Here is a 57,671-nt window from a genome sequence, read left to right on the forward strand (position 1 = left end):
AGCCCCCCTCAAGATGAGATTTCCCAATTAGTAAGACCCCTTGAAGACGACGAGGTTGATAGGTTCGGGGTGGAAGCACAGCAATGTGTGGAGCTGACGAATACTAATCGGTCGAGGGCTTATCCTACAAGCTTTCCGAAGGAAAGGCTGACATCGTAAGCATATGCTTAGGTGAGCCTGGAACTTGGCGAGCACGCTAAAGATGTACTAAGCATTACTTTCGTATCCAGTTTTCAAGGTACAAACCCTTGAACGTTTGGTGATGACGGCGAAGGGGAACCACGCGTTCCCATACCGAACACGACCGTTAAGCCCTTCAGCGCCGATGGTACTTGGACCGCAGGGTCCTGGGAGAGTAGGACGTCGCCAAGCACAAAATGGCCTGCCGCAGAATGATGCGGCAGGTTTTTTGTGCGTTCGGGGTCATGGGGATGGCGCAGCCCTTCACCCCCATGACCCCGGCGACGTTCCTCTCCCGGTCTGGGAGGGTGTCCGAACCCCTTTGATCGAAGCAACTCGGTGATGTGGGCCCGGCCTTAGCGGTAGGTTCAGACGCCGACCGTGATGCGAAAGCTTCGAAGCCGATTCATCCGGTGCGGAATGGACGTCGCCAAGCACAAAATGGCCTGCCGCAGAATGATGCGGCAGGTTTTTTGTACGTTCGGGGTCATGGGGATGGCGCAGCCCTTCACCCCCATGACCCCGGCGACGTTCTTCTCCCGGTCTGGGAGAGTGTCCGAACCCCTTTGATCGAAGCAACTCGGTGATGTGGGCCCGGCCTTAGCGGTAGGTTCAGACGCCGACCGTGAAGTCACTCTTCGAAGCCTATTCATCCGGTGCGGAATGGACGTCGCCAAGCACAACAGCCTACCGTAATGGACAGGTAGGCTGATTGTTTTTAAGGACAAAAGATAAAGACAAAACCTAAAGTCAAAATACCATTCTCCACGGGAGAATGTTGAGACCCAGCTAAATGAAGCGAAATGCAGCTATTTGCGCCGCTTCACGGATCGTGATATGGTTGCCATAGATAGATGAGTTTGGTCATTCGATTGTGGAGGCGATAAGATGGCGGCAGAAGAACAGATTATAAGGATGACTTTGGATCAATTCGACGAAAGCATGGAATTATCGCAATTCGCATTTCAATTCAAACGGACGCCTGCGGAATTGGAGAATATCAAATATGATTTCATCAACGAACCAAGCGAACGCTGGGCTATGCTGATTAATGGTCAGCTAGCCGCACAGGCTGTAGTGCTCGACTTGCAGACCTACATAGCCGGACGTCCGTTTCGCATGGGCGGAGTTGCCGGTGTGGCAACTTGGCCGGAGTACCGAAGGCAGGGACTGGTCGGCAAGCTGCTGGTTCATTCCTTGCAGGAAATGAAGGCGAAAGGGCAAACCCTATCGTTCTTGGCCCCGTTCGCTTTCGGATTCTACCGCAAGTTCGGCTGGGCAGCCTATACGGATATCAAAACCTATACGCTTCAAGCTAATCAGCTCCCTCCTAGAACGAGCTATCCGGGCAAGATCGAACGAGTGTCTGGATATGAACGTGTGCAGACTATATATGAAGCATATGCCAGTCAGTATAATGGAACACTCCAGCGCACGCCGTTATGGTGGGAGCGAAGAATTTCGAAACGCAAGCCCGGACAAATCGCTCTATACAGGGATGAGGCAGGCAATGGGCAAGGCTATATCATTTATGAAGTGGCGAAGAGAGAGCTTAACATCCATGAGTTTGTGTTTCTGAATGAAGAAGCCCGCTCTGCACTATGGAGCTTCGTCGGTCAGCATGACTCCATGATTGAGCGAGTAATTATGCGTGCGCCGGCAGATGATATCTTAACGGACCTTCTGCCCAATCCGAGAATCAAGCAAGAAGTCGAACCATACTTTATGGGACGGGTTGTTGATGTAGAAGCCTTCCTGAAGCAATATCCCTTTGCCGCAGGCGGAGTAGATACGATTTATCTACAGGTAACGGATGCACATGCGCCATGGAACGAAGCCGGCTTCACCCTTCACATTGAAGAGAACGGCGAGGCAAGCGTAAGCCGTGATTCGCAAATATTTAAGCAGGAGCACGCTCTTGAAATCGAGATTGGCGATTTAAGCGCCCTGATGATTGGTTACCGGACAACAGCACAATTGTCGGCTTTGAATCGTATTCAGGGATCAAAAGAAACAATGAATCGCTTACATCTTCGGATTCCCGAACGAACAACGTACCTTCCCGATTTTTTCTGAAGATTGCCAAATTTCAGGCTTCTTAAATGCAGGAAAACGCGGTATTTATAGGCACCGGACTAGCCTTGACAGCCCCTAACCCCTCTGCTAATATTGCAATAATATACGACTGAGGCCATGAAAATAAGGGAGGAACATACTCGTGTGGGAAACGAAATTCGCTAAAGAAGGGCTTACGTTCGACGACGTACTGCTTGTTCCGCGCAAATCAGAAGTGCTTCCAAGAGAGGTTAATATCTCGACTCGGTTAAGCGACAGCATCAAGCTCAACATCCCGCTCATTAGCGCAGGCATGGACACCGTCACGGAATCTGCTTTGGCGATTGCGATTGCTCGTGAAGGCGGCATCGGTATCATCCATAAGAACATGACTATTGCACAGCAAGCTGAGGAAGTCGATCGCGTGAAGCGCTCGGAAAGCGGCGTTATTACGAATCCGTTCTCGCTTACACCGGATCATCATGTGTATGATGCAGAAGAGCTTATGGGTAAATACCGCATTTCTGGTGTGCCTATTGTAGATGAGAATAAGAAGCTGGTAGGCATTCTGACGAATCGCGACCTTCGTTTTGTCCACGATTTCTCCATTAAGATTCATGAAGTCATGACACGTGACAATCTCGTAACGGCTCCAGTCGGTACGACTCTGCAAGAAGCGGAAGGGTTGCTTCAGCAGCACAAGATCGAGAAGCTCCCGCTCGTGGATGAAGACAACACGCTGAAGGGCCTTATTACAATTAAGGATATCGAGAAAGCGATCCAATTCCCGAACGCGGCGAAAGACTCGCATGGCAGACTGCTCTGCGGCGCTGCCGTAGGCATCTCCAAAGATACGATGGACCGCACTGAGGCGCTCGTGAACGCAGGCATCGATGTGCTTGTCGTAGACTCCGCGCATGGCCATCACATCAATATTATCGAAGCCGTTCGCAAGATTCGCACTGCGTACCCTGAATTGACAATTATTGCGGGCAACGTAGCAACAGGCGATGCTACTCGTGATCTGATCGAAGCAGGCGCTTCTGTCGTCAAAGTGGGCATCGGACCTGGCTCGATCTGTACAACTCGCGTTATTGCCGGTATCGGTGTACCGCAAATTACAGCGATTTACGATTGTGCTACCGTTGCAAGAGAATACAATGTCCCTGTTATTGCAGACGGCGGCATCAAGTACTCCGGCGATATTACGAAAGCGATCGCTTCCGGCGCAAGCGCGATTATGATCGGCAGCTTGTTCGCAGGTACGGCGGAGAGCCCGGGCGAAACTGAAATTTTCCAAGGCCGCAGCTTCAAGGTATACCGCGGTATGGGATCGCTTGGCGCGATGAAAGAAGGAAGCAAGGATCGTTACTTCCAAGAGAACGAGAACAAGCTTGTTCCGGAAGGCATCGAAGGCCGCGTGCCTTACAAAGGACCTTTGGCTGACACGGTTCATCAGTTGCTTGGCGGCTTGCGTGCAGGCATGGGGTATTGCGGCACCGCTTCGCTGGAAGAGCTGAAGAACGATACGCAATTTGTTCGCATTACTGGCTCCGGTCTTCGCGAGAGCCATCCGCATGACGTTCAAATTACAAAGGAAGCACCAAACTACTCTCTATAATCGGATGTAGACCCGTCAACGGGATATATGCCAGACAGTGGCAGGCCATTCATGGCCGCCGCTGTCTGGTTTTTTGATATTCCTTTGGTAATTATTTCAGATGCTCAATCCTAGTCGATAAATGGATGGTTTCGATCCCGGGCTGCTATCTGCAAGAATCGTCCCCAACACGTGAATAGCCTGTTTTTTTCAGTATTTAATACCTCTCTGGGACAACTCATATATAGGTGTATTTCTATGAAGGATCTCTCATTTCCCTGGCGCCTGAAAGAGGTTTAATTGTAGTGTTCTCCTATGTTACAATTAGGCTTGGACAAATTACTCGGAAAAGGGGAAACGACATTGAAAGTAAAGGGAAGACCGGTTCGGTTGTTGTCGGTCATAGCCGCTTGTATGGCATTGTGGTTGGCTGTGTTGTCGTTTGGCGCTACGAGCGCTCTGGCAGTCGGTTTCGAAGGTCGGCCTAGTACAGAGAATTCGCTAGGCTTGGAAGTGAAATCCGCCATCCTCATTGAAGCGGAATCGGGGCAGGTGCTGTTCGAGGTAAATCCGGATCAAGCATTGCCGATTGCAAGTATGACCAAGTTAATGACAGAGTATATCGTACTTAGGGAAATCAAGAATGGACGTATGAAATGGGAAGATATCGTGACGGTGCATCCAGTCGCTGCCGATACCGATCGTTCGGAATCGCAAATTTTTCTCGCAGCTGGCGATCAGCATTCAGTCCGTGACTTATATATAGCAATGGCTGTTGGCTCGGCCAACGATGCAACAAAGGCGCTGGCAATTGAAGTATCCGGCAGCCTGGAAGCTTTTATCGACAAAATGAACGCTACAGCTGACGAATTGGGCTTGAAGACAGCCGTATTCACAAGTGTAACCGGATTCGAAGATACGACGGTTATGTCGGCAGGCGACGTGGCAAGGCTGTCTCGTCATATTTTGCTTGAGCATCCCGAATTCCTGGAGTTCTCCAGCATACAGGATTATAAGTTCCGCGAGCGCGATACGGCTCCGATGATCAACTTCAACTATATGCTTGGCTCTAACGTGAACAAGATTTCTCTTAAGCATCTTGCTTATGAAGGCGTAGACGGCATGAAGACCGGATTTATCAATGCGGCAGGCTATAACTTTACGGGTACAGTCAAGAGAGGCGATTTGCGCTTCATAAGCGTTGTTATGGATACGTCCTCTACGGTTCAGCGCTTCTATGAGACGGCGAAGCTGTACAATTATGCATACGCAACATTTGAGAAAAAGACGGTATTGCCGCCAAAATCCGTTGTAGAAACGGTCGAAACGGTGAAGATTAAGAAGGGCAAGAAGAAGACGGTACCTGTCGTAACGGACAAGGATATTACCTTCATGGTGATGAAGGGCCAAGAGCCTAAGATCGAAATGAAGGGCTTTGAACTATTGCCGGAATCCGAACTGGTAGCGCCGATTGAAGCCGGCACGAAGGTGGGCACGGTGACTTATACGTATGCCGACCAGGCTACAGGCAAGGATCTTGACTATACGGTTAATCTGGTAACGACAGAAGAAGCGGAGAAGGCAGGCTGGTTCCGTCTGTTCTTCCGGGCTATTGGCGACTTCTTCTCGAACTTATTTAATAGCATTCTCGATTTATTCTAATTCCGAGCAATTTACAGGGATTCTAGGCTTGTCGATTACTCGCCGTTCCTGTAAAATCAATGGTTAGAACACTACGGTAGGATCAACATTCCAAGGGATGAATAATAGGAGGAACTAAACGATGGAAACAGGTACATCGCGCGTAAAACGCGGTATGGCAGAAATGCAAAAAGGCGGCGTAATCATGGACGTTATGAACGCCGAGCAAGCGAAAGTAGCGGAAGCGGCAGGCGCTACGGCTGTTATGGCCCTTGAGCGCGTTCCTTCGGATATTCGTGCGGCAGGCGGCGTTGCCCGTATGGCTGACCCGACAATCGTGGAAGAAGTGATGAAGGTTGTTTCCATTCCGGTAATGGCGAAAGCCCGCATTGGCCACTATGTTGAGGCGAAAGTTCTGGAATCCATGGGCGTAGACTACATCGACGAGAGCGAAGTACTGACGCCGGCGGATGAAGTTTTCCATATCAGCAAAAACGAATTTACTGTACCGTTCGTATGCGGCGCTAAGGACCTCGGCGAAGCTCTTCGCCGTATCCAGGAAGGCGCAGCGATGCTTCGCACGAAAGGCGAGCCGGGCACAGGCAACATCGTAGAAGCTGTTCGCCACCTTCGCTTGATCAACGGCCAAATCCGCAAAATCCAAGGCTTGTCCAAGGATGAGCTTTACAACGAAGCGAAAGTACTGGGCGTTCCTTACGAGCTGCTGCTGGGCGTACACGAAAGCGGCAAGCTGCCAGTTGTTAACTTCGCGGCAGGCGGCGTAGCAACTCCTTCCGACGCAGCGCTTATGATGCACCTGGGTGCTGACGGCGTATTCGTTGGCTCCGGTATCTTCAAATCGGACAGCCCTGAGAAGTTCGCGCGCGCTATCGTAGAAGCGACTACTCACTACCAAGATTACAAGCTGATTGCCGAAGTGTCCAAGAACCTGGGCACACCGATGAAAGGCATCGAAATTTCCAAGCTGAACGCTGCAGAGCGTATGCAAGACCGCGGAATTTAAGAGATCAGATGAACCGGCCAAGCCTTCGGGGGAGGCCGGTCTTTTAAAAGGATGGCGAATTTACGATGAAGATAGGCGTACTTGCGCTACAGGGCGCAGTAGCAGAGCATATTCGAAGCTTGGAAGCGGCGGGCGCGGAAGCGGTCGCCATTAAGCGTGTAGAGCAGTTGGATGAATTGCAAGGCTTGGTCATTCCCGGCGGCGAGAGTACGACGATCGGCAAGCTGATGCGGAAGTATGGCTTCATCGATGCAATCCGTCAATTCTCGGCGGCGGGCAAGCCACTGTTCGGCACATGCGCCGGGCTGATCGTTCTGGCTGATCGTATCGAAGGCAACGAGGAAGCGCATCTGAAGCTGATGGATATGACCGTGGCGCGCAATGCGTTCGGACGTCAACGCGAGAGCTTCGAGACTGACCTGGACGTGAAGGGTATTAACGAGCCGATCCGCGCCGTATTTATCCGTGCGCCGCTTATCAAAGAGGTAGGCGCAGGCGTAGAGGTATTGTCGACGTATAACGAAGAGATTGTGACGGCGAGACAAGGAACGCTGCTTGCAGCATCCTACCATCCGGAGCTGACGGATGACTTCCGTCTGCATGCTTATTTCATCGAGATGGCCAAAGAAGCCGCTGCGGCGAAAGCATAAGCTTAGCAAAGCGCTTATGAAGAACAATGATTGAAAATACTAATACTCTCACGAGAGAGGGGTCTCTAAAAACGTGTTAGATGTTAAATTGCTGCGTACCGAATTTGAAAAGGTAGAGCAAGCGCTCCGCAACCGCGGCGCTTCGCTGGACCTGATTGCCGGCTTCCCGGAGCTTGACCAGAAGCGCCGCGAGCTGATTCAAGAAACTGAGACGTTGAAGAACCGCCGCAACACTGTGTCTCAGGAAGTAGCGAAGCTCAAAAAATCCGGCGGCGACGCCGATAGCCTGATCGTGGAGATGCGCGAGGTAGGCGACCGGATTAAGGAATTGGATGAGCAGCTGCGCGAGATGGATGTTCAAGTTGAGGAGCTGACGCTGGCCATTCCTAACCTTCCGAATGAAAGCGTGCCGGTAGGCGCATCGGAGGAAGAGAATGTTGAGCTGCGCCGCATCGGCGAAGTGCCGTCATTCGACTATGAGCCGAAGGCGCATTACGATATCGCGCATGAGCTTGGCATTCTGGATTTTGAGCGTGCAGCGAAGGTTACGGGCTCCCGCTTTACCTTCTATCGCGGTCTTGGCGCTAGACTGGAGCGCGCTTTAATTAGTTTTATGATGGATCTGCATAGCGATAAGCATGGCTATGAGGAGGTTCTGCCGCCTTATATCGTCAATCGCGACAGCTTGATCGGCACAGGCCAGCTTCCGAAGTTCGAAGAGGATCTGTTCAAGATAAAGGATACTGACTATTATTTGATTCCGACAGCGGAAGTTCCTGTAACCAATATTCATCGCGAGGAGATTCTGGACAACGAGCAGCTGCCGGTCAACTTCGTAGCCTACAGCGCTTGCTTCCGTTCTGAAGCTGGCTCGGCTGGCCGGGACACTCGCGGTCTGATTCGCCAGCATCAATTCAACAAGGTGGAGCTGGTGAAGGTCGTGAAGCCGGAAGACTCCTACAATGAGCTTGAGCAGCTGACTGCCGATGCAGAGAAGGTGCTTCAATTGCTTGGTCTTCCTTATCGCGTTCTTGCGCTATGCACAGGCGACATGGGTTTCTCGTCCGCGAAGACTTACGATTTGGAGGTTTGGATTCCTAGCGCCAATACATACCGCGAGATCTCCTCTTGCTCCAACTTCGAGGACTTCCAGGCACGCCGCGCCGGCATCCGCTTCCGCAGAGAGCCGAAGAGCAAGCCGGAGTTCGTGCATACGCTGAACGGATCGGGTCTGGCGGTAGGCCGTACCGTTGCTGCCATTCTGGAGAACTACCAGCAAGCGGACGGATCGGTTGTCATTCCAGAGGCTTTGCGTCCTTACATGGGCGGCGTTGAAAAGATTGAATTGAAGTAATTTAAAGTCGGGATGCGATTAATCCCAAAATATATCCATGTCCACAGGTCGAAAATAGCTTGAAAATCATTTTTGACCTGTGGTACAATGAGCTTTGTCACTACTCTGTGGCGCATTGATATGTGGAGAGGTACCGAAGCGGTCATAACGGGGCGGTCTTGAAAACCGTTAGAGCGCAAGCTCACAAGGGTTCGAATCCCTTCCTCTCCGCCAGCTTACTTATATATCTATCCAACGTTCGGACGCGTAAGCGCCTGGGCGTTTTTACTATGTTCCGAAATTCAAAAAAATGAACACTTCATCTAAAGAATGATGCCTATTCTCATCATGTGGCCAGTGATATGCTAATTAGGCTTGATGGGAAAGTCATGATCATTCTTATGAAAAGGAGTGTTTTCATGCTTAGATTCATCAAATTAGCTTTAAGTTTTTCGCTCATTATGCTTCTATTAGTGCCTTCGGTATCCGCAGCCGGAGAGACCGTCGAGGTCTGGACGACGAATGAATCGCTTAGCAAAGCTCTGACAAGAGAGGCGAATGTGAGCTTCAGTCCAGACAGCGGTTCCGTGCCTCTAACGATTGACGTGAACGAGAATATTGCTTACCAGCAGATGGACGGGTTCGGCGTGTCCATCACAGATGCATCGGCATGGCTGCTGACGTATAGGCTAAGCAATGCCAAGCGCGCAGAGGTCTATGAAAGGCTGTTCGGCAATAGCGGCATCGGCCTTAGCCTGCTGCGGCAGACGATCGGAGCCTCCGACTTCAACTGGGAAATCTACAGCTACAATGACACCGCGAACGACCCGAACCTCAACAACTTCTCCATTGCCCGAGATATGCCTTATATCGTTCCAAGGGTGCAGCAGGCCTTATCCGTTAATCCGCAGTTAAAAGTCATGGCCGCGGCCTGGAGTCCGCCAGGCTGGATGAAAGCCGGACAAAACCCCAGCGCCACCCATCCGATGAATACGGGGTATTTGCAGCCGCAATACTATGGAAGCTACGCCAACTATCTAGTGAAATTTATACAGGCATACCAGGCACAGGGCATCCCGATCTATGCCATAAGCCCTCTGAACGAGCCAGGCTTGCAGCTCAATCATTATCCAACCACCTACATGTCCGTTACCGACCAAATCAACTTTATTAAAAACAATCTGGGTCCTTCCATACAGCAAGCAGGGTTGAATACAAAAATCATGGGCTATGACTTCAACTGGGATAATACATCGTTCCCTGATCAATTGCTGGCTGATTCTGCAGCGAGCAATTACATTGCAGGAACCGCGTATCATCATTACGGCGGCAGCCCGACCGCAATGTCCACGATTCGGGACAAATACCCGACCAAAGACATCTGGTTCACTGAAGGCGGCTTCGGCACTTGGAATCCTTCCTTTGACAATATGATGTGGGAGCTCATAACGATCCCGCGCAACTGGTCCAAGTCTTTCATCGCCTGGAACTTGGCGCTTGACCAGAACAACGGGCCTACGGTGCTGACGAACAGCATTAATCATGGAATGCTTCTTATCCGCAGCGATGGAACGGATCAAGTGACGTATCGCAATCAATATTATGCCATCGGTCAATTCAGCAAATTTGTCGTGCCTGGAGCGCATCGAATCGCGTCTCCGACCTACAATAATTTGCAGAACGTAGCATTCAAGAATCCGGACGGCTCTAAGGTCGTCGTTGCGTACAACAATCAGAGCTCGTCGCAGACCGTTAAAGTAAAGTGGGGCAACCAGAGCTTCACGTACAATATCCCAGCCAAGACTGCGATTACGTTCAAATGGCATGGCACAGTAGCAGGCGCCAATCCGGTAGTGGCCATCAAGGCACAGGTGAATCAGCTTTATGTGGCGGCTGAGAATGGCGGCAGCGCTTCATTAATAGCGAACCGGACCGCAGCGGGCACGTGGGAGAAGTTCGAACGGATTAATCTGGGCAATAATAATGTGGCGTTCCGTTCGCTTGCGAACGGCAAGTATGTCACGGCGGAGAACGCCGGCAGCAGTCCGTTAATCGCACGCAGCGATACGATAGGCACCTGGGAGACCTTCCAGCTATCGAATGTAAGCGGCGGCGTCACGCTTCGCGCAGCGGCCAACAATCAGTTTGTCTCGGCCGAGAATGCCGGCGCAAGCCCGTTAATTGCGAATCGGGCAACGGCGTCGGGCTGGGAAACGTTCATTCTGGAAACACAATAGTCCGATTCGTATAAAAAGCACCTCCGCATCGCATCTTAACGTTGTGGAGGTGCTACTACTTATGGCGAAATCTGATGAGCTTCGAATTGATCCGCAGCAGCTTGCAGACGCATGGCAGCGTACATTGCCGGAGACGATGAATAGCTCCGATCGATGCGTGGTGCTGCAGGATGAGGCGGATGACAAGGCGCTGCGCGTAACCATCCATTCCGCAGGGCATCAAATGTATGAATTTGATTTTAAAGTAACGTATACAGGCAGCCGCGAAGTGGCTGTTGAGCTGATCGATGTAGAGAAGGACAACGTTACCGTAGATGAGCGTACGGATATTATTCAACAATTGATCCATGATTATAAGAGACATCTGCATGAGTGCGCCCAAGCGCTGCAGCAGTTGACTCATGCGTAAGGGGTGACGAGCATGTCGAAAGCCAAAGGATCAGCGGATAAGAACTTATCCAACGTCGTGGAAGCGCTGGAGAATGAACCGGTCAATAGCCATCATGCCCAGCAGCTTCAACAAGACAAGAATGACCGCCGTCATCAGGATTCCCTGAACTTCGACCAGCCTGTGGATATGAAGAATCAGCGCTAGGCTGCCTGCGCTTCATAATGGTGAAGAGTACTTGCAGAGGAGGGAACCGACATGAGCAAGCCGAAGAGCGTGCCCGTTCCGGAGAGCGTGCCGCATAACGAGCGGAAGCGGCAGGATCACGATAATGGCATGCAAGAGCCGCTGTCCGGCTCTAAGAAGACGAAGCAGCAAAACCACGTTTCCCACAACAATCCTGAAGGTTGAGATACTCCCCGTGTCCTATGACACGGGGAGTATTTTTTGCTCATTGGCTATCCAATCGCCTAAATATAGTATAGAATGGAGTTGCTTACAAAACAGAAAGTGGAGGTAACTTAATTAATGAAGCAAGTAAAGCAAGCAGCAATTATCACCATGATCATTCTGACGATGATTATCGCAGGATGCAGCAGCTCGGCGCCGCCTAAGACAGCGTTCGAAGCAGCAACAGCCAAGACTGCGGCGGCAGAGTCCTACAAAGTGTCCATGACGATGCAGCTCGACGAGTTGGAGTTTCCAGATGCAGGAGGCGTAGATGCTTCCCTATTCTCACCGGCTCAGGTCGCAGGTATCGTGAAGGACGCTACCATCAAAGCAGATGTAGCTTACTCGTCGGAACCTATGCGGGCAGACGTTAAATTAGAAGTTATCTTGCCAGGCATGATGGATATGAAGCTGGCTGTGCCGATGATCATCACAGAGAAGGTTATGTATGTTCAAGTGCCTTCGCTTCCGATGTTCGGTATTCCAGAATCGCTGGTTGGCAAGTACATTGAGTTTGACCTTGAGGAATTGGCTAAGCAGGAAGGCGTAGACAGCCTGAATCTGAATGTTGCCGAGCAGCAGAAGATGGTACAGGATCTCTCCGCAGCGCTGCTTAAGCACTTTGACGAGAAAACATATTTCAGTACGGTGAAGGCAGAGGAAGCGGGACTGCCAGAAGGTCTGAAAGTCGATCAAGTGGTGAAATTCGCAATCAATGCGGATAACTACCCTCAAACTGTAGAGACGATTGTGAACAAGGCGCTTCCAGAAATTCTGGATATCCTGATGAACAACAAAGCATATCTGGAGTCTGCCGGCATTGAGAAGGCCGATCTGGAAGAAGTGAAGACGAGCTTGGAGACGAATAAGACCGAGCTGCTTAACTTCTTGCAAAACGACCTGAAGTTTAATGTGCTGGAGATTACAGGCGGCATCAAAGATAAGTACCTAGTGTATCAGAACGGCAAAATTTCGGTTCAAATGAAGGATTCTGAGAGCGGTCTTGACGCGAAATTCGGCGGCAGCTTCTCGGCTCAGTATTCGGAACTGAATAAGAAAATTGAATTCCCGGCGCTTCCTACAGACGCGCTGACGCCAGATCAGCTCGCTGAGGAATTTGGCGGTATGGCTGGACTTTAAGACCTGAACTCATAACATGACTAAACCCCTTTCTGATGGCGCAGGCCATCAGAAAGGGGTTTTTATTCAGCCCGCTCTCTCATGTGGAGAAGCGGGCTTTGCTCGTTGAAGCCGACTTTTTATTTGATAAATCGAATCGTAATCGGATAGCGGTATACGATACCCTCATTGGCTTTGATCGAAGCCAATATGACAAGGATGAACCAGGCGATGCCAACAGCGATTAGAAGCAAAACGCCGATAAATACAATAATGAGGATCGAGGAAATGATACAATAGATCATAATGCTGATCTGGAAGTTAAGCGATTCTTTGCCTTGTTCGTTGATATAAGGGGATTGGTCTTTCTTAATGAGCCAAATGACTAGCGGACCAATAATGGAGCCAAACGGAATGATAAAGGTGCTGAAGGCTAACAAATGGCATAACATGCCGAAGATCTGGTCATCCCTCGAGACCGAATGGGGATCGTACATGCTACTCCTCCTTTTTAATGTCCAAAGAAAGCATTTCAAGTGCAATATATGCTCACTTCTCTGAGTTGTAGTCCTATCTGCTCAAATCTAGTGCCAAAGAATCGTTTTTGTTGGATGGACATAAAGTCCCACTTAAATTGCTAATATTTTATTTATAATAGAACTAATTAATTCGACAAAATTTTACATGAACCGATAAGAGGTGACAACGAACATGATTTCTCCCTTTTTCAAGAAAAAAGAAACAGCAGAGAAGCTTGGCGACAAGCCGCAGGACCTAGCACTAGGACCGGCACCTAATCAAGGGGATCCCGGTTCAGAATCGGTAGAAGAGAGCAAGACGTATGGGGCTAACGTTCCAGACAAGTCGAATATGGACAAAAAGTCGCTCGATCTGATTTTCGCAGTAGAACAAATGATTCATGCCAAGCAGCATACGGAGCTGCAGGTCAATGAGCTGCAAGATCGGTTGTCGCATGCCGCTGGCAATATCGAACGGTTGAATCGCGATGCGCGCCACCTGAACAAAGTGATTGAAGAGCGTGAGAAGAGCATTCTTGAGCTGGAACAAAAGATTGTGGACAAAAATATGAAGGTTGACCAAGTGGTAGAGGACTATCGCGAGCTGCAGAGAAAGATGTCCGTAGAGATTGATGAGCTGAAAAGCGTTATTGAGCTGGAGCAGCAGAAGTACAACGGCTTGCTTCAAAAGCACAATGATTCGCTTGCCGACAAAAATAAACGGATTCATGAGCTTGAGGAGAAAATCGGCAGACAGGAAGTCGAGAATCAGCATCTGAAGCAGAAATATGAGTCGACTCATCAGGAGAAAGTGTATCTGGCGAATATGATCAGCGACTTTACCAACCGGATGTCGGCTCCACTCGGAAGAGAGAGCTGAGATGAAGACGGAGGCCTTGCAAACGATTGAGTTGTTGTCGCTGGAAGTGAATCAGGGCTGTCATGAGCTGCAATTAGCAGTGGAATCTGACGGCCGCCGTTATGTGACTACACTTGAAGTCGATGAACGTACTGGCCTGCAATTGCTTCCGCTTGGTCCTGGCGAAGGAGAGCGTGCCAGGTTGTCGCTGTACACCAGCTGGGATCCTTACCGGCAAGTGCATTACAGCTCTGTCATCAAGTCGAATAGCGTGCGAAGCGAGACACATTATTTCACTTGCTCCAAGCTGTACGGGGATCTGATGGAGCAGCTTCGGCTGGGTGAACTGCCTGAACGGACCGAAGAAAGGCCTGCTGAACAGGAATTGCAAGTGGAGCTGAAAGTTTCAAAAACAAGCAATCTTACATACATAATGAAAATGACACGACTTATATCCGTTTCTTTTCGTCTGATTGTCCTGACCTGCTTGCTGTATATCGGTTGGTTCGAGCTGGAAGGCGGCTTCTTAACGAATCAGGGGGAAGCGGGCAAGGACCTTCATGTGCCGGTAGCGGCAACGGAAGTGGCGGATGAGGAGCAGGCTGCCTCGCGTTTGAATGACCATATTGTACAAGCGCAAGGCGAGGATGGAGGCGAAGACGCCATCTCGGCGAGTCTCAAGACAGAGGCACAGCCGCCGGTCGCATCGGGAGAAGCTGGGCAGAAGCCTGCCGCAGCGGAAGCTGTTGAGATCACGGTTGGCAAGCCTTATTACAGTCTGCCTAAGGGGCTTGTCGCCCTGACCTTTGACGATGGACCCTCTATCTATACAAAGGATATCGTCGATGAATTGCTGAAGCATGAGGTGGCGGCAACCTTCCTGTTTGTCGGAAAAAACGCAGGCAAGCATGCGGAATCCGTCACATATGCATACGAGCAGGGCATGGCTGTGGGCAATCATTCATGGGATCACGGCAATCTGGCTGCTCTGAAGAATGAGAAGATGGCTACCAATATTGCGGGGGCCAATGAGAAGCTGGAGCAATTTATCGGGCAGCCTATTACTCTATTTCGCCCGCCGTACGGCTCGTTGAATGACCGTTTGACCGATACGGTGGAGGATATGGGGATGAAGATGCTGATGTGGAATCGCGATCCGGAGGATTGGCGAACGAATGCGGCGAAGGATATTTTGCAGTATTTCCAGCAAACCGATCCGTCGGGCGGCATCTATGTCCTGCATGAGAAGAAAGCCACGCTAGAAGCATTGCCTGATATTATCGAATACTTAAAGAAACAAGAACTGAAATTTGTCATCTTTCAATAAGAGACAGTCCAGCTGCGGCATCACCCGCGGAAGGGCTGTTTTTTGCTTGCAGGGAAGCGGATGGATATGTCGAATTCATTATAATTAGAAAATATTCCATACTTTGGAGGACGTAAATGACTGAAGACTTTTATTGCGAAGAAGTATTAAGCGGTCGAACGGAAGTGCGCAGAGTGCTTGAGACGGAGCGCGTGCTGGCTTATCATCATACGAAGCCTTTCTATCCGGTTCATATTGTCGTCATTCCGAAGCGCCATATTCCGTCGCTGCTGACCCTGGAGGAAGGGGATGATGATCTGTTGATTGAGCTGATCAGCGTCATTAAGCAAGTTGCTGCCGAGGTGACGTCAGAGCATGGCGCGTGCCGGGTATTAACGAATCTGGGACAATACCAGGACTCCAAGCATCTTCATTGGCACGTCGCTTATGGCGACCCGCTGCGTTAATTGGGGGAAGGACCTTAAGGTCTAGAGCCAGCATTCATATCTAATGGGCAAGGGAGGGAAGCGCTTCTTGTGCATGACTTCCCGAGGAGCTGTCGTGATCGGATCACGATTTTATTTTGGCAAATCCCTTTTGGCTGTATCCCTTACTTATGCTATAATAAATATTGCTGTGGCCCCGTAGCTCAGCGGATAGAGCACACGTTTCCTAAACGTGGTGTCGGATGTTCGATTCATCTCGGGGCCGCCAGTGTTGGCGCGTGACATAATAATAGAGATAAGGAGTTGGCCGTCTCGGCCAACCCCTCTTTGATTGAAGTTATACTTCTACCGTTACAGATCCAACTGATACGGTTGCTTCCAAGCGAGGCCCTTTTGTCCCGATGGTCCCGGTGATCTCACGCTTGGTATTGGCGGAATACTCCATCGTCTCCAGATGGCTGGTGACGCTGCCGACCTCGCTTTTCAGGCTTACGCTAGCCGCAGCAGGAGCTTCGTTCAGCTTAACCCGAATCGTGCCTACCTCTGTCTTGGCTACAAGGTCGTTGTCTAAGCTAATGCCATTCACCTCGATATCCCCTGTTGCCGTTTCGGCTTTGATGGCGCCCGCAATGTCGCTCAACCGGATCGAACCTGCATCGATTTTGACATGGAGCGCATTGGCATGCAGCTGAGCGCCTTCGATAGCGCCGAAATTATTGTTGATCGTTACTTTATCGTATTGCTTGTCAGGCAGCGAAATAATCAATCGGCGTTCTCCACGGTTGTCTTTGATGATTTTGCTGTTCTTTTCTTTGGTCTCAATTTCCAACACATCGTTTTTGATTGCGACATTAAAGGTAATATCCTTCTCTACCTTGCTGTCAGCCAGCAGCTCAACCTCGGCCTTATCCGACTGGCTGCGCACGACATCAATCAGCATCGCTTCTGTCACGACCTTCAAGCTTCCGAACTCATCAGCCTCAAAGGAATGCTTGCCCTTCGACACGACTTCTCCCGAGCCTGATCCTTCGCCAATGACGACCTTATCCGTAATTTTGTTGACGGTTCCTGAGCATGCCGTAAGTGCAATGGCCAGCATCGTGGCGGTAACGAGAAGACTTATTCTTTGATAATTTTTCATGGGAACTCTCCTATTCCTATCAGTTCTGTATATAGCAATAATTTCTGTATCCATAATTTAACTCACGCTTATCATTATAGAGGAAACCGGTGCTTCTCAAAACAGACCTGCGGCGGTGAATGAACTAGACTTAAGGCTTGGTTGCAGTCTTACAGAAATGAGGGGATTCTAACCGCCACAAGTCGACAACTACCCGCCTAGAAGGTATCATGGAAGAGGGCCGATTGCCCTAAGAAAAGTCGTTATTTTCCTTTGCCAAGGGTTTAGTAGGGGATTAGGTCCGCCTATGGTAAAATGGTATGGATATGAACATAGAGGTGAAATAATATGTGCGGTTTTGTCGGATATATAAAAGGAAAAAATGCAATTGACCACCCAGCAATCATGGAACATATGCTTGAGACTATTGTCCATCGCGGCCCGGATAGCGGCGGGGTGCATGAGGATGAGGATGTCGTACTCGGTTTCCGCAGGCTGAGCATTATCGACCTGTCCACAGCGGCGAACCAGCCGCTATATAGCGAAGACGGCAATATCGTGCTCGTCTTCAACGGAGAGATCTACAACTTCCAGGAGCTTCGCGAGGAATTGAAGGCGCAAGGCTACACCTTCCGCACATCCTCGGACAGCGAAGTGCTTATATATGGCTATCTCGCATACGGCACTGCGATGATGCAGCGGCTGCGCGGCATGTTCGCGTTCTGTATATGGGATAAGCGCAATGATACGGTATTTATCGCGCGTGACGGATTCGGCATTAAGCCGCTTTACTATACGCGCCATACGGTGGACAACACGTTTATCTTCGGCTCGGAGATCAAGTCCTTCCTGCCGCACCCGTCATTCGTGAAGGAACTGAATAAGGATGCGCTGAGGCCTTATCTGACCTTCCAATATTCGGCGATGGACGAGACGTTCTTCAAGGGCGTCTACAAGCTGCCGCCGGCCCATTATATGATCATTAAGAACGGCGATCTCAAGATCGAGAAGTATTGGGACAAGGCGTTCCGCGAGGAAGAGCATACGCTTGAGCATTACGTGGAGGAAATCCACGAGACGATGAAGGAATCGGTAGCCACGCATCGCATCAGCGACGTGTTGGTCGGCTCCTTCCTGTCCGGCGGCATCGACTCCAGCTATATTACATCGCTGCTTCGCCCGAACAAGTCGTTCTCCGTCGGCTTCGCCGACTATGAGGCCATGTTCAATGAGACGAATCTGGCCAAAGACCTGTCCGATCAGCTGGGCGTGCAGAATGAGCGCAAGATGGTGACGGCGGAGGAATGCTTCAATGCGCTTCCGACGATTCAATATCATATGGATGAGCCTCACTCGAACCTGTCGTCGCTGCCGCTCTACTTCCTGGCGGAGCTGGCGCGCAAGCATGTTACCGTCGTGCTGTCGGGTGAAGGCGCCGACGAAATCTTCGGCGGTTACCCATGGTATCAGAATTCGCCGAAGATGGAGAAGTATGAGAAGCTTCCATATGGCATCCGCCGCGCGGCTCATCATCTCGGAAAGAAGCTTCCGAAAAACCGGATTACCGAGTTTATGGTCAAGGGCGGCCAGAAGGTCGAGGAGCGTTTCATCGGCGAGGCCGTGATCTTCAGCGAGGAAGACGCTCTGGGCGTCCTGACGCCGGAGTTCCGCAAAGGGCCTTCCGTATACAGCATTACCGGTAAGGTATACGACCGGGTGAAGGGCGCGGACGATGTCACGAAGATGCAGTATCTTGATCTTCATCTGTGGCTGCCGGGCGATATCTTGCTGAAGGCCGACAAGATGAGCATGGCTCACTCGATCGAGCTGCGCGTGCCGTTCCTGGACAAGCAGGTGATGGAGCTTGGCAAGAAGCTGCCATCTCGCTACCGGGTGAATTCGATCGATACGAAGTATGCGCTTCGTCAAGCGGCGCTCAAGGATCTGCCGGAGGAGTGGGCGAACCGTCCGAAGCTGGGCTTCCCGGTGCCGGTCCGCCACTGGCTGCGCGAGGAGCGGTATTACAATCTGGTGAAGGAAACCTTCTCTTCGGAATATGCCAAGGCTTTCTTTAATACGGATATATTGATCGGCTATCTGGACGAGCATTATCATGGCCGCAAGAACCGCGCGCGTTATGTGTGGACTACGTATGTTTTTTTGGTATGGTACAAGCGATTTTTCATTGATATGTAGGAAATGGGGTTCGATCTCGTGGCAAAGCAGGATTTCATCCCGGTAATCTTGGGCACGGATATTAACGCGTACGGGATGGCGCGTTCCTTCCATATGGAATACGGCGTAACGAGCCGCTGCATCGGCAAGGGCCGTCTGTTCATGACGAACCTCTCCGATATTACGACGATCAAAGTCGTCGAGAATCTGGATGAGCCGGATGTATTCGCAGATGCGCTGATTGCTTTCGCCAATGAGCTGAAGCAAGAGGCGGAGAAGCTTGTGCTGATCGCCAGCAGCGACAGCTATGCGGAGCTGGTCATTCGCAATCAAGACAAGCTGGCCCCTCATTATGAGCTGCCGTTCGTCGCGGAGAAGTGGATTGACGAGCTGCTGTACAAGGACCGTTTTTATGCGCTGTGCGAGCAGTACGGCCTCGACTTCCCTGCTACGTATCTGGTGACGAAGGAGAACAAGGACCGGGTGGAGCTGCCATTCGGCTTCCCGGTTGCCTTGAAGCCAGCAGACAGCATTGCTTATCTGGAAGCATCCTTCGAAGGGAAGAAGAAAGCTTATATTATCAAGGACCAAGCTGAGCTTGAACGTACACTGCAAGCTGTTTATAGCTCCTCTTATACTGGAACGATGATTGTGCAGGACTTTATTCCAGGCGATGACTCCAATATGCGAGTGCTGAACGCGTATTCCGACCAGAATGGCAAGGTTCGCCTGATGTGCCTTGGCAGGCCGCTGCTGGAGGATTGCACGCCGTCTCTGGTGGGCAACTACGTAGCTATCGTCAATGAGTACAACGAGGATATCTATAAGCAGTATCAGCAATTTCTGGAGGCTATCGGATATACGGGGCTCGCTAACTTCGATATGAAATATGATGCCAGGGACGGCAAGTACAAAATCTTCGAGATTAACTTGCGGCAAGGCCGAAGCAGCTTCTTCACGACAGGCAGCGGATATAATCTGGCGAAGTTCGTCGTAGAGAATCTGGTGTACGGCAAGCATGAGCCGACGGTCTATGCGAAGACGGAGCACCTGTGGCTCGGCGTGCCGAAGGAAGTGGCGCTGGCGTATACGGAGGACAAGGAAGCGGTTGCTTATATGAAACGGCTGATTAAGGAAAAGAAATACTGCATGACGCTTCAGTATGATGCCGATAAAGCGATTAAGCGCTGGTGGCATGTCCGCAAGTATTATAAAAGCTACGAAGATCGCTACAAGCAATTTTATGAGCAGAAAGGAAGTTTGTAATGCCGATCGTAGACATCACGAATGAAGCTGAGCTGGCACGCTACGAGCGCTTCGTACGCACCTCTGCATTCGCGACAACCACGCAGGATACAGGCTGGTCCGAGGTCAAAAACAACTGGATTCCTCTGTACGTCTATCTGGAGGAAGCGGGAGAGATCATCGCCGCGATGTCGGTGCTGATGGTCAATGCAGTGGGCGAGCAGAAGCTGGCCTATTGCTGCAAAGGGCCTGTCTGCGATCCCAGAGACACAGCGCTTGTCGACCGTCTGATTCAGGAAGCCGAAGCTGCGGCTCGCGATCATCAGGCCTTCGTGCTGCGGATAGATCCGGAGACGGCTTATGACGAAGAGCTGCACAAGCAATACGCGGAGCTTGGCTACGTGCTGCGCAACCGCAACGTATCCTCCAAGGATACGACGCAGCCGCGCTACAACATGGTGCTTGATTTGAAGGGCAAGTCGGAGCAAGAGCTGCTGGAGGGTTTTCACTCCAAGACGCGCTACAATATCCGCCTGTCGGAACGCAAAGGCGTGACGACCCGATACAGCACGGAGACTTCCGATCTGGAGCTGTTTCATCAGCTCTATGTCGTTATGAGCAATCGCCATGGCATCTCATACCGTCCTTATAACTATTTTGCTAGAATGCTGGAAGCGTACAGGGATTATACCCGCATCTATCTGGCGGAGCATGAAGGCGATACGATCGCCGCGGCGGTCGCCATCAGCTATGGGGACAAAACCTGGTACATCTATGGTGCAAGCGCGAATGAAAAACGCAACCTGATGGCCCCTCATCTGCTGCAATGGGAGATGATCAAGTGGGCTGTGGAGCAAGGCAAGGACCGATATGATTTCGGCGGCGTATTCAAGCTCGACCAGTCAGATGGACTGTATCGATTCAAGGAGGGCTTCTGCCATCCGGACCGCTACTCGGAGTATATCGGGGAGATTGACCGTGTCTTGAACGAGGAAGCTTACAGGACGTTTATTAGCAAGTAGCACGATTTCAAAATATTATAGACAGAAGCATGGAGGTACAGACGATTGAAGAGGCTTTTATTGATTGCTATGACGGCAGGATTGGTCATACTGGTTGTTCTGATTGGAAAGAGCGGATTCCAATGGGAGAACGATGGTATAAGCAAGCCAGTCACGAATGACGGCAAGCAAGCGGAGAGCACTCCGGAAGTTGTCGAGAAGGCCAAGCAGGGGGTCATTACGATTGTGCATACCGACAGCGCTACAACGCTGCCGATCAAAGGCACGGAATTTACAATCGTGAACGGCACGACGGATGCCGTCATCGAGAAGGTGACGACTGGGGCTGATGGAAGAGCCGTATCATCCAAGCTGGATTACGGCACGAATTATTTGATTAAGCAAAGCAAGATCATGACGCCGTTTGAGCTGGATAATCAGGCAGTAGGCGGCGCTGTCAATCAGGGCAACCGGGAAGTCGCCTTCTCCAGCACCATTCCGGCTTATGTGAAGGGCTATGAGTGGACGGAGACGGGAGAGCTTGATGTATCGGAGATCTACATCGACGTACCGCTGGTGATGCAGAAGCCTGAGCTGCCGAATGGCTGCGAGATTACATCGCTGACCAGCGTACTGAACGGCATGGGCTATGAGCTGACCAAAGAGGTAATGGCGGATGAATATTTGCCGAAGGAGCCGTTCTATCGCAAGGACGGCAAGCTGTACGGAGCGAATCCGTACAAGGCATATGCGGGCAATCCGCGTGATCAGATCGCATGGTTCTCCTACGCACCGCCAATTATCGATGCGGCTAACAAAGTGTTCGCCGAATTCGGAGGCGATCACACGCCTGTCGATATAAGCGGAAGCACGCGGGAAGAAATCTATGCCGAGCTTGACCGCGGCAATCCGGTTGTCATCTGGGTGACGCTTGATCTGTCGCCGCCGAAGATTACTTCGTCCTGGTATTTCAACGATACGGGCGAGCTGTTCAAAGCGCCGGTCAATCTGCATTGCGTCGTGTTGAACGGCTATGGCCCGGGCAACCGCGTGCATGTGATGAATCCGCTGGAAGGTCAAGTGACTTATGATGCGGACGAGTTTTTTGCTTCCTATGATGCATTGGGCACTCACGCCTTGGTTATTCATTAATACCGCTATTATTCAGAGATTATAAGACAAATCGGAACACCTTCAAGAGATTGCCGCCATGTCGCAAGATATGGAGGACCGCTTGGAGGTGTTTTTGCATTCAAGGGTGAGTTGTCCGCTTCCACTGCGCTGCGAGAATACCGGCAATAATCAATCCCACTCCGAGCCATTGCAGCCCTGATACGTTCTCGTCCAGCACCGTCCATGCCATAAAGACCGAAACCGGCAGCTGGGATGATCCGAGCACGGTCGTCAATCCTGTGCTGAGCGGCGGCGTGCCGAACATAAGGCAGAGCGTCGGCACGAGCATGCCCAGAATGCCAAGCAAAGCGGCCAGCGGCCAGAACCCGTTCCAATCGGCCCCTTGGAGAAGATCCACAGGCGGATAGAGGAGCACAATCACGGCCAGTCCGCCTGTCGCCATAATGGGCCCGCGCAGCCAGGGGCTAACTTCGGTTGCAGCTCTACCGCTTGTATATAACGTGCCTGCGTAGGAGAATGCCGCACCGAGGCCTAGCAATATTCCCATAGGCGGAAGCTGAAGCAGCTGCCCGTGGAAGACATCGGCGGCGAACAAGGCCCCAATAATCGAGATCATAATGGCAACAAGCATCTTGCCGTCAGGCGCGACGCGGCGGAAGATCCACTCGTACAATACGCCTATCCATACAAATTGAAACAGCAGAACGACAGCGATGGAAGCCGGCACAAGCCCAATGGCCGCATTGAAAAAGGCGCTGGTCATCCCCATGAACGTACCGACCGCCAGCAGCTTCAATATCGCCTGAGACGACGGCTTATGCCACTGCCTGCATTTCCATATAGCCGTTCCCCAGAGCAGCATGGTCCCGACGATGAATTGCACGCCATTGATCTGGCCCACATTCATGCCGCCCGCTAATCCTGTCTTCGTCAAGGTTGCCAGCAGTCCGTAACAGACGGACGCAATGACGACCAGCGCTACCGCGTAATTCGGAGCCACCGATTTCCCTCCTATCTAACGCAAAAGGCAGGGCTTCCGCTGCAAACGAACGAGGCCCTGCCTTCCAGTTCAAAGCTATGTTTAACCGTCCAGCCCGTTCCTCGGCAAGTCGGCCGACAGCGCGGCAGGCTGCTTGCAGCTGCTTGCGACGGCATAATGAACGCCTTGCTCCGAGGACAGATGGAAGCCGTGCATCAGTTCAAGCACATGGTAGGCCATCTCGCCGCTTGCGCGATGCTCTCTCCCGTTTCTGATCGCGTAGGCCATATCCATGAGGCCGAGTCCGCGGCTGTTCTGCGTGAAGCCGTGCGTTAGAGGCATTGCCATAAACTCGGATTGGTTGTGGCGTTTCACATATACCGGTCCGTCAAACGTGTTCGGATCGGGAACGACCAAGGTGCCTTTCGATCCGTAGATTTCCAAATGCGGCAGCTTGGACCCCCACACATCAACGCTCGTAATAATTGTGCCTACCGCACCGTTCTCGAAGTCGAGCGTGCCTGCGATATGAGTCGGCACCTCGACCGGGATTTTTTTGCCGTAATCGATATCGTTCGTAATCGTCCGTTCCGGATACGTCATCTGTGCCGATCCCGATACGCGGCGAACCGGTCCGATCAAGTTGATCAGCGCTGTCAAATAATAAGGTCCCATGTCGAACATCGGTCCTGCGCCGACTTCATACAGAAATCCCGGATTCGGATGCCAGCTCTCCGGCCCCGAACCCATCATGAACGCGGTTGCGGCGATCGGCTTGCCGATCCAGCCGTCATCGATCAGCTTGCGGCACGTCTGGATGCCGCCGCCAAGAAAGGTGTCCGGCGCGGAGCCGACAAGCAGGTTCTTCTCCTTGGCAAGCGCCAGAATGCGCTCTCCGTCTTCCATCGTGACCGCAAGCGGCTTCTCTCCGTACGTATGCTTGCCCGCTTGGAGCGCCCGCATATGAATCTCCGCATGAGCATGGGGAATCGTCAGGTTCACAACGATCTCGATATCGGGGTCGGCCAGCAGCTCGTCGACCGTACACGCCTTTGGCACGCCGAATTGCTCTGCCTGCTCTTTCGCTTTCGCCAGATCAAGATCCGCACAAGCCGCAATCTCGATAATGTCGAACTTGCTCCCTGCTTCAAAATAAATCGAGCTGATGTTGCCGCAGCCAATGATGCCAACCTTCACCTTTTTCATGTTTCTCTCCTCCTGGCCGATTAAACTTCAAACAGCTTCGAAATGTTACGGTAACTGATTTCTACGCTCTCCAGCTGGTTGCGGGAAGTAAGGTCCTGCTCGACAAATATATATTTCGCCGCTCCGATCTCGCGCAGGGTGCTGATGATTCCCGCGATATCAAGCGATCCTTCGCCCACTTCCGAGAAGTGATCGACCGACTTCAGCTCCAGGAACCGCTCGAACGTAATGTCGGCGTCATCGCCCGTCACTTCCAGCAGATTTTTCGGAGCTACCGCCGCCGGCAAGTCCTTCTGATGAACGAGATCGCAGCGGTCGCCCAGCTTCTTCAGATAAGCGATCGGATCGACGCCGCCCCTTACAGCCCAATACGTGTCCAGCTCAACTTTGACCAGATCCTTGTCCGTATTGTTCAGAATGATGTCCATGACATATTCGCCGTCGAACTTCTGGAACTCTTGGAAGTGGTTATGATAGTAGAAGTCCAACCCGCCTTTTTTATAAGCCTCGCCGTGACGGTTCAGCAGCTCGCAGCATTCGAGCACTTCTTGTTTATTCTTGAAGAAAGCAATGCCGAGCGCGATAGACGTGCTGCCAAGCTCTTTATTGTACGCAATGATTTCCTCATACCGGTCAAGGGGCTGAATATGGCTCGATACAACTCTCATGCCCAGCGCATCCAACCGTTTGCGAAGCTCTGTCGCATTCGGCTCCAGGCCGGCATCCGCATTATGAATGGCAATCTCCAAATTGCGATAGCCGATAGCGGCCAGCTTCTCCAGCGTTCCCCAGTAATCCTTCTTCAGCTCGTCCCTTACCGAATATAATTGCAGTCCAAATTGCAGGCTCATGACAATTCCTCCTAATAAAATGGTATAAGTTTCGATTTACTTTCTGGATTTCATCTTGTCCCAAGCGGATTGGAATTCACTTAGCATCGCCGCAGCGTCTATTTTGCCGGAAACGTACTTTTGCATCGACGCGCCGAATTCAGGAGCCGCCCCGTTCGGGTATTTGGACCAGTGCCAGCCCAGAACTTTGCCTTGCTCGATATATTCCAGCACTCCCGCACCGATATCGCCGAGATCCGCCGGTTCCGCCTTAATATTCGTGAAGGCAGGAATAAACTTAAATTCCTTGGTCAAATATGTTTGTCCCGTTTCTGAGGAGACCAGCCAGTTCAGGAATTCCTTCGCTTCCTCTTTGACCGGTGAATCCTTGTAGATCACCCAGTTGTTGGCCGGGCCCACGAACAGCCTGTCGTTCAAGTCGCCGTCCTCGTTGATCGGCATCGGCAGGATGCCGACATTCATCTCTGGGTTCAGCTTATCGATAACGGGCTGAAGCCAGTTGCCGCCTTGATTCATCGCTGCTTTGCCGGTGGCGAACAAGGTGGATTGCGTGTTGTAATCCGTCGTCAGGGCGTTTTTGTTGCCGTATTTGATGACGACATCGAACATCTTCGTCCAATCCTGGAAGATGGCGTTGCCAGCGATCGACGCTGTACCGTCATTCAGCCCTTGGATGAAAGCATTCGGATCCGGCTGCTTCGCAAACGCGTTGTTCAAATTGTGAAAGCCAAGGCCGAACCATGTATCGAAATGGTTGACGAACGGCTCTATGCCTGCCGCCTGAAGCTTCTGTGCAGCCGCTTCAAGCTCTGACAGCGTCTTGGGCAGCTCGGTAATGCCCGCTTGGGCGAACAAATCTTTGTTGTACAGGAAGCCTAGTCCCTCAAGACCGACCGGCATGCCGTACACCTTGCCATCCCGCAGCGTCGGTTCTTTGGCAATATCGACTTCGTGCTCGATCCAAGGCTGATCCGACAGATCCTCCAGATATTCAAGCCATGCGTCCATCTGATTGTAGCCCTCGTTCGCGAATATATCCGGCATTTCGCCCGAAGCGAAGCGGGCTTTCAATTGCGTGTTGTAATCGTCTCCGCCTAAGAGGGTATCGATTTGAAGCTTGACGCCGGGATGCTCCTTCTCATACTCTTCCTTCAGCTTGTTGAACTGCTCGGCGATCTCGACCTTGAAGTTCATGATCTTGATCGTCACTTCTTTGCCTGCCGGCTGCTTGTTGCTGCTTGTGCCCGTTCCGGGCTCTTTGCCGCCGCAGCCGGCCAGCAAGGAGCCTGTCAGCATGATCGCGCTTATAACCGTTAACCATTTTCTCATCCTGTCTGCCTCCCCTTTATCGTTGATTTGGTTACAAGCCCATTGTAGTTCAGCGGTCCATGGCTTCAACACTCATCGCATTGACTGTTTAGGTGGACAAATTTGCTCTGCCTGGCTTAGTTCCTGTTATCCCTTCACGGCTCCGGCGGTAATGCCTTGAATGACATGCTTCTGCAATACAAGGAAAAAAGTCAAAATCGGTACGATTCCCATAACCAGCGCCGCAAGCGCCAAGTCCCACTGCTTCAGGTATTGTCCGAATAACGTATTGGTCGCGAGCTGAATCGTTTGCAGCTCCGGCTTTTGCAGAACAAGCAGCGGGAGCAGGAAGTCGTTCCACATCCATAAGCTTTGCAGCACAATCACGGTAATCGTCATCGGCTTCAGCAGCGGGAACACAATACGCCAGAAGATGCCATACGGGTTGCATCCGTCCATGACGGCCGCTTCTTCCACCTCAAGCGGAATCGACTTCATGAAGCCGTGATACAGGAAGATCGAGAACGAAACGCCCAGTCCGGTATAACAAAAAATAATGCCTGGAATGCTGTTTAAGAATTGAAGCCAGTTGCCGACTTGTACAAGCGGAATCATGATGGCCTGGAACGGAACGACCATCGCCGCTACAAACAAGGAGAACAATACCCGGTTTATTCGGGACGGATGCCTCAGCAAGCGGTATGCGGCCATCGACGCTGCGACGACCATGCACAGAGCGCTGAACAGTGTGATGAGCAGCGAGTTGAGAAAGGCGCGCGGGAAGTTAAGCACTTCCCATGCTCTTGCGTAGTTGTCCCAGCTCAGGCTCTTCGGCAAGCCGGATGTATCCACTAGCAGCTCGGCGAAGCCTTTGAACGAATTCGTCAGCACGAAGTAAAAGGGAGCAAGGAACAGCAGTCCCACCAGAATGACGACGACTTCGACCGATAGCCATTTCATGCCGTATGATTGTTTTTTCATTACATCTCCACCTCCTTCTTCTTCGTAATCGAGACTTGGATCATCGTAATAATGGTGACGATAACGAAGAAGATCACCGCTTTTGCCGTGCCGAGGCCATATCGGTTGCTCTTAAACGCCTCGAAGTAAATATTCATGGCCACCGATTCGGTCGACTTATACGGTCCGCCCTGAGTAAGCGAGAAATTCAGATCGAATGATTTGAACGCCCAGGAAATGCTCAGGAACAAACAGATCGTCACCGCCGGCATGATGAGAGGAAGCACAATATGACGCAGAACTTGCAGTCCCGACGCGCCGTCAATTGCGGCTGCCTCCATCAGATCGCTCGGCACGTTCGTGAGTCCGGCGATATAGATGACCATCAGATAACCGGCGCCTTGCCATACGCTGACAATAACGAGTCCCCAGAAGGCTGTATTCTCCGTTCCGAGCCAGAACAAATTGAAAAATCCGATGTCGGTTGCTTGTCCGATCGCAGAGAAGCTTCGGGTGAAAATAAACTGCCAGATGAAACCTAACAGCAAGCCGCCAAGCACGTTCGGCATAAAAAAGATCGTGCGCAGCACATTACGCGATTTCAGCGGCTTCGACAATACATATGCAATAAGAAATCCGATAACATTGCTAAGAAGCACGACGGTTACGGTAAAGCGGGCTGTGAACCAGAGAGAACGGCCAAAGTCGGGGTCGTCCGTCAATATCGTCTTATAATTTTGCAGGCCGACCCCATTAATTTGGCTGGATACGCCGTTCCAATCGGAGAACGAATAATAGATTCCGAGCAGAAACGGAAGCATCATGATGATGGCGTATACCAACAGGGCAGGACCTAAGAACACCGATTGCTGCATCGGCTGAGAGGTCAACCATCTTTTCATAACTAGTTCCTCCTATCTAGGATGTGTGAAGTACCTTCATTGTATAGAGGGCATGAAGCGATTCCCACTGCCTAATTTGAGAACATAGGTGGACGATTTTGACCCTGCGGTGTTAGAATATGAAAACGCTAACATTGAAGCATTCACAACAGCCTAGAGTGGGAGGGCAGACTTATCCATGCGATTGCTGACTACAAGCGTGCGTTACAAGCTCATCGCTCTTATGCTCATTTCCATCGTAGTTCCCATTGTCTCGTCCATCATCGTCACTCATGTCTATACCAAGGAATCGGTGAAAAAACGGTCCATTGTGGAGAACAGCCGACTGCTTTCCGAAGGCACAACGAATATCTCCAATAGCCTTGACGTCGTGAACAACGCTTCGCTTATTCTGTATTCCAATACGACGATGGAAAACATTCTGGTGAAAGGCGTGACCGACAATAAGGATCAATCTTATGTCTATACGGCGCTCCAACTCGTATCGAATGCGGCGAGCAATATCTATCAAATCTATTTGTATCTCGATAAAGGACAAACCGGCTTTCTGATGAACGCCAACAATTTTGCCTACGGACAGGCAGAAGCACCGTCGATTGCAGCGGATATTCCCCCCTACGCTTCCGTCACCATGCCAACTCATCTAAGCAGCGATTATGGAGTGGGCGCGATTCGGGCGAATAAACCGGAGCTTGTATTTTCCATTTATCGCCCGTTGTATAGAGTTCCGACTTCGGAGCGGGTCGGGCTGCTCGCCATTGACGTGCAAGTAGAGGCTCTTCGCGAGATGTCGGCGCAGCTCTACGATCCGGAGCAGGAAGACATCTACATCATCGATGGCAGCGGCACCATCATCTTCACCTCTGATGAGCAAGATACCGGCGGCGATCGGCCGGAGCATGCGTGGATCGACAGTATACTGAAAGAGACATCGTCTTCCGGCAGCATGGAAAAAAACAAATCGGGATACGACGGCATTATACTGTATGACCGGATCCAGACGCCTTATTTGAACTGGACGATCGTTAAGCGCATTCCCGACCAGCACCTCTATATCGAGGCGCATAAGCTGACGATGATCAACACGGCCATTGCTGTGCTGTTCCTGTCCGTGGCGACCGTTGCCGTACTCCTTGTTTCGATTCGGTTCACGAATCCGATCAAGCAATTGATCCGAAGCATTAACAAGATCCAGTCCGGCCAGCTGGAAGAGCCGATCGACATTGTCCGGAACGATGAATTCGGCATCTTGGCTACGCGGTTCCGTACGATGATGCATACGATCAATGAACTGATCTTCCGGGAGTACAAGCTGAATCTCGCCAATAAGACGACGCAGCTCAAGATGCTGCAAGCGCAGATCAATCCGCATTTCATTAACAATGCGCTGCAATCCATTGGCGCCTCCGCCTTGGACAACGACGCTCCGGAAGTGTACGGGCTGGTGTCTTCACTGGGGCAGATGATGCATTACAGCATGAATACGAAGGAAATGATCGTTTCCTTATCGCAGGAGCTCGACTACGTCCATCATTATTTGCTGCTGCAGCGGCAGCGGTTCGACGAGAAATTAAAAATCGAATATGATCTGGATGAAGGCGCGGGTGGGATTCCTATTCCCAAAATGATTATTCAGCCGCTCGTCGAGAATTACTTTAAGCACGGATTTCATATTTCGCAAAATACCGGCATAGTCAACATCGCCACAGCCGTTGCGGGCGGCATGCTGCATATCACGGTTGCAGATAACGGCATCGGCATCACCGACGACCGGCTTGCTGCGATCCAGACTGATCTGTCGGGCATTCGGCACGAGGCTGCCGCCGACAGCGGCGACCGGATCGGCTTAATGAACGTCATGTACCGTCTTCACTTGTACTATGGCGAACAAGCTGCTTTGCAGCTTTCGCAAAACGAACCTCGCGGACTCAAAATTACGATGACATTGCCTATTCCTAAGCAGGAGGATATGACACCATGAAAGCATTGATCGTTGACGATGAAAAGCATGTTCGCAGTACGGTCTTGAAATTGGTCGATTGGGAAGGATTCGGTTTTCAGACGGTCCTGGAAGCCGAAGACGGCGCCGAGGCTGCCGCGTTAATCGAGGAGCATCGCCCTCAGCTTGTCATTACGGATATGATGATGCCCATTAAATCGGGGATCGAGCTTATGGAATGGATGGAAAAAAACGCATTCGATTGCAAAAAAATCGTCATCAGCGGCTTCAACGACTTCGAGTTCGTGCGCCATACCGTCAAATTCGGAGGCATCGACTATTTGCTGAAGCCGATTGACCGCAAGCAGCTGCAAGATGCCGTAAGCAAAGCGGTCGCCAGCTGGAATGAAACAAAACGGGAGAGGCTTCAGTATCACGAAAAAAACAAGGAGGTTAACGAGCTGAAGCCCCTTTATCGGGACAAGCTGTTGTCGGGGCTGCTTACGGAGGCGGCTTCGGGGAACGCCCCGGCTGCCGGAGAGTCCTGTTTGCGCGAATTTCCGTATCTGTCTGGAGTCGATTCGTGCCGGGTTGCCGTGTTCGATCTTCAATCGCTGCAACAGCCAATCCGCGACAAATACTCGACCAGCCTGGATTTGCTATTCTTTACTTTGCTTAATATCTGCAACGAGTTTCTTCAGCCTGCCGAGAGGGGCCTCGCTTTCCGCAATTGGAATCGGCCTTATGAAATCGTCGTGCTTCTCTGCAACGAATTGGGTGCAGCGCCTGATTGGCTGCGGAAGATCGCAGCGGGCATTAACCGGACGCTGAGAGGCTCTGTGGAATTCGGCTTAAGCACGTCCGGCGGATTCCCGGACGGGCTTCACAAGGCGTATATGGAAGCGGCCGATGCGCTGTACAAACGCAATTTGCTTGAACCGAGCAGGCTCATTCACGAGTATAGCCAGGTGTCCGGACGACTCAGCACCATTCGCTTCGGCAAATATGAAGAGAAGGTCCGTCTGGCCGTCCGCAGCGGCAATCCGGACCCCCTTCGGCATGTTGTGAGCGAATGGTTCCAAGTCATCGGCGAGATGGATTATATCTCCTTGGAGCAATTAAAGATGTGGTGGGACGAATACAATGCGGCGCGGGCAGGCTGGGTGGAGGAGTTCTTCCGCGAGAACGACGGGTCGCAGCAGCAGCCAATAGAGAATCGCCCGTTTATCGTTCCCTTGGATGAGTCCGGACGATTGTCTCTGACAGAGATGCAGCGCCTGCTTACGGAGAGCCTGATCGAGCTGTCCAAAACATTCATCTCCATGCAGTCCTTGAGCAGCAGCCCGATGCGTGAAATTGCCCGTTATATCGAGGCCCACTATACGCAGGACATCAGGCTGCAGGATATTTCGGCGAGCTTCCATCTGAATCGGGAGTACATCTCCCGCAAGTTCAAAATGGAATTCGGGGAGACCTTGATCGATTACGTTAATCGCATCCGGGTTGAGAAAGCGATGATCCTGCTCTTGAATCCGCATCTTCGCATGGCGCAAATCGCCCAGATGATCGGTTACCACGACGAGAAGTATTTTAGCCGCGTATTCAAGAAGCTTACGCATACAACGCCGAATGACTACCGAAAGGAAAAGATGGGCAAAGAGGGGGAATAGCCGGGGCTCTGGTGTAACCCGCTCTGGTTGTCCATGCAAAAACACCTCCAAGATTTATCCTCATATCCGACGATATGGTTCTATTATCTTGAAGGTGTTTTTAATTTGTCCATGCTATGGGTCAGTCACGAATTAATTCGCAGATTTCGGAGTACGGCCGGACAATACAATGGAGCGCTCGACAAGCACTTGCATCGCATCGACGACTCCCTCGGCATAGTCTGGGCCCAGCTCGATGCAAGAGAGCTCCGTGCAGGCCAGAATCACGCAAGCGCAGCCATGCTCCGTCCGCAGCTCGTCTATCTGCGACTGAAGCTCCTCCGGAGAGAAGTCCAAGTCGCGTTTGACGTTGGAATAGATAATCTTCATCGTCTGGGCTTGCATTGCTTCATCAGGAATATGCAGGTCCATGCCGTATTTCTGGCAGGCCTTGGCGTAGACTCCGGTCTTCATTGTGCCAGATGTGGCCAGAACGCCGATCTTTATGCCGGAGCCATACCGGTCATGAATAAGATGAAGCGTCTCTTCCACCATATTGATGATGGGTATGGACGTCATCGCCTGCATCGCGTCATAGAAGTAATGAGATGTATTGCAAGGGATCGCGATATGCGCCACGCCTGCATGCTCCATCAGCTTCAAATCCCGGGCGACTTCAGTGAGGAAGCGTTGCTCCGTGCCCTCCATAATGACTGTGGTGCGGTCTGGAATGGTCGCGTGATTCAATATCAACATATCGACATGTTCTTGGTCGCGCTGCGCGACGGTATTCTCGATCACTTTATCGAAGAACACCGCCGTTGCTTTCGGTCCCATGCCGCCGATGACGCCTAAGCTTTTTTGATCCATGCTCAAACCTTCTTTGGAGTTGAATTAGTATGTTCAGCCATGATCTCGTTCACGATCTCGGCCTCATTGAACGGGATTTCCGTCTTGCCGATAATTTGGGTCGTCTCGTGGCCTTTGCCCGCAATCAGAATAACGTCACCCTTCCCGCTATTCTCGATGGCATAGCGAATCGCTTCCTTGCGGTCAACGATGCCGGCATAGTGTCCTCCTGCGGCGCTCACCGCGGCAGATACCTCCGCAATAATCGCATCAGGGTCCTGGTCCTTCGGATTATCGGTTGTTACGACGCAGAAGTCGGCATGCTGTGCCGCAATCTTGCCCATCGACTCGCGCTTGCCGCTGCCAAGATGGCCCGGGGCGGCGTAAACGCCGAATACGAGGATCAGCCTTCCTTTGGTGAACGGGCGGAGCGTAGACAACGCCTTCTCCAGACTGTCCTCCGTATGGGCGAAGTCTACGATAATCTTCCGCTCTTCGTCTTGATAGACGACCTCCAGCCGGCCTTTGATGCTCTCTACGGCGCGGATGCCTGCTGCAGCCAGCTCCAGGCTGATGCCGCTGCAGAAGGCGCAGGCGACCGCAGCCAAGCTGTTATACACGTAGATAAGGCCCGGCAGATTGACGCGGATGTCGACGCGTCCAGCAGGCGTATGGGCGACATAGGTTGTCGAGTCGGGACTGTACTGAATATTGGTCGCATAGATCGTCGCTTCATCCGTGATGCCGTAAGTCACGAGCTTGGCATCATATCTTGCTACCTTGTTCGCAAGCTTGCGCCCGAATTCATCATCCAGATTAATAATGTTATAGTCAGTCGTCAGATCGAAGAGCATCGATTTGGCTTCGAAATATTCGTCCATCGTCCGATGCAGCTCCAGGTGATCAGGCGTCAGATTCGTGAAAACGCCGATCTTGAACCTTGTGGCTGCGGCACGGTACAGGCTTAGCGCATGGGAGGATACCTCCATGACGCAATCCTGTACGCCGAGCTCCGCCATGTCTGCGAACATTTGCTGGAGATGCAGTGATTCCGGCGTTGTCGGCGTCGTGGATTTGGTCTTCAGCGGCTGATTGCCCGCCATCGCGCCAATCGTGCCGATGACCCCTGTCATATGCCCGGTTTGCTCCAGGATCGACTTAATGAAATAAGTAGTGGACGTCTTGCCATTGGTCCCGGTAATGCCGATCAGGTTCAGCTTCTCCGAGGGATGGCCGTAGAAGCGGGCGGCGACCAGCGCCAGCGCTTGGCGGGTGTCCGCTGTCTTCACTACGGCAATCGGGCCTTCAAGGGCGGTATCCTTCTCTACGAGCACGGCGGCCGCGCCAAGCTCAATGGCTTTTTGAATATAGTGATGCCCGTCATGCGTGAACCCTGTTACGGCCACGAACAGGCTGCCCTGCGTCACTTCTCGGGAGTCAAACGCAATGCCGGTAATATCGATATGCAAGTCGCCTTGCAGGATGGTATGATCCAGTTCTTCTACTAAGGAAGCCAGCAGCATGCTATCCGCCCCATTCTTATAAACTATCTTCTTCGTAATTTGCCCCACATCTTGCTGAGAGTCATCGACGCGAAGGCCAGACCCGGCTTTGGATCGCGCCAGGACCAGATCGCATAAGCTTTCGGCCTTAGCAACGACCGAAGCACTTGCAGGATGGTCAGTTGTTTGGTTCGTATATAATCGCGAATAGCGAGCATATCCTCGTAGCCATACCAGAACACCCGGTTCATATCCTTCGTAACCGCATACGGTTCTACGGGGGTGCCGGTCAGTTCCTGGTACGTAACATATGGGAAGTTGATGCCGACTTGCCGCAGCAGCTCGTTCAGATTGGTCATTCGCACATTCACTTCGATTAAATAGAAGGCGCCCGTGCGAGCATCCTTCTTGAATTCGATTTCCGCAAAGCCCTTCCAGCCGATTCTCTCCAGGAAATCCCCGCCGATCCGGCGAAGCTCAGGCACATATTTTTGACCGGTATAGACCGATGCGCCGAAGTTAATAGGAAACTGCCGGTACTTCTGGCAAGTGACCCAGTGAGTTACTTTGGAATCCTGATTCAGATAAGCGTCGAACGTATACATATGGTCATCGAATCCGGGAATAATCCGCTGCACAATGACCTCAAGCCCGGCCTCCTGCACCTTGGACAGCGCTTCTTGCAGCTCCATCCGATTATTGACCTTGAAGATCTTGCGGCGGAATAAGGCGACGAATGAAGGCGAGTCCGTCGGCTTGACGATGCAGGGATAGCCCAGCTCGGATTCGACTCGCTCCAGGAAGTCGTCTTCCAGCGGACTTAACGTCTCAGGGACATTCACCCCGTGCTGCTGCGCCATGCGATGCAGCGTCTCCTTGTTCATCGCTTTCGTGTACAGCCCTGGCTCGGTCTGGGGAATGAGATAGAGCTCCCTCAGCTCCTCCAGATGCTCATCTATCACTTCCACATAGGAGTCGTGGCAAGGAATGAGAACAGGGGGCTGTTGCTGCATACGGCCGTAATCTTTCAAAAAGGCAATGAAGGCGTCTTTGTCCTGCTTATAATGCGGTGCGATCAGTCGTTCCGACGTATATTTGGACAGCGCGCCGTACGCGCGTTCCTCTGAATAATCCACAGCTACGGTATGTATACCGAATTGCCCTAAACAGCGGAGGGCACTTAAGCCGATATAATAGTTGCACCCAAGAATAACCGCTTTTGCGCGCATAATCATCATCCCGCTATTCTGTAGTGGTATGAAGTCATTTTACTGTATCGCTTTCTAGATTACAATTGGAAGCCGGCTGGCGGAGGAGGGGTTGCAACCTTGCTGGGACTACAGTACTATAATATGGAACCAATAGCCTTAATTTGTCGAATAATGCCTAAAAATTGTAGTCATCCGTCGACATGTTTTTACAAACACTTCGTTTTTCACGGAGTATAATGGAACTATTGCCACATGATTACTAGATAAGGAGTGTGCCTCGAAGCGACCATGGATAAAAATCACTTGCTTAGACAGTTGCAATCGCTTCGGCAAAAGCTTCATGAGATCGCCGAAGTGCGAGGCAGTTTGACCGATCCGGCCGTCCTGGCGATCAGCGAGGAAGCCGATCAGCTAATTGTTGCGCTCCAACATATCCAGCGGACAGAGTTCGAATTAACTGCCGCACATCGAGACAAACATAGATAAGCATTATCGGCCGCGGAGTCGGCGGAAGAACTGGGTCAGCAGCCCAGCGCATTCCGATTGAAGGACGCCGCTTGTGAGCTCCGTTTCGTGATTGAAACGGGGCTCTTGTAGTAGGTTCATGAGCGTGCCGGCGCAGCCCGCCTTCGGGTCTGTCGTGCCGTATACGACCCGTTTCACCCGAGACTGCACAATTGCTCCCGCGCACATGGGACAGGGCTCCAGCGTGACATAGAGCGTGCAGTCCAGCAGACGCCATGCCTGAGTCCGGTCACAGGCGTCTCTAATCGCTACCAGCTCGGCATGTGCGGTAGGATCGAGGCGGGTTTCGCGCAGGTTATGGCCGCGGCCTATAATTTCACCGTCGCGTACAATGACGGCTCCAATGGGCACTTCGCCTATCTGCTCGGCTTTCTCGGCTTCGGCGATCGCTTCAAGCATCCAACGACGATCTTCTTCTTCTCTCTTCATGATGAACCAGACTCCTTGTACGAATAGAATAGATTTATTCAACGAACAAATATTCCGTTGTTAACATACTGTTGATATAATTGTGGATAACTTATTTATTATTCACATAGTTACTCACAACTCATCCACTGCTGTGCATAACTTCTGTTGACTGTGTGTATGAAATGTGAATAGTCATTTGGATCTATGTCCAATCGATCATCTCGCCAAAAGGGTGTGTCGTTCATTGTCGATTAAGACGAAGCTGTCCCTTGTGATTTCCCTCATGCTGTTCGCTGTAGTCATTCTATACCATCTATTAAGCGAATATTCGATGGTCAATGGAATAAAAGGCTTGATGGTCGATTCTATGGAGAACACCTCCGCCCAAGCCGCGCAATACATTTTGAACTACGAGCAATCAGAAGGCGGCAGTGAAAGCGACGACTCGTCGCATAGGCCGGACTTCCTGTTCCAAATGCTCCATACCATCAACCCTTACATAAAAGAGACTACGATATTCGACAAGGAAACCGGTCGTGTCGTCTATGGTTCTTATACGTATATTGATGCTATCAACGATCCGCATTATGTGCAAGCCTCGAAGCCGGGCAGTTATGCCCTGCGTGATCTGACGTTCGAAGGGAACGAATATTTAAGAAGCTATTATATGAGCGACAAGCTGAGCAATTATGTGATCAGCATCATCTATGACCGCGCCAGCATTACGACATTGGTGGAGATGAAGCGGGACTATACGCTTATGTATACCGGCCTCTTCCTGCTGCTGATGATTGTTGTCATATATTGGCTGGTGGGCATCATGATTCGTCCGCTCAAAGACATCCTGTGGAAGGTGAACGAGGTATCCTCTGTCCGCTTCCATAAGCCGATACAGATTAAGCGCAAGGACGAGTTCGGCTTGCTGGCGCTCAAGATCAACGCCATGTCGCAGAACCTGAGCATTTATATGAACAAGCTGCGCAAAGCCTTTGAGGAAAACCGCCGAATGAAGGAGCACCTGGAGTCCTTCATTAATCATTCGAACGATGCGATTCATCTGATGGACCTGGAAGGCAAGGTCATTCAGGTCAATCGCGCGTTCGAGCAGCTATTCGGCTATGAGGAGGCCGAGGTGCTGGGCAAGAGGTACCCGACGATCCCCGAGACGCATCGCATGGAGAAGCGCCAGATGATCGGCTTGCTTCTAGCGGGCAAGAAGCTGCCGGCTCAAGAGACGGTACGTGTCACCCGAACAGGAGAGATCATTCCCGTCAGCGTTACGGTGTCGCCGATTCGCGACTCGGACGGCACCATTCGCGCCTTTGCCAGCACATGCAGGGATATGCGCAGCCGCAACCGGATGGAGGAGCTGCTCAGGCGCTCTGAGAAGCTGACAACAGTCGGACAGCTGGCAGCCGGCGTCGCCCATGAGATTCGCAACCCGCTCACAACGCTTAGAGGCTTCCTGCAGCTTCAGCTCCAGAGCAAGTCCCTGAACTTATCCCATGTTACCTTAATGCTGTCGGAGCTGGACCGAATTAATTTGATTGTAGGGGAATTTCTGATCCTGGCTAAGCCGCAGGCCACCAAATTCGTAACGAAGGACGTCAGAGACGTGCTTCAGGACGTACTGCGTTTCCTGGATAGCGAAGCACATCTGCATAATATCGTATTCCGCACGGTGATAACCGAGGATGCTTGTCTGATCTCCTGTGAAGAGAATCAGTTAAAGCAGGTATTCATTAACTTATTGAAAAATGCGATTGAAGCGATGCCTAATGGCGGCCCTATTCATATCTCGATTCAGAAGAAAAGCGGAAGCATCGCCATCTCCATAACAGATGAAGGCGTCGGCATTCCGGAGGAGATGATCTCGAAGATCGGCGACCCCTTCTTTACAGGCAAAGAGACAGGGACAGGCCTTGGCATTATGGTAAGCCAGCGGATTATTAATAGTCATCAAGGCACGCTGGACATCCAGAGCCAAGTGAATGTAGGCACATCGGTGAAAGTGACGCTGCCGGCTTTGAAAGGGGAAGGGAAGGAAGATATACTGGGGGGAGACAGTAATCGCCAGGGGAGCTGAGGGAGCGAATGGAACGAAGAGCGGTCATTGCAGGCGCAACAGGGCTGGTTGGGGGAGAATTGGTGAAGCTGCTGCTTAGCCGGGGTGATTATAGCCGGATTATCGTGCTGGTTCGCCGTAAGCTGGAGACGGTGCACGAGCGCCTGGAGCAGCTAGTCGTCGATTATGACGCTCTGGAGGAGCTGCCGGGCCAGCTGTTCGAGAACAGCGATGTGTATTGCACGCTGGGCACGACGAGGAAGAAAGCGGGCTCCAAGGAGCAGTTCGAGCGTGTGGACTACAGCTATCCGATGGCGCTTGGGCGATTGGCGAAGCGGCACGAAGCGGCGCGGCTGCTGATCGTAACGGCTATGGGATCGGATGAATCGTCCCTATTCTTCTATAGCCAGGTGAAAGGAAGAGTGGAGAAGGAGCTGCAGCAGCTGCAATTGCGCAGACTTCATATTTTTAGGCCCTCTCTGATCCTTGGAGACAGACAAGAGCATCGGTGGGGAGAGTCGGCTGCAGCGAAGCTGTATGCCCGGATTCCTTTTGTATTCGGAGGGCCGAAGAGCAAATATAGACCGATCACGGCAAAGGAGATTGCAGAGGGAATGCTGAGCACGGCTATGTACGGAAGCAAGGATGACATTATTATTCCTTCTCATGTCATTGCTGAGAAGGCAGAACAGTTGCGCGAACAATCGTGATCGTGTAGGATACGCTACAGCGGGGTGATTCACAGTTGAGGATCAACAAATTTATAAGCGAGACCGGATATTGCTCGCGGCGAGAGGCCGATAAGCTTGTCGAGAGCGGGAAAGTAACCATTAACGGCGTCAAAGCGGAGCTTGGCAGCCAGGCTGAGCAGGGCGATGATGTACGGGTGAACGGCAAGCGCATTGGCGCGCATAAGCGGCATGTGTACATTGCTCTTCACAAGCCGGTTGGCATCACAAGTACAACTGAGCGGCATATTAAAGGCAACATCGTGGATTTCGTAGGGCATGCGGAGCGGATCTTCCCCATTGGCCGACTGGACAAGGATTCGGAAGGGTTGATTCTTCTGACGAATGACGGCGATGTCGTTAACCCTATTTTGCGTTCTGAAGGGAAGCATGAGAAGGAATATATCGTAACGGTAGACAAGCCGATTACGGATGCCTTTGTGAAGGGGATGTCCCAAGGGGTAAAAATATTGGGAAGCATGACGCTTCCGTGCAAAATAACGCGAGTAGCGGAGCGGACGTTCCGTATTATTCTGACGGAAGGCCGCAATCGCCAAATTCGCCGAATGTGCGAAGCGTTCGGCTTCCATGTCCGCCGCCTGAAGCGGATTCGCGTCATGAACATTCGATTGGACGAGCTGCCCGTCGGCAAGTGGCGGGATTTGACGGAGGGAGAGCGCAGAGAGCTGTTCGATACGCTCCAATACAAGCCGCAATAACATAGGGCTGAATAAGAAAAGCCGCGGGGCTAAGGCCCTGCGGCTTTTTCTATGGATGCGGAACGCTAGAGCCCGCGCTACTTGGCTTTCAACTGCTGCGTATTGGAAGCATTCACGTAAGTGTGGATAATGGATACTTCTACGCGGCGGTTTTTGGCTTTGTTATCAGGCGTTGTATTCTCCGCTACCGGATGATACTCGCCGAAGCCAACCGCGCTGAATCGTTTCGGATCCAGGTCCTTATTCTCCAGCATAATGTCCATGAAGCGAACGGCGCGCATGGAGCTCAAATCCCAGTTGGAGCGGAACTCCGCGCGATTGACCGGCGTGTCGTCCGTATGGCCGGCCACTACGATATCATACTGCGGATATTGCTGAAGCATCGTGGCGATTGCGGTTGCCAGCTCCTTCGCTTCCGGCTTGACTGTCGTTTTCCCAGGCGCGAACAACGCATTGTCGCTAATCGTAATGAGCAGCTGGGACATATTGAGCTGAGTCTCCAGATCGCTGGTCAGACCTTTTTTATCAATATAATCATCGATTTTCTTTTTCAAATCTTCAAGCTCCGCTTCCTCGCGCTTGATCAGTTCCTGAAGCTCGGATTCGGAGAGCTTGCCGACATCCTCATTATTGCTTTCATTTTCCTTATTGTCTGCATCCAGGTCCTTCTTATCCGGATCGGTGCCCTTCTCTACAACAGAAGGCATGTCCAGCACGCCGCTTCCCGTACTCAGCGCAACGCTGAAGGCCCGGGACATTTCCTCGAACTTCTTTACGTCCACAGAGTTCATGGAGTATAGAACGATGAACAAAGCGAGCAGAAGGGTCAGAAGGTCGGCGTAAGGAATAAGCCAGGATTCGTCTACGTGCTCTTCATGTTCCTCATGCTTGCGCTTTTTGCTCAACGTCCCCTTCCTCCTTCTCTCTCAGCTTCTTGCGCTCTGTCGGCGTCAGGAAGACAGACAGCTTCTGATTAATAGCGATAGTGGATACGCCCGACTGGATGGACAGCAAACCTTCCAGCATCATGAGACGAATTTGAATCTCCTGCTTGGAAATCCGTTTTAGCTTATTGGCAATCGGATGCCATAATACATAACCTGTAAAGATACCGAGCAGCGTCGCGATGAATGCGCCGGCAATGGCATGTGCCAGCTTCTCCATCTCGCTCATGTCGGACAATGCGGCTACCAGACCAACGACGGCCCCTAGTACACCGAGTGTAGGAGCATATGTGCCGGCCTGGGTGAAGATCAAGGCGCCGGCTTTATGGCGTTCTTCGGTTGCAGCGATATCTTCCAACAGCACGTCGCGGACAAGGTCCTGGTCGTTGCCGTCAATGATCATGCGCATGCCGTTACGAAGGAAGGAATCCTCGATCTCTTCGACACGGGCTTCAAGTGCCAGCAAGCCCTCGCGGCGTGTAATGGATGCCCACTCCATGAATTTGCTGATGAGCTCCTCGCGCGATGTCAGCTTTTGCTCAGAGAATACAATTTTGAACAATGCGCCGATCTTCTTCAGCTCTGCCATCGGGAATGCAATCAATACCGAGGCGCACGTACCGAGAATGATGATCATAAAGGCTGCGGGATTAGCTAATGATGTCAGACTTGCGCCTTTCAGCACCATCCCGCCAAGTACAGCGATTAGACCTACCACGATACCAATAATAGTTGAGTTCTTCATCATACACCCCGTCCATGTTATCAATAGTTTATGGTATAAGAAGACATAAGCGCGCAGCGTATGCCCGTCTCATATTCAACAATTGTAGGAAAGCTGCTTGAATTTCTATGCGAAACGAGCTCTCGCCAATAGAAATGGCTCAGCCGTTTACGCTTTAAATTCAAGCTAATGAGATAGGTTCTTCTCATAAAGCTGCTTGAATTTCTACACGAAACGAGCTTTCGCCAATAGAAATGGCTCAGCCGTTTACGCTTTAAATCCAGGCTTCTAAGGACTGTGTCCCTTATAGAGCTTCCTGGATTTCTACGCGAAACGAGCTTACGTCATTAGAAATGACTACAGCCGTTTACGCTTGTCTACTTCTATTTATATCGTCAAAAGGGTATTCTGAGATTATAGTAAACAAAAGTGTTCACTAAATTTAAGGAGCTGTATGTCAGATGGGAGTTCGTCACGCACGCGAATATGCGGATATATTGAAGGAATTGACCGTTGCCGTAGGGGAAATCGAGAACAGCTATTCATTCTTTGAGATGGAGCCGGAGGAATGGGCGGCGCTAGCCTCGGAGGAACGCCAAGAGGTCATGGAGGCGCTTGCTGATGATGTGTTTTTTGGCCTCGGAGAAGATCCCGTCATTGAGATCGGCGGCGGAGCGATTACGTATAACAGCAAGCACCATGTCATAGAAGTATCGCAAGGCGACAATGTAATCCAAATCATTAGGCTTATTTAGCTTATCGTTTTGACCCATACCAGGCCGGACGCTCCCATACAATGGAGGACATTGCGACAAGCAATTGGCATTGTGGAGCGCGCCATGGCCGTTAATCTGGATTTAATCGTTGCCGCAGGACAAGCGTGATGCATCGAATACCATGCAATGGCACTCAACCTCTCCTGCCGGAGAGGGGCGAAGATATGTGTCCTCAATATGGAAGCCGGCACGCTCGTAAGCGCGGACGGCGCGCTTATTCCAACTGGCAACCTCCAGGTCGATCTCGTTGCCCGGCGAACGGCGGACCGCTTCGCGGGCAATCAGTTGAACGAAGCGGCTGCCTAATCCATGGCCCATCCGATCAGGATGCAGCCCAAGGCCTAGCCGGGTTACATGGCCCATCGGAAAATACTGCGCGTAGCCGACTAACGAATGTTGCTCGTCCAGCACAACTGCATACTGGGAGGCGCGAAGGACAGGATCGCCGAATTCGATTCCGTCCTTCTTCATGTTGGTCCATGAAGGCCAGTTGTATATGTCCAAGGGAGGCTCGTACCGCCATTCGCAGATCGAGCATGCATGTGATTCCGACATGGCGTGAATGGTCATTAACGGCTCGTTTGGTTTATAATAGAAGGTGTTGTGGTTATCGTATATCATAAACTTGATTATAGCAGATGGCGTCGATCGGGCGTAAGAACAGGGAGTCGGTTAGGATGAAGAAGCTGCTGTGGATGGGCTGTCTCTCGTATTTGGTTATTGGCATTGCGCATGTGGTCGGCGGAGCACTGCTGGAGCAATTGATAGCTTATTACGGCATTACCTATAAAGACGGCGGGCAATGGATTATGAATCAATTCATCGGATTTCTGTTCGGTGTACTGCTTGCGCCGGCTCTGACGAGCAAAGTCGGGAAGCGGGGAGCGGTGCTGATCGCCATGGCGCTGCTCACGTTAGCCGAGGCGGCATACAGCTTGCTGCTGCCCTGGGGCTGGATGCTCGCCTTTGCTCCGATCGCCGGGATCGGCTTCGGCATGACGGAGGCGATTGTAGGAGCGACGATTATTGATCATATGAAAGGAAAGGCTTCGGCCATGAGCAGGCTGGAGACTTTCTTCGGCATTGGGGCGCTGTTCATTCCGCTTACGGCCGCATTTCTTATTCAGCAGCATGTATGGCAGCTGTCCTTTCCGATCCTCTCCGCATTGGCGGGCATTACCTTTGTGCTGTGGCTTACGATGTCCTTCGGCAGCCTGGACAACAGCCTAAGCCCGCCGCAGCGGCCTGCTCTTGAGCATGAGGATGATCGGGAGCCGGAAGCGGCGATACCGAGCCATAAGAAATCTGCAGGCTGGCTTGGGTATGCGCCCAAGTCGATTCCTTTTCTGGCGTTGAGTGCGGCGTTTTTTATGATTTATGTAGGCATGGAGATGAGCTTCTCGAATTATTTGCCATCCATTCTTATAGCGCGAACAGGCATGTCGGATTCTACAGCAACAGCAGCTCTTAGCTTATTCTGGGGAACGATGGTGCTGGGGCGGCTGTTCGCGGGCATTATTGCGGACCGGATAGGCTACGCCCGTTATTTGTTCATTACAACTGCGGCAGCGGCAATTGTATTCCTTGGCATGGTTGTCTTCCAGCAGCAAAGTCTGCTGATGATCCTGATTGCGCTTAGCGGACTATGCTTCTCTGGCGTGTTCGGCATTGCGCTCGTCTATGCGAATGGCTTGCTGCCAGGCATGACAGAGCGCACAACCAGCCTGCTGGTTGCCCTTGGCGGAGTAGGCGGAGCCGTATTTCCCCGGGTAACAGGATGGTTAATGGATCGCTTCTCGACGGGACCGACGCTTTATTACCTCTCGGCTTTGGTGGTTGCATTGCTTGTCGTATTGTTAATGCTAATGCTTGCAGGACGCAAGCAGGCCAATCATAAGAACGAAAAAGAGGTTGCCCCCACATAAGGGGCAACCTCTTTGTTCTACATTATTTCTTCTCTGCAGCAACAACGAATTTCTCGAATTGCGATTCGTCCATTACGCGTGCAGCCGTTACATAGCGCGGCTTGTAGTAGGAAGAATCCAGCTTCTCGATAATAACGCCTTTGCTTGTGGAAGCGTGAGCGAAGTTACCGTCTCCAACGTAGATGCCTACATGGGAGATTCCGCCGTTGTTTTTACCGCTAGTGTCGAAGAACACCAAGTCGCCTGGTTGAAGGTCGGCTTTCGCTACTTTCGTGCCGGCGCCGGCTTGATCGGAAGATCTGCGAGGCAGGTCGATTCCCATCTTGTTGAACACGTAGCTCGTAAATCCAGAGCAATCAAATCCCTTAGTTGTCGTTCCGCCGTAGGAATAACGTGTTCCGATCAATTCATCAATGAAGCCGTCCATCTTGGATGCGCTGGCGAATGCGCTTCCAGCCTGGAAAGCGAGCATGAGTACAAGGCCCGCCAAGATGATGCTAACTTTCTTCTTCAACTTGGTGAAGCTCCTTCCGGTGCCGACGAGGTTAGCTGTGGGGTTCGGTTGAAGGTTCCCTATGATCCCTCAGGCGCCCGGCGTGCCGTGCGTCAAGATCAATTCACCCAAAGTGGTTCCCCCGTTTCCCTAGCGGGAATTAGGCAATATTTGTTTAAACAACTCTAAGCAATATAATAAATGGAAAGTGTAGATTCGTGTTGAAAATGAGTAGATTTTAATAATACAGATCGAGATTTACACGTTCGCTTATTTCGCATAGACAAAAATATAGAGATAAACATCATTTCAGCCAAGCTATGACACCTAATCCTGAGTGTATTTTCAATGGAATTTGTGTATTATAAATAGAAAACTATTTAACGGGAAAGGTTGGTCGCGATGGAGAGCGCTGTGGATAATAAGACATCATCCTCGAACTTTATTAAAAATATCGTTGTAGAAGATTTGAAGAGCGGCCGCGTGCAGGAAGTTATTACTCGCTTCCCGCCTGAGCCGAACGGATATTTGCATATCGGACATGCCAAGTCGATCTGCCTGAATTTCGAGCTCGCCGACGAGTTCAAGGGCAAGACGAACCTGCGGTTCGACGACACGAATCCGGCTAAGGAAGACACGGAATATGTAGATGCGATTAAAGAAGACGTACAATGGCTCGGATTTCATTGGGATGAGCTCAGATTTGCATCGGATTATTTTGAAGAATTATACAATCGGGCGGTTCTTCTAATTAAGAAAGGCAAAGCGTATGTATGCGACCTGACAGCGGAGCAGACCCGCGAGCTGAGAGGATCGCTTACGGAGCCGGGCAAGGACAGCCCGTACCGCAACCGCAGCGTGGAGGAAAACCTGGATTTGTTCGCGCGCATGCGCGCAGGCGAATTTAAGGAAGGCGAACGCGTATTGCGCGCCAAAATCGACATGGCTTCCCCGAATATTACTATGCGTGATCCGGTGCTGTACCGCATCTCGCATGCTCATCACCATCGCACGGGCGACGCTTGGCATATTTACCCGATGTACGATTATGCGCATCCGCTTAGCGACGCGATCGAGGGCATCTCTCATTCGATCTGTACGCTTGAGTTCGAGGATCACAGACCGCTTTACGATTGGGCGATCGCAGAATGCGAGATGGAGTCGCAGCCGCGCCAGTACGAATTCGCTCGTCTGAACGTTACGAATACGGTGATGAGCAAGCGCTACTTGAAGCAGCTCGTGGACGAAGGCATTGTCGACGGCTGGGACGATCCGCGGATGCCGACAATCAGCGGCATGCGCCGCAAGGGCTTTACGCCGGAGGCGATTCGCACGTTCTGCCGCGAGATCGGCATTGCGAAAAGCAACAGCGTGGTTGATGAGCGGAACCTGGAGCACTTTATCCGTGAGGATCTGAAGCTGAAGGCGCTTCGCACAATGGCGGTGCTTCGCCCGCTGAAGGTCGTGATTACGAACTACCCGGAAGGACAGACGGAGCTTCTGGATGCAGAGAATAATGCGGAGAATGAAGAGATGGGCGTTCGCCAAATCCCGTTCTCGCGTGAAATCTATATCGAGCGCGACGACTTTATGGAGAATCCGCCAAGCAAGTACTTCCGCCTGTTCCCTGGCAACGAAGTGCGCCTGAAGCATGCGTATTTCATTACGTGCCAGGATGTCATTAAGGACGAGAACGGAGAGGTCGTAGAGCTGCATTGCACGTATGATCCGGCGACGAAGAGCGGCAGCGGCTTCAATGCACGCAAGGTGAAGGGGACGATTCACTGGGTGGAAGCCTCGCAAGCGATCCCTGCAGACTTCCGTCTGTTCGAACCGCTTATTCTGGATGAGTCCAAGGAAGAGGATACTTCGTTCCTGGAGCGGATCAATCCGAACTCCCTTCAAGTGGAGCAAGGCTTTGTAGAGCCGAACATGAGGGAGGCGGCTGGCGGCGACAAGTTCCAATTCTTCCGCCATGGCTACTTCAATGTCGATCCGAAGGATTCGACTTCGGAGAAGCTGATTTTCAACCGTATCGTATCGCTCAAGAGCTCATTTGATCCTGCCAAAGCCTAAAGGTTAAGGTTCGGTAAGGCGGGCAGCCTGTCAAGCTTTCCGCTTGGCAGGCTGTTGTTCGTTAAGAGGGGGTTTTAGGAGATGGCGGATAAGCTTCTTCGCAACAGCATAGTGCTGGCAGGCGGCAGAAGCAGCCGGATGGGGCAGGACAAGGCGCTGCTGCTCATAGAAGGAGAGCCGCTGCTGGCCCGGTTGGTCCGACAATTGTCGGAGGTATCGGAATGCGTGACGATCGCGACAGGCACGGGGGACCGGGCAGAGCGCTATCGCGCTGTTCTGCAGAACCCGCTGCCGGAGGCAACCATCCTTTTTGCAGAAGACCGTTATCCAGGCGAGGGCCCATTATCGGGGTTGCATGCAGGACTTTGCGTCATAAAGGAAGAAGGTTATGTCTTGGTGACGGCCTGCGACATGCCGGATATTTCTTCGTCATTGCTCCTTAGGCTGCTTGAGGCGAGCTCAAGCGGCTCTGATGTGATCTATGCGCAGGGACTGCCGTTCCATGCGCTCTATCATACTCGCGTGGTCAGATTGCTGGGAGAGGCGCTGGAGCAGAGGAGTTTGCGGGTGATGAGCTTTCTTGGCGGGCTAAATACTACCGTCTTGCCGCTAGAGATCGATGGTTTAGAAGCGTCGGCGGAGCTGTTCAATCTGAATACGCAGGAAGAGTACCGAAATTATTTGAATAGAATGCGGAGAGATGGATCATGAGCACACCTACTTATGACATTCAGGATGCAAGGCCAGAGGATCTGGAGCAGATTGTAGCGATATATAATTCCACGGTCGCAAGCCGTACGGTTACGGCAGATTTGGAGCCGGTATCGGCAGGGAGCCGCCAGGCATGGTTCGACGCGCATTCGTCCGGGAAGCACCCGATCTGGGTGGTGCGGATGGAGGATGGAAGCATTGGCGCCTGGATGAGCTTTCAAGCCTTCTATGGGCGGCCTGCCTATCAGGCTACCGCTGAGATTAGCATCTATATTGCGGAGGAACAGCGGGCGAAGGGATTAGGCTCCTTCCTCGTGGAGCGAGCGATCGCAGAATGCCCGAGGCTTGGCCTGACCACGCTGCTTGGATTCGTCTTCGGCCACAATGAACCGAGTCTTCGGCTGCTGCGCAAATTCGGCTTCCTTCAATACGGGCTCCTGCCGCGGGTAGCGACACTCGACGGCATCGAGAGGGATCTTGTTATTATGGGCCGGAGAATCGATGCGGAGTAAAAGCTGATAGCAATCGGAAGGGGTGATCGACGTCAGGCTCTATCGAAAGGCTTTCAGCAAGCATACCGGCTTTAATGTGGCTGTGACGCTGCTTGCAGCTCTCTATGCCTTGATTATGCTGAACTTGTTGTTTTTGCGCGACCGTTACATGATGGACGGATATGCGTACAATTTCGTTCCATTCGATACGATCCAGCGTTATGTGGTACACCGCGATCATTTTAACTTCGATACCTGGTTCAAGAACCTGTTCGGCAATTTGGTCCTGTTTATCCCGATCGGCATGTTTCTGCCGCTCTTGAATACGCGCTTCCGGAGCAGCTTGATGCTGATTGCGGTTACCGTTATTCTAATTGGCATTATTGAGACGGCGCAGATGCTGCTGCGGGTAGGCAGCTTTGATATTGACGATATTATATTGAACACGGCCGGCGCCTGGATTGGTTTGCTGCTGACCCGGCCATTCATGAGGAGAGAGAAGCGATGAGCAAATATTGGAGTCCGCTGGCCGGATCGCTGGAGCCCTATGTGCCTGGCGAGCAGCCGAAGGACAAATCGTATATTAAGCTGAATACGAATGAGAATCCGTACCCGCCTTCCCCCAAGGCGACAGAAGCGATCAAAGCAGCAGCGGACAGCGATCTCAGGCTTTACCCTGACCCGACGTGCGATATATTGATCAAGGAAGCTGCCCGCTATTATGGCCTGCAGGAGAAGCAGGTATTCGTCGGCAACGGCTCCGATGAAGTGCTGGCCTTCGCCTTTGCCGCCTTCTTCGACCCTGCAAAACCGGTCTTATTCCCTGATATTACATACAGCTTCTACAAGGTTTATGCCAAAATGTACGGCTTGCAGCCTAAGCTGATTCCTGTAGAAGAAGACTTCGCGATTCCGCTGGAGCAATTCGCAGGCAATGCGGAGCATACCGGCATAATTCTGCCGAATCCGAATGCGCCTACGGCGAAGCTGCTGCCGCTGTCCGATCTGGAGTCGCTGCTGGAGAGGAATCCGGACCGCGTCGTTATTATAGACGAGGCTTACATCGATTTCGGCGGGGAATCTGCAGTGAAGCTTATTCCGCGCTATCCGAACCTGCTCGTGATCCAGACGCTCTCAAAATCCAGATCGCTAGCAGGCTTGCGCGTAGGCATGGCCTTCGGCTCCGAAGAGCTGATTGAGGGCCTGGACCGGATCAAAAATTCATTCAACTCCTATACGCTGGACCGGCTCGCTCTCTATGGCGCAGTTGCCTCCCTTCAAGATGAGGCTTACTTCCGCGAGACGACCGGCAAGGTCATGGAGACGCGCGAGCGCGTAGCCGGACGCGTAGCTGAGATGGGCTTCAAGCTGACCGATTCCAAAGCCAACTTCCTCTTTATCTCGCATCCGGCCATTGCAGCCAAAGAGTTGTTCCTTCGCCTTCGCGAGAAAGGGGTATTGGTTCGTTATTTTGCTTCCCCGCGTATTGACCAATACCTCCGTGTGAGTATTGGAACCGACGAGGAAATGGATGCGTTCTTGGCCGCGCTGGAGGAAAGTGTAAGAGAGTTGTCTTAATAGCAGCATGAAAAGGCAAAAAGGGTGCCGCAGCAGCCAGTCATCTGGCCAAGCGGCACCCTTTTTGCATTGTTTTAGTTATTCGTATACAACACCTGCATAATATTCAATGACATCGCGAAGCACCATGAAGAATTCTCCGTTCGTCAACGCCGTTTGGTCGGTGATCCCGTTTATCGTCTCCTGCTTTAGCCATCCGCTATTTAAAAATTCGTCCAGCGTCAGAGACTCCGCTTTCTCATTATCCATCGCATGGGCAATGGTTTTGATAGCTTGATCAAGCGTCAGCTTCTGCTCGGCCGGCTGATCGACACCGGCAATCGCTGCTGAAGGATCGCCGTGGAAGTAATCGGCATGCTGCTTCTTCACGCGATTCATGCTGTATACAATGCGCTGCATGTTGGACTTGCCGTCCAAGTCGTAGGCCATGTTGTCATGATTGCCGCTGGTCAGAAGCATGCTGACAGCTGCCACCAGGCCTTTGTACGCTTTATGCTTCACATAATAAGGCGTCTCGAAAGCATTCATGTTCAGCTCCATGCCTTGCTTGGTCAATCTGTCGCGCAGCTGCGCAATCAGCTCGGTCGACTTAGACAGCTCGCGGAAGGTGATGTTGTTCTCGGCTGCCATCTTGGCTGCCACCCCCGCAGCTTCAGCGGTCGCCATGCCAAGCGGGATGACACGCGCGCTGCCATGCGGCAGCGAATCGAAGCTGGCTGCGCGTCCAACCACAAGCAGTCCGTCGACCTTCTGCGGCACCAAGGTGCGGAATGGAACGCCATACTGCAATGGCGAATAAAGGACAAAGCCTGTATCCGTGTTGCTGGTTGCTTGAATATCGACATCATAAGAGCCATAGGCTACGGCATCCCAATGATCGCGGTTCGCCATCAGGTCAGCCATGGTCAGGCGGTATTCGCCTTGAATATGTCTCGTCTCCCGCACGTACAGCTCATCGAAGGTATAGGCAAGCTCCAGGTTTTTGAACTCGGAGTAGGTATCCTTCAAATATTGCACGATACGCGGCGCCTCGGAGCGCCCAAGCTCCATCGCCGATTGCAGGCTAGCCGGATCGAGCGGGTCGATTCCGAACAGATGCATGGCATTGATCAGGATCGTATCGTCGTTCTGCCGGCCTACATTCAGCCCGCGCAGCTTGACCCGCTCAGGATCGCTGGACACATAGTTCGCAGCGTCATGGAAGCCCCATGCGCTCATTGCATCAATGCCTGTATTCGGGATCTTGCCGAAGGAGTCCCACACCTCTTGCGTAACGCCTTTCAGGGCAAAAACAAGCGTAACGGCCATCTGGGCTTCCGGATCGCCGATATCTGAGCGGCCCTGCGTGAACGGAACGCCGGCTGCCGCTGCAAGATCGCCGTCTTGCGTAGCGTCGATGACGGCAGGCGCGGAGATATCCAGGCTTGTCCCGTCTGCCTTCACAATCCGCAGTCCCTTCACGACCCGATTGCCGTCAGTTCCCGCCTCTACAATAGGCTCCATAGATTGTGTCTTCATCAGCAAGTCAATATTGTCTTCGGCTGCTACCATGCTGTTGAATGCATTGGCAGCCGTATTCACGTCGAAGGAAGTGCCTTCTACTTTGTCATACCATTCCTGGAAGATGCCTTTGTTCAGGAAATTATGCTTGCCTGGAACGGAAGACTTCTTCGGCGAGTAGTTCAGATCGAGCGTATTCAGCCCGCCGACTGTCATCAGACCGCCCAATATTTCACGGTTCTTGCCGTCAACGAGAAGGACGTTCAGCCCATTCCTGGCTGCGGAGACAGCAGCTGCGATGCCCTCGGGATCCGTGCCGGCTACGATAACATCATAGCTGTCTTGCAGCTCCTCGATATAATGCACCTCGGCAAGCTCCTGTCTATTGTTGGTGTTGACCGTATCATTGGAGCGCAGCCAGGTATAGCCGGCCGCAGCGATGACACCCAGGACGAGCACGACGGAAGTGATGCCAACAATCGTTTTCTTCCTGGAAGCAGCCGGCGCATCATCCGGCAGCTGAAGCCCTTTGCGCGGCACATTGCCGAACAGCACCCACGAGAACGGCACAAAACGCGATACGATCGCTACTGTGAACCACGATGCTGCCAGCATCACTACCCAGCTGCCGAAGTAGCTGAGATGCTCCATCCATGCCGAGCCGAAGCTTGGCATATAGCGGTCGTACAGCATCAGGAACAACAGGTGGATGAGATAGATGCCGAACGACAGCTGCCCCATTCTGTATAGAACTTTCGAGATCCATCTCGGCATATGCCGGTAGATGAAGAAGGCGAGCCCGATTACGACAAGCGCGGCGAAGAAGGAATGGAAGTTCCACAGAAACTCATAGAGCATTCCATGATAACGGGTCCCGTATGCTCGCGCATTGAAATAGACATGCACATGGTACAGCGATACTCCGAGCCAAGCGCCGATGAGCACTACCCAGAATAGCACGCGGCTGATCGACACGTTTTCCTTGGTCATGGCTAGCCAGCTCTTGATTCTCGGGAAAAAGACGCCCATAAAGGCACCTGCGAAGAAGAATGAGAAATACGACGGCGCAAGGCTGCCTTTGTTGTCCAGCTGCCAGTCGTAGAAATTGAAATAGACAAAGATCCATTGCAAAATGAAGCCTGCCGGCACAAATCCATATACGATGCGCGGCCAGCGCTTAGCCGCCCATAGGACGATCGGGAACAGCAGATAGAACTGAATGCTGATATAGACGAAATATAAGTGCGAATATACTCGGCCGTTCACCAGCTTATCCAGAAACTCATTCATCGCCTCCATATTCCATAGAGGCAGATTGTTGGCCCATTTAATATAAATAAAATAAATGGCTGAAAATAATATGTAAGGAATAATAATGTAAAGCAGGCGCTTCTTATAGAAGCTTGCGATCAGCTTGCCGTCCAGCGGACGGTTGTAATAGCTGTAGAAGAGAACGAAGCTGCTTAACAAAATAAAGGTCGGCGTTCCGTATTTCATGAATATATTCACGAAGTTATAGAAGAAGAAATAAGCCGACTCCTTCATATAGACGGTTGCTGCGGCGCTCGCATGCACGGACAGCACGCCGATAATTGCAATGGCTCTCACCAGTTGCAACTCGGGGATATGCTCTTTTTTCAAATTCGATTGATTGGTCATGATCCTACCTTTCCTCTTGCCGGTATTAGGGGCCAAATCGATTAAATGGTATCATTATCATATAGGAAGATGCAAGATTGAGAGGCTGCAAATATTGGAAGGCAGGGGCGAAGTCCATCCGCGGCTTTGCATTAAAAAAGCGGCTGCCTCATGGGCGCCGCCGTCTTGCTTCTTGACCTGCTATTGCTCCTTGTCGAAAGCCTCTATCAGCTCCCTTGCCCGTTCGATCTCTTTCTTCGGCACATGAATCCGTTTCAGCGTACTTCCTTCAAAGGTGATTTTGGACTTGATGCCATGGCTCTTGAACAGTGCCTGAAGCCGATCGATCACATCTGTCCTTGATCCTGTTTCCGTGCGCACCGCAACCCAGCGGTTGCCGAACAAACCCATCGTATTCACCTCCTCTTCCGCGCCGCTCGCCGCGCTTGTTTGGAGACTCCTTTCATATATATTCAGGGCCATGATTCGCTCATGACTGCGTTGGTTAAAATTATAAAGAAGGCGGCCATTCGTACGGTGTGCGAATCCCGGTGAATATGTGTTCGCAGACTATGGGCAATCTAATGGGGAAGCGGGCCGGATTGCGCTTGACAACATCAACTGTAACGGATATTATTACAGTATAACGCAGGGAGGCCCGCTTACCGTGAACAGTGAATTTACAATTGCCGTACACAGTCTCGTCTACTTGGCTTATTTGCCAGAGAAGATGGCAAGCAGCGACATGATCTCCGATAACGTGCGTACGCATTCCGCCCGTGTCCGCAAGGTGATGAGCGCATTGCGCAAAGGCGGCTTTGTCGAAACTCGGGAAGGCTCCGGCGGAGGCTACCGACTGACGCTTGATCCGGAATCCGTTACGCTCGCAGACATCTATCGCGTCATGGCTCAAGGCTCGCTTATACCGAGCTGGTGCTCCGGCAGTCCAGAGATGGAATGCGTCGTGGGCTCCAATATGAATCAGGTCATGTTCGGCATCTTTTGCCAGGCGGAGCAACAACTGGAGGAGCATTTCAGAGGCATTACGATCAGCGATGTCCTGAAGCAAATTCATGCCTGCTAACAGAGGTTGTTCAAAAAGTCGTCTATTGATTACGAAGCATGTCCGAGATGCCTATTCGACACAGCTTATCTTTGGTGAGACGGGACTTCCCTTTATCATAAACATGTCTTTAGAGAGGATGATTGACAATGGCAGCAGTAGCATTGACAAAAGATAACTTTACACAAAGCGTAGAGAGCGGCGTATCCTTGGTAGACTTCTGGGCTCCATGGTGCGGACCTTGCAAAATGCAGCTTCCAATCGTTGAGGAGCTTGCGGGCGAGCTTGCAGGCCAAGCAACAATCGCAAAAATCAACGTGGACGAAGAGCCTGAGCTGGCTTCCCAGTTCGGCGTAATGAGCATTCCGACTTTGATTCTGTTCAAAGACGGCCAGCCAGTCGACAAAATGGTCGGTCTGCAAAGCAAAGACGCTCTGAAAAACAAAATCTCCAACCAAATGTAAGAACTTAGCCGTCCTTATATGAAGGGCGGATGGAACGCCGCCGTACTTGCAGCGAAAGCTGCCGGGACGGCGGCGTTTTTTATTTTATTTAAAATCTGCAACCGTATGTCAGACAATCTCGTTATAAATATGAATAAATTTACAATTAAGTCAGGAGGAACGAGAGTGAGCTTACGAATCAGGAAAGCGGTGGCATTAAGCGTTGCGGTTGCCATGCTGGCAGGTCTATGCGGCGTGCCTTACGCATCCGCGAATAATGCGGCCGCCAAAGCCGAAGCTGAACATTCAGCTTCTGGCAATACGGCTTCAAGCGATTCAGAGAGCAAGGACGGCGCGGCGGCAAAAGGGTCCATCAACAAGGCTCAGGCAGAAAAGCTTCTTAGACAATACATAAACATTCCGAGCGACTACAAGGTTCAGAGCTCGAGCAGCACAACGGTGAAAAAGCAAAGGGGCTCAGTGCCCGTGTGGAGCATGGACTTCATTAAGACCGTGAATGGAAAGCGCCTTGGCACAATCTATGCATCCCTGGATGCGAACAGCGGACAATTGCTCAGCTTCGAATCCTATAATGATCAGACGGGTGCCAAGCCTGTCTACCCGCTAAAGGTGAACCGCGATGCCGCGCAGAAGCTGGCTGCTAATTTCATCAGTGAAGTCGCAAAAGACTATGTCTCCCAAGTAAAGTTCAATTCTGAGGAAGGGGATAGTCTGCTGCCTCCATTGTCGGGAGAGGTTCGTCATGAGCTGCGTTATGACCGGATTGTGAACGGGATTCCATATCTCGACAATTCTATTCAGCTATCCATCGACAGCGAGGGACATGTGCTTCGGTTCAGGCTGGATTGGGATGATACGATCGTATTCCCTGCTTCGGTCAAGCCGATTACAGAGGGGGAGGCGGCCGCGAGCATACGCAAGCATGCTGTGCCGGAGCTGTTCTACTTTATCCCGCAATCGGGCCAGAAGAAAGAACCTGCCCTTTACTATGACGTACAGCCGGTTGTGATTCATGCGGAGACCGGGGAGCAGCTGCCTGGCAACGGATATGTGATGCGCAATCGCCAAGAAGCGTCGAAGGAGCCATTATCGGCTGAACCGCTCGCGAAGCCGCCTGTGCCCGGCTCGCTGACGCAAACCGATGCGGAAGAGGCCGTCGTGAAGGCATTTGCGCTGCCGGAGGAATACAAGCTGCAGAATGCCAGCTTTAATGAATATACGGATGAGGCGGATAAGACGGGCGCCAGATGGAGCCTGGAATGGGCTGCCATGAAAGACGGCAAGGAAAGCGGCTTCGCCTACGCAAGCGTAGATGGCCGCACGGGAGCAATAACCGAATTCTATACGTATAAGAACGGCAAGCGCGGCGAAGCGGCGGAGGGCGGCATTACGCTTGGTCAAGCGGTTGAACGCGCTATCGGCGCGGTCAAGCAGCTGCTGCCGTGGCAGACGCATGAGATCTATCTCCAGAAACCAGCCGAAGACCAGTACAAGGACCGTAAGCCGGAAGAAATAGGTTCCTACTATATTACATTTGTGCGCAAGATTCATGGAGCAACGGTCATTTTCGATCATATCTCGGTCGGAATTAACGCTGTGACGGGCTCGGTGGAAAATTTCAGCGCCTACGTGTCTGATTATAAATATCCGGAGCAGGCGCCCGAAACGGTGGATCACAAGCTTGTGTTAGACCGTTTCATGGATTATTACAATATGAAGCTGACCTACCGGCTGTTCTCGGAATACAGCCTGAACGGCCAGCCTATTCCGGTAGAGAAGTATCAGACCCTGCTTGCGGCTGGCATAGCTAGCTCTGAGGAGATTTCGCAGCAATCAAAAGTGGAGCTGGTCTATCAATTGACGCCAAAGCCTCGTCCCGAGAACGTCTTGCTTGATGCGGTTACCGGGGAGTGGCGCAGCAGCGAGACAGGCGATCCTGCCGGGCTCGAAATTCCGAAGGCGAGGGATGCGGAGGGCCATTGGGCGGAGGAGTCGCTGGGTCTAATGGTTGCCTATAAGGCTTTGGACCTAGTCGATGGCAAAGTGCGTCCGAATGAAGCGATCACCCGCGGCGAGCTGATTAAGATGCTGGTGCTGGCGAGAAGCGGAGGGCGCCAATACGGCTTTGACGCGTTCTCATTAGCCAGCACAGCATCCTTCAAGGATGTCCAGGCAGGCTCCGCTTACTTCGCGTATGTGGAAAGCGCATTGCAGCAAAATCTGATTGATGTCGGAGACGGCTCGTTCAATCCGAATGCCAAGGTATCCCGTGACGAGATGGCAGAGCTTATCGTCAGGGCGCTGGGCTACAATTCGCTGGCGAACAATGACCATATCTTCAAAGCGAACTTCAAAGACGGCAAGGATATACAGAATACAGGCCAAGCTGCAATCGTAGTCGGCCTCCGCATCATGAGCTTGACGGACGGCAAGTTCCTGCCCAAGAAGCAGGTGACAAGAGCTGAGGCTTCCATCGCATTCTTCCGCTATCTGCAGAAGCGGGCCGAATTGCAGGAAGCGCCGCTTCGGATGTAAGGATCATACCCAAAAGAGAAGGCGATTCGCATCTGCGGATCGCCTCTTTTGACCAGGTGTAAATTTTCCCCCTATTTTAGAGAAATGTACCCCTAAAGTCCATAGGAATGTCCCCCCCGTAATTAGAGGAATGTCCCCCCGAAAACGCCCTCTGAGCCGTTGACGACCCAGTAGATATGTCCTAACATTTTGAGTGTAGGGCAAACGAATTCCGGTGAAATGATCCGGCTGAGGTCCTAATAACACTAAGGGGGATTTTCGAAGTGAAGAAATCGGCATTGACTATCGTAAGCTTGCTTCTCGTGATGACAATGTTCCTTGCTGCTTGCGGCGGCAATAAGAACAACACCAATGGCGGCGCAAGCAACACGCCTTCTAGCACGCCATCTGAATCGACTGAGCCATCCAAAGCTCCAGACCCAGTTAACCTCCGTGTATTCTCCACATTCGGCGGCACTGACACAGCTC

53 protein-coding genes, 2 tRNA genes, 2 rRNA genes and 1 riboswitch (1 of these 58 running past the window's edge) are annotated in these 57,671 nt (G+C 51.7%); of the genes, 39 read left to right on the top strand and 18 right to left on the bottom strand.

Annotation, left to right across the window (positions count from 1 at the left end; genetic code table 11):
- From D3P09_RS25160 to D3P09_RS25220, 14 genes are all read left to right on the top strand, one after another.
- Positions 1 to 127: ribosomal RNA gene (locus D3P09_RS25160) — 23S ribosomal RNA — on the top strand; the annotation flags it as partial.
- Positions 128 to 255: 128 nt separating this feature from the next.
- Positions 256 to 372, top strand: a 5S ribosomal RNA gene (gene rrf / locus D3P09_RS25165).
- Between the two features lie 696 nt (positions 373 to 1,068).
- The gene (locus D3P09_RS25170) at positions 1,069 to 2,256 is read left to right on the top strand and encodes a GNAT family N-acetyltransferase (protein ID WP_120114202.1); all 1,188 of its coding nucleotides are present in this window, start codon (positions 1,069 to 1,071) and stop codon (positions 2,254 to 2,256) included.
- Positions 2,257 to 2,398: 142 nt separating this feature from the next.
- Positions 2,399 to 3,856 (top strand): IMP dehydrogenase, encoded by a 1,458-nt coding sequence (gene guaB, locus D3P09_RS25175; protein WP_120114203.1) that lies wholly within the window; start codon positions 2,399 to 2,401, stop codon positions 3,854 to 3,856.
- A gap of 342 nt (positions 3,857 to 4,198) precedes the next feature.
- Positions 4,199 to 5,497, top strand: a complete 1,299-nt coding sequence (locus tag D3P09_RS25180) for a D-alanyl-D-alanine carboxypeptidase family protein (RefSeq protein ID WP_243644488.1) — start codon at positions 4,199 to 4,201, stop codon at positions 5,495 to 5,497.
- A 121-nt stretch (positions 5,498 to 5,618) separates the two neighbouring features.
- Positions 5,619 to 6,500, top strand: a complete 882-nt coding sequence (gene pdxS, locus D3P09_RS25185) for a pyridoxal 5'-phosphate synthase lyase subunit PdxS (protein ID WP_120114205.1) — start codon at positions 5,619 to 5,621, stop codon at positions 6,498 to 6,500.
- 65 nt (positions 6,501 to 6,565) lie between these two features.
- Entirely contained in the window at positions 6,566 to 7,150 is a 585-nt protein-coding gene (gene pdxT / locus D3P09_RS25190) for a pyridoxal 5'-phosphate synthase glutaminase subunit PdxT (RefSeq protein ID WP_120114206.1), read from the top strand.
- Positions 7,151 to 7,223: 73 nt separating this feature from the next.
- Complete coding sequence (gene serS / locus D3P09_RS25195; RefSeq protein WP_120114207.1) at positions 7,224 to 8,504, top strand: serine--tRNA ligase; 1,281 nt, start codon at positions 7,224 to 7,226, stop codon at positions 8,502 to 8,504.
- A 124-nt stretch (positions 8,505 to 8,628) separates the two neighbouring features.
- Positions 8,629 to 8,717, top strand: a tRNA-Ser gene (locus D3P09_RS25200).
- 185 nt (positions 8,718 to 8,902) lie between these two features.
- Complete coding sequence (locus D3P09_RS25205) at positions 8,903 to 10,720, top strand: glycoside hydrolase family 30 beta sandwich domain-containing protein (RefSeq protein ID WP_243644490.1); 1,818 nt, start codon at positions 8,903 to 8,905, stop codon at positions 10,718 to 10,720.
- A gap of 61 nt (positions 10,721 to 10,781) precedes the next feature.
- Positions 10,782 to 11,129 carry a hypothetical protein gene (locus D3P09_RS25210; RefSeq protein WP_120114209.1) on the top strand — a complete coding sequence of 116 codons (348 nt, stop codon included), beginning with the start codon at positions 10,782 to 10,784 and terminating at the stop codon, positions 11,127 to 11,129.
- 12 nt (positions 11,130 to 11,141) lie between these two features.
- Positions 11,142 to 11,315 (top strand): hypothetical protein, encoded by a 174-nt coding sequence (locus D3P09_RS27865; protein ID WP_165867579.1) that lies wholly within the window; start codon positions 11,142 to 11,144, stop codon positions 11,313 to 11,315.
- A 51-nt stretch (positions 11,316 to 11,366) separates the two neighbouring features.
- Complete coding sequence (locus D3P09_RS25215) at positions 11,367 to 11,519, top strand: small acid-soluble spore protein P (RefSeq protein ID WP_120114210.1); 153 nt, start codon at positions 11,367 to 11,369, stop codon at positions 11,517 to 11,519.
- A 117-nt stretch (positions 11,520 to 11,636) separates the two neighbouring features.
- Positions 11,637 to 12,698, top strand: coding sequence for a hypothetical protein (locus tag D3P09_RS25220; protein ID WP_120114211.1), 1,062 nt, complete (start codon positions 11,637 to 11,639; stop codon positions 12,696 to 12,698).
- A 119-nt stretch (positions 12,699 to 12,817) separates the two neighbouring features.
- Here the strand turns inward: D3P09_RS25220 and D3P09_RS25225 are convergent, their stop codons facing one another.
- Positions 12,818 to 13,174, bottom strand: coding sequence for a DUF4870 domain-containing protein (locus D3P09_RS25225; protein WP_120114212.1), 357 nt, complete (start codon positions 13,172 to 13,174; stop codon positions 12,818 to 12,820).
- A 214-nt stretch (positions 13,175 to 13,388) separates the two neighbouring features.
- On the opposite strand from D3P09_RS25225, the gene D3P09_RS25230 reads away from it, so the two are divergent.
- From D3P09_RS25230 to D3P09_RS25245, 4 genes are all read left to right on the top strand, one after another.
- Entirely contained in the window at positions 13,389 to 14,075 is a 687-nt protein-coding gene (locus tag D3P09_RS25230; RefSeq protein WP_120114213.1) for a hypothetical protein, read from the top strand.
- Position 14,076: 1 nt separating this feature from the next.
- The gene (locus D3P09_RS25235; RefSeq protein WP_120114214.1) at positions 14,077 to 15,381 is read left to right on the top strand and encodes a polysaccharide deacetylase family protein; all 1,305 of its coding nucleotides are present in this window, start codon (positions 14,077 to 14,079) and stop codon (positions 15,379 to 15,381) included.
- Between the two features lie 116 nt (positions 15,382 to 15,497).
- Positions 15,498 to 15,827: an HIT domain-containing protein gene (locus tag D3P09_RS25240; protein ID WP_120114215.1), complete on the top strand. Its 330-nt coding sequence runs from the start codon at positions 15,498 to 15,500 to the stop codon at positions 15,825 to 15,827.
- A gap of 171 nt (positions 15,828 to 15,998) precedes the next feature.
- Positions 15,999 to 16,074 (top strand) — tRNA-Arg (locus D3P09_RS25245).
- A gap of 69 nt (positions 16,075 to 16,143) precedes the next feature.
- On the opposite strand, the gene D3P09_RS25250 is transcribed toward D3P09_RS25245, so the two are convergent.
- Positions 16,144 to 16,947 carry a DUF4097 family beta strand repeat-containing protein gene (locus tag D3P09_RS25250; protein WP_165867580.1) on the bottom strand — a complete coding sequence of 268 codons (804 nt, stop codon included), beginning with the start codon at positions 16,945 to 16,947 and terminating at the stop codon, positions 16,144 to 16,146.
- 327 nt (positions 16,948 to 17,274) lie between these two features.
- Between D3P09_RS25250 and asnB the strand changes: the two genes are divergently transcribed.
- The 4 genes from asnB to D3P09_RS25270 are packed head-to-tail and all read left to right on the top strand — an operon-like array spanning position 17,275 to position 22,499.
- Positions 17,275 to 19,122: an asparagine synthase (glutamine-hydrolyzing) gene (gene asnB, locus D3P09_RS25255; RefSeq protein ID WP_120114217.1), complete on the top strand. Its 1,848-nt coding sequence runs from the start codon at positions 17,275 to 17,277 to the stop codon at positions 19,120 to 19,122.
- Positions 19,123 to 19,140: 18 nt separating this feature from the next.
- Entirely contained in the window at positions 19,141 to 20,367 is a 1,227-nt protein-coding gene (locus tag D3P09_RS25260) for a carboxylate--amine ligase (protein WP_120114218.1), read from the top strand.
- On the top strand, positions 20,367 to 21,368 hold the full coding sequence (locus tag D3P09_RS25265) for a lipid II:glycine glycyltransferase FemX (RefSeq protein ID WP_120114219.1): 1,002 nt from the start codon (positions 20,367 to 20,369) through the stop codon (positions 21,366 to 21,368). Before D3P09_RS25260 ends, D3P09_RS25265 begins: the two co-directional genes overlap by 1 nt.
- 45 nt (positions 21,369 to 21,413) lie before the next feature.
- A complete protein-coding gene (locus D3P09_RS25270; RefSeq protein WP_120114220.1) occupies positions 21,414 to 22,499 on the top strand; it encodes a C39 family peptidase in 1,086 nt (361 codons plus the stop codon).
- A 100-nt stretch (positions 22,500 to 22,599) separates the two neighbouring features.
- Here D3P09_RS25270 and D3P09_RS25275 read toward each other — a convergent pair whose 3' ends face one another.
- The 6 genes from D3P09_RS25275 to D3P09_RS25300 all read right to left on the bottom strand — a co-directional run bounded on the left by D3P09_RS25275 (position 22,600) and on the right by D3P09_RS25300 (position 28,687).
- The gene (locus D3P09_RS25275; protein ID WP_120114221.1) at positions 22,600 to 23,481 is read right to left on the bottom strand and encodes an EamA family transporter; all 882 of its coding nucleotides are present in this window, start codon (positions 23,479 to 23,481) and stop codon (positions 22,600 to 22,602) included.
- Between the two features lie 81 nt (positions 23,482 to 23,562).
- Positions 23,563 to 24,666, bottom strand: a complete 1,104-nt coding sequence (locus tag D3P09_RS25280; RefSeq protein ID WP_120114222.1) for a Gfo/Idh/MocA family protein — start codon at positions 24,664 to 24,666, stop codon at positions 23,563 to 23,565.
- A gap of 20 nt (positions 24,667 to 24,686) precedes the next feature.
- Positions 24,687 to 25,517 carry a sugar phosphate isomerase/epimerase family protein gene (locus D3P09_RS25285; protein ID WP_120114223.1) on the bottom strand — a complete coding sequence of 277 codons (831 nt, stop codon included), beginning with the start codon at positions 25,515 to 25,517 and terminating at the stop codon, positions 24,687 to 24,689.
- Between the two features lie 36 nt (positions 25,518 to 25,553).
- The gene (locus D3P09_RS25290) at positions 25,554 to 26,846 is read right to left on the bottom strand and encodes an ABC transporter substrate-binding protein (RefSeq protein WP_120114224.1); all 1,293 of its coding nucleotides are present in this window, start codon (positions 26,844 to 26,846) and stop codon (positions 25,554 to 25,556) included.
- Positions 26,847 to 26,972: 126 nt separating this feature from the next.
- Entirely contained in the window at positions 26,973 to 27,806 is an 834-nt protein-coding gene (locus D3P09_RS25295; RefSeq protein WP_120114225.1) for a carbohydrate ABC transporter permease, read from the bottom strand.
- The gene (locus D3P09_RS25300; RefSeq protein WP_120114226.1) at positions 27,806 to 28,687 is read right to left on the bottom strand and encodes a carbohydrate ABC transporter permease; all 882 of its coding nucleotides are present in this window, start codon (positions 28,685 to 28,687) and stop codon (positions 27,806 to 27,808) included. The genes D3P09_RS25295 and D3P09_RS25300 overlap by 1 nt, the downstream gene beginning before the upstream one ends.
- A gap of 178 nt (positions 28,688 to 28,865) precedes the next feature.
- Between D3P09_RS25300 and D3P09_RS25305 the strand changes: the two genes are divergently transcribed.
- Together D3P09_RS25305 and D3P09_RS25310 are read left to right on the top strand one after the other, a co-directional pair.
- Complete coding sequence (locus D3P09_RS25305) at positions 28,866 to 30,668, top strand: cache domain-containing sensor histidine kinase (protein WP_120114227.1); 1,803 nt, start codon at positions 28,866 to 28,868, stop codon at positions 30,666 to 30,668.
- Entirely contained in the window at positions 30,665 to 32,296 is a 1,632-nt protein-coding gene (locus D3P09_RS25310; RefSeq protein WP_120114228.1) for a response regulator, read from the top strand. The genes D3P09_RS25305 and D3P09_RS25310 overlap by 4 nt, the downstream gene beginning before the upstream one ends.
- A gap of 132 nt (positions 32,297 to 32,428) precedes the next feature.
- Here the strand turns inward: D3P09_RS25310 and cuyB are convergent, their stop codons facing one another.
- The 3 genes from cuyB to D3P09_RS25325 are packed head-to-tail and all read right to left on the bottom strand — an operon-like array spanning position 32,429 to position 35,855.
- Positions 32,429 to 33,145 (bottom strand): cysteate racemase, encoded by a 717-nt coding sequence (gene cuyB, locus D3P09_RS25315; protein ID WP_120114229.1) that lies wholly within the window; start codon positions 33,143 to 33,145, stop codon positions 32,429 to 32,431.
- Between the two features lie 2 nt (positions 33,146 to 33,147).
- On the bottom strand, positions 33,148 to 34,647 hold the full coding sequence (locus D3P09_RS25320) for a UDP-N-acetylmuramoyl-L-alanyl-D-glutamate--2,6-diaminopimelate ligase (protein WP_120114230.1): 1,500 nt from the start codon (positions 34,645 to 34,647) through the stop codon (positions 33,148 to 33,150).
- Between the two features lie 23 nt (positions 34,648 to 34,670).
- Positions 34,671 to 35,855, bottom strand: coding sequence for a carboxylate--amine ligase (locus tag D3P09_RS25325; protein WP_120114231.1), 1,185 nt, complete (start codon positions 35,853 to 35,855; stop codon positions 34,671 to 34,673).
- A gap of 285 nt (positions 35,856 to 36,140) precedes the next feature.
- Between D3P09_RS25325 and D3P09_RS25330 the strand changes: the two genes are divergently transcribed.
- Entirely contained in the window at positions 36,141 to 36,323 is a 183-nt protein-coding gene (locus D3P09_RS25330; protein ID WP_243644492.1) for an aspartyl-phosphate phosphatase Spo0E family protein, read from the top strand.
- A gap of 3 nt (positions 36,324 to 36,326) precedes the next feature.
- Here the strand turns inward: D3P09_RS25330 and tadA are convergent, their stop codons facing one another.
- On the bottom strand, positions 36,327 to 36,791 hold the full coding sequence (tadA, locus tag D3P09_RS25335) for a tRNA adenosine(34) deaminase TadA (RefSeq protein ID WP_120114233.1): 465 nt from the start codon (positions 36,789 to 36,791) through the stop codon (positions 36,327 to 36,329).
- 226 nt (positions 36,792 to 37,017) lie between these two features.
- On the opposite strand from tadA, the gene D3P09_RS25340 reads away from it, so the two are divergent.
- Genes D3P09_RS25340 through rluF form a run of 3 tightly spaced genes read left to right on the top strand, consistent with a single transcriptional unit; the run spans position 37,018 to position 40,285 of the window.
- Entirely contained in the window at positions 37,018 to 38,859 is a 1,842-nt protein-coding gene (locus tag D3P09_RS25340) for a PAS domain S-box protein (RefSeq protein ID WP_120114234.1), read from the top strand.
- 8 nt (positions 38,860 to 38,867) lie between these two features.
- Positions 38,868 to 39,548, top strand: coding sequence for an SDR family oxidoreductase (locus D3P09_RS25345; protein WP_120114235.1), 681 nt, complete (start codon positions 38,868 to 38,870; stop codon positions 39,546 to 39,548).
- 35 nt (positions 39,549 to 39,583) lie between these two features.
- A complete protein-coding gene (gene rluF / locus D3P09_RS25350) occupies positions 39,584 to 40,285 on the top strand; it encodes a 23S rRNA pseudouridine(2604) synthase RluF (RefSeq protein ID WP_120114236.1) in 702 nt (233 codons plus the stop codon).
- Between the two features lie 77 nt (positions 40,286 to 40,362).
- Here the strand turns inward: rluF and D3P09_RS25355 are convergent, their stop codons facing one another.
- Both D3P09_RS25355 and motA read right to left on the bottom strand, forming a co-directional pair.
- On the bottom strand, positions 40,363 to 41,190 hold the full coding sequence (locus D3P09_RS25355; RefSeq protein WP_120114237.1) for a flagellar motor protein MotB: 828 nt from the start codon (positions 41,188 to 41,190) through the stop codon (positions 40,363 to 40,365).
- On the bottom strand, positions 41,168 to 41,974 hold the full coding sequence (gene motA / locus D3P09_RS25360; RefSeq protein WP_120114238.1) for a flagellar motor stator protein MotA: 807 nt from the start codon (positions 41,972 to 41,974) through the stop codon (positions 41,168 to 41,170). Before motA ends, D3P09_RS25355 begins: the two co-directional genes overlap by 23 nt.
- A 440-nt stretch (positions 41,975 to 42,414) precedes the next feature.
- Between motA and D3P09_RS25365 the strand changes: the two genes are divergently transcribed.
- The gene (locus D3P09_RS25365; RefSeq protein ID WP_120114239.1) at positions 42,415 to 42,708 is read left to right on the top strand and encodes a hypothetical protein; all 294 of its coding nucleotides are present in this window, start codon (positions 42,415 to 42,417) and stop codon (positions 42,706 to 42,708) included.
- 102 nt (positions 42,709 to 42,810) lie between these two features.
- On the opposite strand, the gene D3P09_RS25370 is transcribed toward D3P09_RS25365, so the two are convergent.
- On the bottom strand, positions 42,811 to 43,299 hold the full coding sequence (locus D3P09_RS25370) for a GNAT family N-acetyltransferase (protein WP_120114240.1): 489 nt from the start codon (positions 43,297 to 43,299) through the stop codon (positions 42,811 to 42,813).
- A gap of 107 nt (positions 43,300 to 43,406) precedes the next feature.
- Between D3P09_RS25370 and D3P09_RS25375 the strand changes: the two genes are divergently transcribed.
- Positions 43,407 to 44,654: an MFS transporter gene (locus D3P09_RS25375; RefSeq protein ID WP_120114241.1), complete on the top strand. Its 1,248-nt coding sequence runs from the start codon at positions 43,407 to 43,409 to the stop codon at positions 44,652 to 44,654.
- 22 nt (positions 44,655 to 44,676) lie between these two features.
- Here D3P09_RS25375 and D3P09_RS25380 read toward each other — a convergent pair whose 3' ends face one another.
- Positions 44,677 to 45,168 (bottom strand): C40 family peptidase, encoded by a 492-nt coding sequence (locus D3P09_RS25380; protein ID WP_120114242.1) that lies wholly within the window; start codon positions 45,166 to 45,168, stop codon positions 44,677 to 44,679.
- Positions 45,169 to 45,173: 5 nt separating this feature from the next.
- Positions 45,174 to 45,324: riboswitch (cyclic di-AMP (ydaO/yuaA leader) on the bottom strand.
- Between the two features lie 225 nt (positions 45,325 to 45,549).
- Between D3P09_RS25380 and D3P09_RS25385 the strand changes: the two genes are divergently transcribed.
- The 5 genes from D3P09_RS25385 (at position 45,550) to hisC (ending at position 50,003) form a co-directional block, all read left to right on the top strand.
- Positions 45,550 to 47,223 carry a glutamine--tRNA ligase/YqeY domain fusion protein gene (locus tag D3P09_RS25385; RefSeq protein WP_207892554.1) on the top strand — a complete coding sequence of 558 codons (1,674 nt, stop codon included), beginning with the start codon at positions 45,550 to 45,552 and terminating at the stop codon, positions 47,221 to 47,223.
- A gap of 81 nt (positions 47,224 to 47,304) precedes the next feature.
- Positions 47,305 to 47,934 (top strand): molybdenum cofactor guanylyltransferase, encoded by a 630-nt coding sequence (mobA, locus tag D3P09_RS25390; RefSeq protein WP_120114243.1) that lies wholly within the window; start codon positions 47,305 to 47,307, stop codon positions 47,932 to 47,934.
- Entirely contained in the window at positions 47,931 to 48,446 is a 516-nt protein-coding gene (locus tag D3P09_RS25395; RefSeq protein WP_120114244.1) for a GNAT family N-acetyltransferase, read from the top strand. The genes mobA and D3P09_RS25395 overlap by 4 nt, the downstream gene beginning before the upstream one ends.
- Positions 48,447 to 48,468: 22 nt before the next feature.
- Entirely contained in the window at positions 48,469 to 48,933 is a 465-nt protein-coding gene (locus D3P09_RS25400) for a VanZ family protein (protein ID WP_243644494.1), read from the top strand.
- Positions 48,930 to 50,003: a histidinol-phosphate transaminase gene (gene hisC, locus D3P09_RS25405; RefSeq protein ID WP_120114245.1), complete on the top strand. Its 1,074-nt coding sequence runs from the start codon at positions 48,930 to 48,932 to the stop codon at positions 50,001 to 50,003. Before D3P09_RS25400 ends, hisC begins: the two co-directional genes overlap by 4 nt.
- Before the next feature lie 78 nt (positions 50,004 to 50,081).
- Here the strand turns inward: hisC and D3P09_RS25410 are convergent, their stop codons facing one another.
- A complete protein-coding gene (locus tag D3P09_RS25410; RefSeq protein ID WP_243644496.1) occupies positions 50,082 to 53,162 on the bottom strand; it encodes an FAD-dependent oxidoreductase in 3,081 nt (1,026 codons plus the stop codon).
- 180 nt (positions 53,163 to 53,342) lie between these two features.
- Positions 53,343 to 53,552, bottom strand: a complete 210-nt coding sequence (locus D3P09_RS25415; RefSeq protein WP_120114246.1) for a hypothetical protein — start codon at positions 53,550 to 53,552, stop codon at positions 53,343 to 53,345.
- A gap of 256 nt (positions 53,553 to 53,808) precedes the next feature.
- Here D3P09_RS25415 and D3P09_RS25420 point away from each other — a divergent pair, with 256 nt between their 5' ends.
- From D3P09_RS25420 to D3P09_RS25435, 4 genes are all read left to right on the top strand, one after another.
- Entirely contained in the window at positions 53,809 to 54,225 is a 417-nt protein-coding gene (locus D3P09_RS25420; RefSeq protein WP_120114247.1) for an RrF2 family transcriptional regulator, read from the top strand.
- 128 nt (positions 54,226 to 54,353) lie between these two features.
- A complete protein-coding gene (gene trxA / locus D3P09_RS25425) occupies positions 54,354 to 54,668 on the top strand; it encodes a thioredoxin (protein ID WP_120114248.1) in 315 nt (104 codons plus the stop codon).
- Positions 54,669 to 54,833: 165 nt separating this feature from the next.
- The gene (locus tag D3P09_RS25430; RefSeq protein WP_165867581.1) at positions 54,834 to 57,203 is read left to right on the top strand and encodes an S-layer homology domain-containing protein; all 2,370 of its coding nucleotides are present in this window, start codon (positions 54,834 to 54,836) and stop codon (positions 57,201 to 57,203) included.
- A 263-nt stretch (positions 57,204 to 57,466) separates the two neighbouring features.
- Positions 57,467 to 57,671, top strand: the start of a protein-coding gene (locus D3P09_RS25435) for an ABC transporter substrate-binding protein (RefSeq protein ID WP_120114250.1). Its footprint extends 1,136 nt past the window's final position; only the first 205 of its 1,341 coding nucleotides appear in the window; its start codon is at positions 57,467 to 57,469; the stop codon falls past the right edge of the window.

Source organism: Paenibacillus pinisoli (assembly GCF_003605435.1).
Classification (GTDB): Bacteria; Bacillota; Bacilli; order Paenibacillales; family Paenibacillaceae; genus Pristimantibacillus; species Pristimantibacillus pinisoli.

Coding starts and splice junctions, on each gene's coding strand:
- D3P09_RS25385 (WP_207892554.1), top strand. CDS start 45,550: ATGGAGAGCGCTGTGGATAATAAGACATCATCCTCGAACTTTATTAAA.
- motA (WP_120114238.1), bottom strand. CDS start 41,974: ATGAAGAACTCAACTATTATTGGTATCGTGGTAGGTCTAATCGCTGTA.
- D3P09_RS25305 (WP_120114227.1), top strand. CDS start 28,866: ATGCGATTGCTGACTACAAGCGTGCGTTACAAGCTCATCGCTCTTATG.
- D3P09_RS25290 (WP_120114224.1), bottom strand. CDS start 26,846: ATGAGAAAATGGTTAACGGTTATAAGCGCGATCATGCTGACAGGCTCC.
- D3P09_RS25320 (WP_120114230.1), bottom strand. CDS start 34,647: ATGCTGCTGGCTTCCTTAGTAGAAGAACTGGATCATACCATCCTGCAA.
- D3P09_RS25210 (WP_120114209.1), top strand. CDS start 10,782: ATGGCGAAATCTGATGAGCTTCGAATTGATCCGCAGCAGCTTGCAGAC.
- hisC (WP_120114245.1), top strand. CDS start 48,930: ATGAGCAAATATTGGAGTCCGCTGGCCGGATCGCTGGAGCCCTATGTG.
- D3P09_RS25370 (WP_120114240.1), bottom strand. CDS start 43,299: ATGACCATTCACGCCATGTCGGAATCACATGCATGCTCGATCTGCGAA.
- D3P09_RS25235 (WP_120114214.1), top strand. CDS start 14,077: ATGAAGACGGAGGCCTTGCAAACGATTGAGTTGTTGTCGCTGGAAGTG.
- D3P09_RS25205 (WP_243644490.1), top strand. CDS start 8,903: ATGCTTAGATTCATCAAATTAGCTTTAAGTTTTTCGCTCATTATGCTT.
- D3P09_RS25215 (WP_120114210.1), top strand. CDS start 11,367: ATGAGCAAGCCGAAGAGCGTGCCCGTTCCGGAGAGCGTGCCGCATAAC.
- D3P09_RS25300 (WP_120114226.1), bottom strand. CDS start 28,687: ATGAAAAGATGGTTGACCTCTCAGCCGATGCAGCAATCGGTGTTCTTA.
- D3P09_RS25365 (WP_120114239.1), top strand. CDS start 42,415: ATGGGAGTTCGTCACGCACGCGAATATGCGGATATATTGAAGGAATTG.
- D3P09_RS25250 (WP_165867580.1), bottom strand. CDS start 16,947: ATGAAAAATTATCAAAGAATAAGTCTTCTCGTTACCGCCACGATGCTG.
- D3P09_RS25265 (WP_120114219.1), top strand. CDS start 20,367: ATGCCGATCGTAGACATCACGAATGAAGCTGAGCTGGCACGCTACGAG.
- D3P09_RS25410 (WP_243644496.1), bottom strand. CDS start 53,162: ATGACCAATCAATCGAATTTGAAAAAAGAGCATATCCCCGAGTTGCAA.
- D3P09_RS25285 (WP_120114223.1), bottom strand. CDS start 25,517: ATGAGCCTGCAATTTGGACTGCAATTATATTCGGTAAGGGACGAGCTG.
- D3P09_RS25310 (WP_120114228.1), top strand. CDS start 30,665: ATGAAAGCATTGATCGTTGACGATGAAAAGCATGTTCGCAGTACGGTC.
- D3P09_RS27865 (WP_165867579.1), top strand. CDS start 11,142: ATGTCGAAAGCCAAAGGATCAGCGGATAAGAACTTATCCAACGTCGTG.
- D3P09_RS25220 (WP_120114211.1), top strand. CDS start 11,637: ATGAAGCAAGTAAAGCAAGCAGCAATTATCACCATGATCATTCTGACG.
- cuyB (WP_120114229.1), bottom strand. CDS start 33,145: ATGGATCAAAAAAGCTTAGGCGTCATCGGCGGCATGGGACCGAAAGCA.
- D3P09_RS25345 (WP_120114235.1), top strand. CDS start 38,868: ATGGAACGAAGAGCGGTCATTGCAGGCGCAACAGGGCTGGTTGGGGGA.
- trxA (WP_120114248.1), top strand. CDS start 54,354: ATGGCAGCAGTAGCATTGACAAAAGATAACTTTACACAAAGCGTAGAG.
- pdxS (WP_120114205.1), top strand. CDS start 5,619: ATGGAAACAGGTACATCGCGCGTAAAACGCGGTATGGCAGAAATGCAA.
- D3P09_RS25225 (WP_120114212.1), bottom strand. CDS start 13,174: ATGTACGATCCCCATTCGGTCTCGAGGGATGACCAGATCTTCGGCATG.
- D3P09_RS25240 (WP_120114215.1), top strand. CDS start 15,498: ATGACTGAAGACTTTTATTGCGAAGAAGTATTAAGCGGTCGAACGGAA.
- D3P09_RS25280 (WP_120114222.1), bottom strand. CDS start 24,666: ATGAAAAAGGTGAAGGTTGGCATCATTGGCTGCGGCAACATCAGCTCG.
- D3P09_RS25325 (WP_120114231.1), bottom strand. CDS start 35,855: ATGCGCGCAAAAGCGGTTATTCTTGGGTGCAACTATTATATCGGCTTA.
- mobA (WP_120114243.1), top strand. CDS start 47,305: ATGGCGGATAAGCTTCTTCGCAACAGCATAGTGCTGGCAGGCGGCAGA.
- D3P09_RS25375 (WP_120114241.1), top strand. CDS start 43,407: ATGAAGAAGCTGCTGTGGATGGGCTGTCTCTCGTATTTGGTTATTGGC.
- pdxT (WP_120114206.1), top strand. CDS start 6,566: ATGAAGATAGGCGTACTTGCGCTACAGGGCGCAGTAGCAGAGCATATT.
- D3P09_RS25170 (WP_120114202.1), top strand. CDS start 1,069: ATGGCGGCAGAAGAACAGATTATAAGGATGACTTTGGATCAATTCGAC.
- D3P09_RS25415 (WP_120114246.1), bottom strand. CDS start 53,552: ATGGGTTTGTTCGGCAACCGCTGGGTTGCGGTGCGCACGGAAACAGGA.
- D3P09_RS25395 (WP_120114244.1), top strand. CDS start 47,931: ATGAGCACACCTACTTATGACATTCAGGATGCAAGGCCAGAGGATCTG.
- tadA (WP_120114233.1), bottom strand. CDS start 36,791: ATGAAGAGAGAAGAAGAAGATCGTCGTTGGATGCTTGAAGCGATCGCC.
- D3P09_RS25295 (WP_120114225.1), bottom strand. CDS start 27,806: ATGAAAAAACAATCATACGGCATGAAATGGCTATCGGTCGAAGTCGTC.
- D3P09_RS25230 (WP_120114213.1), top strand. CDS start 13,389: ATGATTTCTCCCTTTTTCAAGAAAAAAGAAACAGCAGAGAAGCTTGGC.
- asnB (WP_120114217.1), top strand. CDS start 17,275: ATGTGCGGTTTTGTCGGATATATAAAAGGAAAAAATGCAATTGACCAC.